The sequence below is a fragment of the Burkholderia sp. Bp9090 genome, assembly GCF_003857985.1.
GTDB lineage: Bacteria > Pseudomonadota > Gammaproteobacteria > Burkholderiales > Burkholderiaceae > Burkholderia.
Map to the genome: position 1 here is coordinate 1 of NZ_QTPV01000041.1, position 56365 is coordinate 56365.

At 64.5% G+C, this 56365-nt stretch carries 53 protein-coding genes (1 of these 53 cut by a window edge); 23 read left to right on the forward strand and 30 right to left on the reverse strand.

The features are described 5' to 3' along the window. Positions 1-158: SDR family NAD(P)-dependent oxidoreductase (locus tag DIE16_RS28275; protein ID WP_124523396.1), on the reverse strand; the 158-nt coding region annotated here is incomplete at its 3' end. A 51-nt stretch (positions 159-209) separates the two neighbouring features. Next, positions 210-950 (reverse strand): acetoacetate decarboxylase, encoded by a 741-nt coding sequence (locus DIE16_RS28280; RefSeq protein ID WP_044846508.1) that lies wholly within the window; start codon positions 948-950, stop codon positions 210-212. Between the two features lie 449 nt (positions 951-1399). Here DIE16_RS28280 and DIE16_RS28285 point away from each other — a divergent pair, with 449 nt between their 5' ends. Next, on the forward strand, positions 1400-1981 hold the full coding sequence (locus tag DIE16_RS28285) for an undecaprenyl-diphosphatase (protein ID WP_124488981.1): 582 nt from the start codon (positions 1400-1402) through the stop codon (positions 1979-1981). A gap of 39 nt (positions 1982-2020) precedes the next feature. Here the strand turns inward: DIE16_RS28285 and DIE16_RS28290 are convergent, their stop codons facing one another. The 3 genes from DIE16_RS28290 to DIE16_RS28300 form a co-directional block, all read right to left on the reverse strand. Then, positions 2021-2245 carry a hypothetical protein gene (locus DIE16_RS28290; RefSeq protein ID WP_124488982.1) on the reverse strand — a complete coding sequence of 75 codons (225 nt, stop codon included), beginning with the start codon at positions 2243-2245 and terminating at the stop codon, positions 2021-2023. Between the two features lie 119 nt (positions 2246-2364). Then, a complete protein-coding gene (locus DIE16_RS28295; RefSeq protein WP_185500428.1) occupies positions 2365-3186 on the reverse strand; it encodes a siderophore-interacting protein in 822 nt (273 codons plus the stop codon). A gap of 38 nt (positions 3187-3224) precedes the next feature. Then, complete coding sequence (locus DIE16_RS28300) at positions 3225-3935, reverse strand: PadR family transcriptional regulator (protein ID WP_044846504.1); 711 nt, start codon at positions 3933-3935, stop codon at positions 3225-3227. 875 nt (positions 3936-4810) lie between these two features. Here DIE16_RS28300 and DIE16_RS28310 point away from each other — a divergent pair. The 4 genes from DIE16_RS28310 to DIE16_RS28325 all read left to right on the forward strand — a co-directional run bounded on the left by DIE16_RS28310 (position 4811) and on the right by DIE16_RS28325 (position 11694). Then, positions 4811-7594: a type VI secretion system Vgr family protein gene (locus DIE16_RS28310; RefSeq protein ID WP_124488985.1), complete on the forward strand. Its 2784-nt coding sequence runs from the start codon at positions 4811-4813 to the stop codon at positions 7592-7594. Positions 7595-7605: 11 nt separating this feature from the next. After that, positions 7606-9780: a DUF3274 domain-containing protein gene (locus DIE16_RS28315; RefSeq protein ID WP_124524075.1), complete on the forward strand. Its 2175-nt coding sequence runs from the start codon at positions 7606-7608 to the stop codon at positions 9778-9780. A 149-nt stretch (positions 9781-9929) separates the two neighbouring features. After that, positions 9930-11414 (forward strand): DUF2875 family protein, encoded by a 1485-nt coding sequence (locus DIE16_RS28320; RefSeq protein ID WP_260434459.1) that lies wholly within the window; start codon positions 9930-9932, stop codon positions 11412-11414. Positions 11415-11433: 19 nt separating this feature from the next. Continuing rightward, positions 11434-11694, forward strand: coding sequence for a PAAR domain-containing protein (locus DIE16_RS28325; RefSeq protein WP_124524079.1), 261 nt, complete (start codon positions 11434-11436; stop codon positions 11692-11694). Positions 11695-11763: 69 nt separating this feature from the next. Here DIE16_RS28325 and DIE16_RS28330 read toward each other — a convergent pair whose 3' ends face one another. Genes DIE16_RS28330 through DIE16_RS28340 form a run of 3 tightly spaced genes read right to left on the reverse strand, consistent with a single transcriptional unit; the run spans position 11764 to position 15408 of the window. Then, entirely contained in the window at positions 11764-12885 is a 1122-nt protein-coding gene (locus tag DIE16_RS28330; protein ID WP_124488989.1) for an aromatic ring-hydroxylating dioxygenase subunit alpha, read from the reverse strand. Continuing rightward, complete coding sequence (locus tag DIE16_RS28335) at positions 12879-14459, reverse strand: GH3 auxin-responsive promoter family protein (protein ID WP_124524081.1); 1581 nt, start codon at positions 14457-14459, stop codon at positions 12879-12881. Before DIE16_RS28335 ends, DIE16_RS28330 begins: the two co-directional genes overlap by 7 nt. Before the next feature lie 13 nt (positions 14460-14472). After that, positions 14473-15408, reverse strand: a complete 936-nt coding sequence (locus DIE16_RS28340; RefSeq protein ID WP_044846489.1) for a fatty acid desaturase — start codon at positions 15406-15408, stop codon at positions 14473-14475. Between the two features lie 113 nt (positions 15409-15521). Here DIE16_RS28340 and DIE16_RS28345 point away from each other — a divergent pair, with 113 nt between their 5' ends. Continuing rightward, positions 15522-16406 carry a metal-dependent hydrolase gene (locus tag DIE16_RS28345; protein ID WP_124524083.1) on the forward strand — a complete coding sequence of 295 codons (885 nt, stop codon included), beginning with the start codon at positions 15522-15524 and terminating at the stop codon, positions 16404-16406. After that, the gene (locus DIE16_RS28350; RefSeq protein ID WP_124530148.1) at positions 16403-17323 is read left to right on the forward strand and encodes a hypothetical protein; all 921 of its coding nucleotides are present in this window, start codon (positions 16403-16405) and stop codon (positions 17321-17323) included. The genes DIE16_RS28345 and DIE16_RS28350 overlap by 4 nt, the downstream gene beginning before the upstream one ends. Here the strand turns inward: DIE16_RS28350 and DIE16_RS28355 are convergent. Then, entirely contained in the window at positions 17311-18429 is a 1119-nt protein-coding gene (locus DIE16_RS28355) for a hypothetical protein (RefSeq protein WP_260426310.1), read from the reverse strand. The genes DIE16_RS28350 and DIE16_RS28355 overlap by 13 nt on opposite strands. Continuing rightward, positions 18422-19111 carry a hypothetical protein gene (locus tag DIE16_RS28360; protein ID WP_235879180.1) on the reverse strand — a complete coding sequence of 230 codons (690 nt, stop codon included), beginning with the start codon at positions 19109-19111 and terminating at the stop codon, positions 18422-18424. The genes DIE16_RS28355 and DIE16_RS28360 overlap by 8 nt, the downstream gene beginning before the upstream one ends. Here DIE16_RS28360 and DIE16_RS28365 point away from each other — a divergent pair. Both DIE16_RS28365 and DIE16_RS28370 read left to right on the forward strand, forming a co-directional pair. Further along, complete coding sequence (locus tag DIE16_RS28365) at positions 19110-20669, forward strand: fatty acid desaturase family protein (protein ID WP_260434460.1); 1560 nt, start codon at positions 19110-19112, stop codon at positions 20667-20669. The genes DIE16_RS28360 and DIE16_RS28365 overlap by 2 nt on opposite strands. Before the next feature lie 321 nt (positions 20670-20990). Beyond that, entirely contained in the window at positions 20991-21365 is a 375-nt protein-coding gene (locus DIE16_RS28370) for a cobalamin-dependent protein (protein WP_260434461.1), read from the forward strand. A gap of 161 nt (positions 21366-21526) precedes the next feature. On the opposite strand, the gene DIE16_RS28375 is transcribed toward DIE16_RS28370, so the two are convergent. After that, positions 21527-22474: a ketopantoate reductase family protein gene (locus tag DIE16_RS28375; protein ID WP_124893861.1), complete on the reverse strand. Its 948-nt coding sequence runs from the start codon at positions 22472-22474 to the stop codon at positions 21527-21529. 10 nt (positions 22475-22484) lie between these two features. Further along, complete coding sequence (locus DIE16_RS36775) at positions 22485-22730, reverse strand: hypothetical protein (RefSeq protein WP_185735409.1); 246 nt, start codon at positions 22728-22730, stop codon at positions 22485-22487. Between the two features lie 264 nt (positions 22731-22994). Between DIE16_RS36775 and DIE16_RS28385 the strand changes: the two genes are divergently transcribed. The 3 genes from DIE16_RS28385 (at position 22995) to DIE16_RS28395 (ending at position 25961) form a co-directional block, all read left to right on the forward strand. Then, positions 22995-23903: a LysR family transcriptional regulator gene (locus DIE16_RS28385; RefSeq protein WP_124489030.1), complete on the forward strand. Its 909-nt coding sequence runs from the start codon at positions 22995-22997 to the stop codon at positions 23901-23903. Between the two features lie 352 nt (positions 23904-24255). Beyond that, positions 24256-25188 (forward strand): MBL fold metallo-hydrolase, encoded by a 933-nt coding sequence (locus DIE16_RS28390; RefSeq protein ID WP_124524085.1) that lies wholly within the window; start codon positions 24256-24258, stop codon positions 25186-25188. Between the two features lie 242 nt (positions 25189-25430). Next, a complete protein-coding gene (locus DIE16_RS28395) occupies positions 25431-25961 on the forward strand; it encodes a YbhB/YbcL family Raf kinase inhibitor-like protein (protein ID WP_124893865.1) in 531 nt (176 codons plus the stop codon). Positions 25962-25977: 16 nt separating this feature from the next. On the opposite strand, the gene DIE16_RS28400 is transcribed toward DIE16_RS28395, so the two are convergent. Then, on the reverse strand, positions 25978-26727 hold the full coding sequence (locus DIE16_RS28400) for an SDR family NAD(P)-dependent oxidoreductase (RefSeq protein WP_124524087.1): 750 nt from the start codon (positions 26725-26727) through the stop codon (positions 25978-25980). Between the two features lie 110 nt (positions 26728-26837). On the opposite strand from DIE16_RS28400, the gene DIE16_RS28405 reads away from it, so the two are divergent. Continuing rightward, the gene (locus DIE16_RS28405) at positions 26838-27722 is read left to right on the forward strand and encodes a LysR family transcriptional regulator (RefSeq protein WP_124524089.1); all 885 of its coding nucleotides are present in this window, start codon (positions 26838-26840) and stop codon (positions 27720-27722) included. 435 nt (positions 27723-28157) lie between these two features. Beyond that, positions 28158-29153, forward strand: a complete 996-nt coding sequence (locus DIE16_RS28410) for an alpha/beta fold hydrolase (protein WP_124524091.1) — start codon at positions 28158-28160, stop codon at positions 29151-29153. A 224-nt stretch (positions 29154-29377) separates the two neighbouring features. Here the strand turns inward: DIE16_RS28410 and DIE16_RS28415 are convergent, their stop codons facing one another. Continuing rightward, a complete protein-coding gene (locus tag DIE16_RS28415; protein WP_185702672.1) occupies positions 29378-31102 on the reverse strand; it encodes an ATP-binding protein in 1725 nt (574 codons plus the stop codon). A gap of 205 nt (positions 31103-31307) precedes the next feature. Between DIE16_RS28415 and DIE16_RS28420 the strand changes: the two genes are divergently transcribed. Further along, positions 31308-31529 (forward strand): hypothetical protein, encoded by a 222-nt coding sequence (locus tag DIE16_RS28420; protein ID WP_124530155.1) that lies wholly within the window; start codon positions 31308-31310, stop codon positions 31527-31529. 280 nt (positions 31530-31809) lie between these two features. On the opposite strand, the gene DIE16_RS28425 is transcribed toward DIE16_RS28420, so the two are convergent. Beyond that, the gene (locus DIE16_RS28425; protein ID WP_124524093.1) at positions 31810-32760 is read right to left on the reverse strand and encodes a helix-turn-helix domain-containing protein; all 951 of its coding nucleotides are present in this window, start codon (positions 32758-32760) and stop codon (positions 31810-31812) included. A gap of 265 nt (positions 32761-33025) precedes the next feature. Here DIE16_RS28425 and DIE16_RS28430 point away from each other — a divergent pair, with 265 nt between their 5' ends. Continuing rightward, a complete protein-coding gene (locus DIE16_RS28430) occupies positions 33026-34513 on the forward strand; it encodes an NAD-dependent phenylacetaldehyde dehydrogenase (protein ID WP_124524095.1) in 1488 nt (495 codons plus the stop codon). Between the two features lie 87 nt (positions 34514-34600). Here the strand turns inward: DIE16_RS28430 and DIE16_RS28435 are convergent, their stop codons facing one another. From DIE16_RS28435 to DIE16_RS28455, 5 genes are all read right to left on the reverse strand, one after another. Beyond that, positions 34601-35692 (reverse strand): porin, encoded by a 1092-nt coding sequence (locus DIE16_RS28435; RefSeq protein WP_124524097.1) that lies wholly within the window; start codon positions 35690-35692, stop codon positions 34601-34603. A gap of 220 nt (positions 35693-35912) precedes the next feature. Beyond that, positions 35913-36635 carry an SDR family NAD(P)-dependent oxidoreductase gene (locus DIE16_RS28440; RefSeq protein WP_124524098.1) on the reverse strand — a complete coding sequence of 241 codons (723 nt, stop codon included), beginning with the start codon at positions 36633-36635 and terminating at the stop codon, positions 35913-35915. After that, positions 36613-37734, reverse strand: coding sequence for a 2,3-butanediol dehydrogenase (locus tag DIE16_RS28445; RefSeq protein ID WP_124524100.1), 1122 nt, complete (start codon positions 37732-37734; stop codon positions 36613-36615). The genes DIE16_RS28440 and DIE16_RS28445 overlap by 23 nt, the downstream gene beginning before the upstream one ends. A 1-nt stretch (position 37735) precedes the next feature. Next, positions 37736-39046 (reverse strand): MFS transporter, encoded by a 1311-nt coding sequence (locus tag DIE16_RS28450; protein WP_124524102.1) that lies wholly within the window; start codon positions 39044-39046, stop codon positions 37736-37738. Positions 39047-39064: 18 nt separating this feature from the next. After that, positions 39065-39598 (reverse strand): 2,4'-dihydroxyacetophenone dioxygenase family protein, encoded by a 534-nt coding sequence (locus DIE16_RS28455; RefSeq protein WP_124524104.1) that lies wholly within the window; start codon positions 39596-39598, stop codon positions 39065-39067. Positions 39599-39775: 177 nt separating this feature from the next. Between DIE16_RS28455 and DIE16_RS28460 the strand changes: the two genes are divergently transcribed. Beyond that, complete coding sequence (locus DIE16_RS28460) at positions 39776-40738, forward strand: helix-turn-helix domain-containing protein (protein ID WP_124893863.1); 963 nt, start codon at positions 39776-39778, stop codon at positions 40736-40738. 92 nt (positions 40739-40830) lie between these two features. Here the strand turns inward: DIE16_RS28460 and DIE16_RS28465 are convergent, their stop codons facing one another. From DIE16_RS28465 to DIE16_RS28480, 4 genes are all read right to left on the reverse strand, one after another. Next, positions 40831-42420: a GMC family oxidoreductase gene (locus DIE16_RS28465; RefSeq protein ID WP_409333461.1), complete on the reverse strand. Its 1590-nt coding sequence runs from the start codon at positions 42418-42420 to the stop codon at positions 40831-40833. 187 nt (positions 42421-42607) lie between these two features. Beyond that, a complete protein-coding gene (locus tag DIE16_RS28470) occupies positions 42608-43576 on the reverse strand; it encodes a helix-turn-helix domain-containing protein (protein WP_124524110.1) in 969 nt (322 codons plus the stop codon). 588 nt (positions 43577-44164) lie between these two features. Further along, entirely contained in the window at positions 44165-45112 is a 948-nt protein-coding gene (locus DIE16_RS28475; RefSeq protein WP_124489009.1) for an aldo/keto reductase, read from the reverse strand. 359 nt (positions 45113-45471) lie between these two features. Next, positions 45472-46092 carry a LysE/ArgO family amino acid transporter gene (locus tag DIE16_RS28480; protein ID WP_124489010.1) on the reverse strand — a complete coding sequence of 207 codons (621 nt, stop codon included), beginning with the start codon at positions 46090-46092 and terminating at the stop codon, positions 45472-45474. A gap of 106 nt (positions 46093-46198) precedes the next feature. On the opposite strand from DIE16_RS28480, the gene DIE16_RS28485 reads away from it, so the two are divergent. Continuing rightward, the gene (locus DIE16_RS28485) at positions 46199-47092 is read left to right on the forward strand and encodes a LysR family transcriptional regulator ArgP (protein WP_124524112.1); all 894 of its coding nucleotides are present in this window, start codon (positions 46199-46201) and stop codon (positions 47090-47092) included. A 60-nt stretch (positions 47093-47152) separates the two neighbouring features. Here the strand turns inward: DIE16_RS28485 and fnr are convergent, their stop codons facing one another. The 3 genes from fnr to DIE16_RS28500 form a co-directional block, all read right to left on the reverse strand. Further along, a complete protein-coding gene (gene fnr / locus DIE16_RS28490; RefSeq protein ID WP_044846467.1) occupies positions 47153-47899 on the reverse strand; it encodes a fumarate/nitrate reduction transcriptional regulator Fnr in 747 nt (248 codons plus the stop codon). Between the two features lie 178 nt (positions 47900-48077). Then, on the reverse strand, positions 48078-48545 hold the full coding sequence (locus tag DIE16_RS28495; RefSeq protein ID WP_124524114.1) for a universal stress protein: 468 nt from the start codon (positions 48543-48545) through the stop codon (positions 48078-48080). A gap of 368 nt (positions 48546-48913) precedes the next feature. Further along, positions 48914-49324 carry a DUF3005 domain-containing protein gene (locus tag DIE16_RS28500; protein ID WP_124524116.1) on the reverse strand — a complete coding sequence of 137 codons (411 nt, stop codon included), beginning with the start codon at positions 49322-49324 and terminating at the stop codon, positions 48914-48916. Between the two features lie 279 nt (positions 49325-49603). Between DIE16_RS28500 and DIE16_RS28505 the strand changes: the two genes are divergently transcribed. Further along, positions 49604-49837 (forward strand): hypothetical protein, encoded by a 234-nt coding sequence (locus DIE16_RS28505; RefSeq protein ID WP_044846464.1) that lies wholly within the window; start codon positions 49604-49606, stop codon positions 49835-49837. Between the two features lie 137 nt (positions 49838-49974). After that, positions 49975-50895 carry a serine O-acetyltransferase EpsC gene (gene epsC / locus DIE16_RS28510; protein WP_124524118.1) on the forward strand — a complete coding sequence of 307 codons (921 nt, stop codon included), beginning with the start codon at positions 49975-49977 and terminating at the stop codon, positions 50893-50895. A 131-nt stretch (positions 50896-51026) separates the two neighbouring features. On the opposite strand, the gene DIE16_RS28515 is transcribed toward epsC, so the two are convergent. The 3 genes from DIE16_RS28515 to DIE16_RS28525 form a co-directional block, all read right to left on the reverse strand. Continuing rightward, positions 51027-51830 carry an SDR family oxidoreductase gene (locus DIE16_RS28515; protein WP_124524120.1) on the reverse strand — a complete coding sequence of 268 codons (804 nt, stop codon included), beginning with the start codon at positions 51828-51830 and terminating at the stop codon, positions 51027-51029. Continuing rightward, positions 51830-52459, reverse strand: coding sequence for a GTP cyclohydrolase I FolE (gene folE / locus DIE16_RS28520; protein WP_044846461.1), 630 nt, complete (start codon positions 52457-52459; stop codon positions 51830-51832). Before folE ends, DIE16_RS28515 begins: the two co-directional genes overlap by 1 nt. 101 nt (positions 52460-52560) lie before the next feature. Next, complete coding sequence (locus DIE16_RS28525; protein WP_044846460.1) at positions 52561-53487, reverse strand: LysR family transcriptional regulator; 927 nt, start codon at positions 53485-53487, stop codon at positions 52561-52563. A 117-nt stretch (positions 53488-53604) separates the two neighbouring features. Between DIE16_RS28525 and pobA the strand changes: the two genes are divergently transcribed. The 3 genes from pobA to DIE16_RS28540 all read left to right on the forward strand — a co-directional run. Beyond that, positions 53605-54837, forward strand: coding sequence for a 4-hydroxybenzoate 3-monooxygenase (gene pobA, locus DIE16_RS28530; protein ID WP_044846459.1), 1233 nt, complete (start codon positions 53605-53607; stop codon positions 54835-54837). Positions 54838-54982: 145 nt separating this feature from the next. Beyond that, complete coding sequence (locus DIE16_RS28535) at positions 54983-55699, forward strand: 3-oxoacid CoA-transferase subunit A (RefSeq protein WP_124489018.1); 717 nt, start codon at positions 54983-54985, stop codon at positions 55697-55699. Positions 55700-55714: 15 nt separating this feature from the next. After that, positions 55715-56365: the 5' portion of a CoA transferase subunit B gene (locus DIE16_RS28540; protein WP_012365076.1), read on the forward strand. The gene runs 6 nt beyond the window's last position; 651 of the gene's 657 nt are visible here — the first part of the coding sequence; the start codon lies at positions 55715-55717; the stop codon falls past the right edge of the window.

The following is a 56365-nucleotide window of genomic DNA, read 5'->3' on the forward strand; positions in this document are numbered from 1 at the left end:
GCCTTGACGATCTCGTCGGCAACCGCGTTTGCGCCGTCCTGGTTCAGGTCGGCGATCGCCACGGCCGCGCCCGCTTTCGCGAGCTCCAGCGCGATTTCCTTGCCGATGCCGCTTGCGGCGCCCGTGACGACTGCGGTCTTGCCATTCAGGTTGCTCATTTCGAATTCCCGTGGTGAAAGGATTGACAGGGAGAAAGGACTGCGGACGTGTTACTGAGCCAGGTAATCGTAGACGACTTCGCCGAGGCCGAGTGTCAAATCCGCGACGAGGTGGCGCGCTTCGACGATCTCGAGCACCGGCAGGTCGGCCACCGGCGCGAGCGCGTGCGGTGCCAGTTCGAGCGACGCGGGGCCCGTCCACGCGCCCTTCATCCTGATGTCCTGCATGTAGTAGCGCACCAGTTCGCACACGCGCGCGGTGCCGTCGACGTGCGGGATGATCTTCAGCAGGAAGTTCGGGCCGGCGAGGCGCTTCGTCTGCTCGTCGATGTCGAGTTCCTTGTGCTTGTAGCCCATCGTGCCGGTCGCGACGCGCACCTTGCCGTAGTCGAGCGTGCCCAGGAGGTGGTCGGTGTTCACGTGCAGCGTGGGCGACGCGAGTTTTTTCGGGAAACCCCACAGCTCGCGGCCGCCGGCGATCGGCGGGTGATCGTCGAGATACATCGCGAGCGTGTAGCCGCCGGCCTGGCCGTTGTACTCGACGGGGATCACCTGGCCGCTTTCCGTGTAGTCGCCGAAGCCGGTCGAATCGGCCATGCGAATGAATTCGTAATGGACGAGCGGCTCCTTGACCTGCAACGGCTCGGGCACGATTTCACGCAGACGGTCCGGATCGGTGCGGTACGTGATGATCAGAAACTCACGATCGACGAAACGGTACGGGCCCATCGGAAAGGCCGGGCTGGTCAACGGCATCGCAAACGCTTTCGATCGGACATCGCTGGGTTTCATGCGGACTCCTTGTTGTTGATCGCTTCGTGGATGAGTGCTCGTAAGCTCGTAATCCTATGCCTGTGCGTTGCCGTTGTGCGATGCCGCATATGGAATTAATTGTTGCCGATTTCGAATGATTTGCGACGCAAATATTGAGACGAACGGTGCAAACGGCATGGCGCGCGTGAGCGGTCCGATACTCGCACGGGCCGGTGACGCCACGATGTGAAAAAGGTGAGCCTTTACGGGATAGTCGGTGAGCTTTTACGGGAGACAGTCGCGCGTGAATGTGACAATTATGTGAACTTGTGTTGCAGTACAGGCTCTAAGTGCGTTCGCGCGCGGGCCTCGGTCCTGGTCACCGGTCGCCCGGCGCATTAAGCACTGCTTAAGCGAGTGAGCACTAGCATCGTTCGCATCCGACCGGCACCGCCGGTCCCGTCACGACATCCCACGCAACCGGATTCATGCAGAACCTCAATCTCACCCTGTTTTCCGCCTTCAATGCCGGCGCCGCGCCGCACCCCGGCGTTGCCCACCTCGCGATCTTCGCCGCCGACTGGCTCGTCTATGCGCTGCCCGCGATGCTGCTGCTGGCCTGGATCTTCGGCGAACGCCCGACGCGCCGCCAGGCGATCGAGGCCGGCGTCGGCACGTGTGTGGCGCTGGCGCTCGCGCAGGTGATCGGGCATTTCTGGTTTTCGCCGCGGCCGTTCATGGCCGGAATCGGCACGCAACTGATTCCGCATGCGCCGGACAGCTCGTTTCCAAGCGATCACATGACGTTTGCCTGGAGTCTCGCGGTCGGCATGATGCTCGCTGGTACCACGCGGCTGACCGGCGTCGTGATGGCCGCGATGGCCGTCGCGATTGCATGGGGGCGTGTGTATGCGGGCGTGCACTGGCCGTTCGACATGGCCGGCGGCGTGCTGGTCGGCACGGCCGGCGCGCTGGCCGCGCACCTGTACGGACAACGCGTGGTCGAGCTGCTCGAACGGATCGGCGACGTCGTGCACGCGGTGCTGATGGGGCGCGAGCGCACGCCCTGAGCGGCAGGACTACGCGGGAGAAGTGCGGGCCGGACGCCGTCAACCGGGCGTCTTGGCTGCTTCCGCCGAAGCGGACGGGCCGCCGCCCGCTTCATGCAGTTCGGGCGTCTCGCCCGGATGCTGCGCGGCGTCACGTTCGAGCGCGCTTTCCTTCAGGATCGCGCACATCGCGACGAACAGCGCGAGCACGACGACCGCCAGGCCGCAATAACCGGCGATCTTCAGATTGCGAAGGAAAGGCGAAGCGTGGCTTTCTCTTGTCATGACCGGGCGCTCCTGGGCGGGCTGCGGCGGCTGTCGCCCGACAGCGGCGTCGCAGACATAGATATATACCAGCCGCCCCGCCGATGCCAAGCCCGCCCGTGCGCGGGCACCCGTCCGCGTCAGTCTTCCAGCGTTTCGTGCACGGCCGTCGCGCCGCGCTTCCAGTAGGCCGCCGCGCGGATGCGCGACTTGTCGACGCCGCACTCGCCGGTCAGGTACTGACGCACCGCGCGCATCGCTTGCGCTTCGCCTGCCGCCCACACGTAACCGTCGCCGGAGGACGGCAGCGGCAGCTCGCGCACCGCGTTCAGCAGCAGGTCGCCGTCCGCGGCGTCGGCTTCGTCGCGAAAGCGCCAGATTTCGTGCACGTCGGCACGCGTATCGAACGCGATCTGCGCGGTGCGATCCGCGACTTCCAGCACGACCGCCGTGCGTGTGCCGGCCGGCAATTGCTCGAGACGCCGCGCGACCGCCGGCAGCGCCGTATCGTCGCCGATCAGCAGATGCCAGTCGAAATCGATCGGGACCACGAACGATCCGCGCGGGCCGCCGATGCCGAGCCATTGGCCGACGCGTGCCTGTGCCGCCCACTGCGATGCGGGGCCCGGATGGTTCAGCACGAATTCCAGATCGAGTTCGCAGGCGGCGCGGTCGAAACGGCGCGGCGTGAAATCGCGCGCGACCGGCTTCGGTTCGCCTTCGGGAAACTCGGGGCCGTTCGCGCCGAGCGTCGGCATCGCGGGGCGTTCGGCGCCGGGCGGCGGGAAGAACACCTTCACGTGATCGTCGAACGACGACGATTCGAAATCCGCGAGGTCGGGGCCGCCGAGGGTGACGCGCAGCAGGTGCGGCGTCACGGCGTGCACGCGCACGACCTGCAGCAGGCGGAACTTGAGGGTATGGCGCACGCGCGTGACGGCGCGTTCGGAGGGGTTCTGCATCAATCCGTACTCCTTGGGTTTTGACGGGACGGCGCGGGTTACGCGCCGGTGCCGCCTTCGATTTCGGCCGTCGCGCGGCGCATGATTGCCGCGATGCGCCGCTGTTCGTCGGCATCGGCCGCGCTCTTGTGGAGCAGCGCCCGTTTCAGTGCGAGGCGGGCCTCGACGAACTCCGGCAGCCAGCCGGGCTGCGTGTCGTCCTGTGCCTCGCTGCCCGCCGCTTCGCCGGCGAACGCGCGACGCATGAATTCCATCTTGCGTGCGAGGTGCGTGAGGCGCGCGAACAAGGTGTCGACGCGTTCGCGCTGTGCATCGAGATGCGCGCGGCCGGCGTCGGTCAGCGCATAGCGCTTGCGGTTGCCTTCCGCCTGCGACGCGACGAAGCCGACTTCGTCGAGATACGTGAGCGCCGGATACACCATGCCGGGGCTCGGGCTGTAGAAGCCGTTCGAGCGCGTATCGAGCGCCTTGATCAGTTCGTAACCGTGGCTCGGTTGCTCGGCGACCAGCGCGAGCAGCAGCAGCTGGAGATCGTCGGAGCTGAACTGGCGGCCGCGCGGCATGCCGTCGTCGCCGAAATCGCCAAAGCCGCCGCGTCCGCCACGGCCACCGAACGGGCCGCCGCCGAACGGATCGTGGCCGCGTCGATGGCGGCCGATCAGTTGCCAGACACTGGTGTACCAGTCAGGGCCCGCATGCGCACCATGACCGTCGCATCGGGCATGGCCGCGGGAGGAGTTGTGTCGCATGATCGTGTCCTATATGTCGTAAAACATATCTAAAGATATATATCGAAAGATAGGGTGTCAAGGAGGATTATTGGGGGGCGGATGTTGATGGGAGGGGATGTAGGCTGGAAAAACGGTGGCCCTTTTTTGCAGTATTTGAACAAAACTATTAATTTCCCAATTCAATAGCTACTGCTCGAGGTTGACGGGAAGTTCCGCCTAAATGGCGCCCAGCGTCTCGAGACGGGAGATCGTTGCTGTGGCATTGCGGATTGGCAACGGGGCATTGCGATACCAGAAGAGCGTGCTCTGTACGTCGCCGGAAATATCGGTTGCTGCCCGAATGATCCGAGGCGCGTCTCCAAGGAACTTCCGTACGCTCTCGGAGCCTGCCAAACGGCTCATCATGTTACGGTGTACATGGGCCAGCCCCGCGAGCGTTTGCATATGGATGTGGATGTGCAAAGCGAGAGCGAATCGCTTCGCCGAGACGATCGGAGCGATGCTCGTCGGTCCTCTCAATGACGCCATGAATTAGGCGAAATCGCTGGAACTGCCGGTGATATCGGATTCCACGACTGCTTTTTATTGCACGCTATATGCACATTTATAGCATCAGCATTCACTTCGGCCCGTCTAGCCAAGACGAACACAGCGATGGAAGCGTGTACGCGCCTTGGGCGGGGCCCGGGAGACATCCGACGTTCGGAGCACTGCGCGTCGGTCCAGATAGAGCGGCGGAATATAGTGTTCTTCGTCGAATAACATGAAAAATTGTTAGTCGGCATCCCCGATTGTTATTTCCGTGTCACATTTTGGTAAACTCGCGCGCAGCCGCCAGCTATTTAGAACAGCAACATCCGGCGGGTCATAACGAATCAAACTGAGAGACCGTCGTGGATATCCGAGAGTCGTTCCGCAAATTCGTATCGGGAATCGATGCGAATCGCCGGCCGGTCGTGCTGAATTGGGGTAAGGCGCAGCACGCGCTGGCGTCGAAGATCGCGTTGCAGCACGCGAGCATCCGCGAAAGCATGATGACCGGCATCAGCGGCTATCTGACCTGCATTTCGCAGCAGGGCGATTTGCCTCCGAAGCTTTTCATTGGTGCGCCGGTCTCAGTCGGTATCGTCACGGATCGTGGCCAACTGCATGCCATCAACGCAATCGTCAGCGCCGTTCAGATCGGCCGGACCGACGGGGAGCTGACGGTTTACCAGTTCACCGTGACCGACGCGGTGAACCTGCTGCAAAAGCGCACCAATTCCCGCATCTTCCGTAACGTCAGCGTTGTCGATGTACTTGGAGTCGTCCTGAGCGAATGGCGACAGCGTAGTGTTGCCCTCGCGCAGGCGTTCGAGTTCGACCTGTCCCAACTCGACAGATCCCGCTATCCAAGTCGCTCTTTCGTACGCCAGGTCAACGAATCTGATGCCCGTTTCATCTCCCGGATTGCACGTCGCGACGGCATCACGCTGTTCGTGCGCGCCGGACGGGTGAGCGGGGAGGCGAAAGACGGCGATCCTCCCGTGCATACGCTGGTGTTCTGCGATGACCCTCAGAAACTGAGCGAGTCCGCCGCAGGTACAGTGCGCGTCCATCCACGAGACGCTGGAACGGAACAGCGCGACACCATCACCGCTCTGACGATGCGCCAGCAACTGATTTCGGGGGAATCGGGGCGACCTTCGTGGGACTACCGATATGCCCGCGTGGACCAGTCGAGCGCATCGACAAGGATCGATCAAGGCGAATCGGGTAACGATCTCGCGAAATTGCTATCGGACTTCGTGATCGACGTCCCGCATATGGCGGACTCGTGGGCAGACCACGAACGGATGACGGAAGATCGCATTCTGGCTCATGAAGCGCAGGCGGTTCGATACGACGGCGTGAGCGGAATTCGCGACCTCGCAGTCGGCTCATGGATCACGATCGCCGGAGAGGACGAGTGGGGCACGCTCCCGTCCGACAAGCAGCAATTCGTGATTACGTCACTGCACCACGAGATCTGGAACAATCTGCCCAAAGGGTTGAACGAGCGTGCGCAGACGCTGTTCGCCGCCAGCCACACGCTTCAGCAGCCACGCTCGCTGAGCGATGGCGACCCGTCCGGGCAGGATACGCGCTACGAAAATACGTTCTCGTGCGTGCCGCGTGGCACGCCTCTCACGCCGCTTTACGATCCCAAGACTGACCTTCCGCCGACGCCGTTGATTACCGGGCGCGTGGTCGGGGCCGAGGGCGAGGAGGTCAGTTGCGACGAGAATGGCTGCGTGTTCGTGCAGATTCTCGGTCAGGATTCCCGCGATCATGCGCACGCGCAGGGTGCCGGAACGAACAGCAACGAGAGCGACAGCGCACCGATCCGCGTGGCATCCAGTCTGGCCGGGCCGAATTTCGGGGAGACTTTCTTGCCGCGGGTGGGCACCGAAGTTCTGCTCGGGAGCCTCGGCGGGGATCCGGACAGGCTGGTCATCATCGGCGTGCTGGCAAACGGCGCGAACATGCCGGCGAGTTTCACTCATACGGGCAGTCTGCCGGGCAATCGCTTTCTCTCCGGTATCAAGACGAAGGAAATCAAGGGGCAACGCTACAACCAGCTTCGTCTCGACGATACACCGCAGCAAATCAGCGCGCAGCTTGCATCGGAGCATGCGCATAGCCAGTTGAATCTCGGCTACCTGACGCAACCACGCGACAACGGACAGGGTGCAGACCGCGGCCAAGGCGCCGAATTGCGCACGGACGCGGCAGCTGCGTTGCGCGCGGCGCAAGGGATGCTTCTGACGACTTACGCGCGTACGCAGGCGAGCGGCGGACAGCTTGACCGCAATGAACTCGTCGAGTTGCTCGGCGAATGCGCTGAGCTGTTCAAGGCGTTGGGAGATTACGCCGGACAGCACGGCGGCACGGCGACCGATGCGACGGGGCAGCAAGCTGTCGTGACCGCCTTCAAGGGATGGACGCCGGGCGGCCACGCTTCAGGCGACGATCGTGCGTCGAACGCCGACGCAGACGACTCTCAGGCGCTGATGGCATTCGGCGCAAAGGCGGGCGCGCTCAATATCACCCCGAAGACTTACGTGACCTACGCCGGCGAGAACATCGATCAGATCGCGCGGCAGAACCTGCAATTCGCCGGCGGTCAGCGCGTAATCACGACGGCGGGCCAGGGCATCCACCTGTTCGGGCGCGGAGAAGGCGTCCGTGCGATTGCCGGCGAGGGCCCCGTTGTCTTGCAGGCGCAACAGGACACGCTTGCGGCGACTGCTCAGAAGGGGATACAGATCATGTCGGTCGGCGACGAGGTGTTGATCTCGGGCAAGTCGATCCGGCTCGTCGCGGAAGACGGAAGCTACGTGAAAGTCGGTGGCGGCGTCGAGGTCGGTTCCGACGGTGCGTTCACCGCGCACACGGCGGGACATGATTTCGTCGGCCCGAACACGGACCACGTTGCGCCGCCGGCGTTCAATCGCGGAGGAGCCGATCAGAAGTTCCGCTTGCGGTACCCCGGCACCGACGGTGACGACGGTATGCATCCCGTGCCGAATCGTCCATACAAGATCACGCTGCGCAATGGCCAGGTCATTAACGGGATCTCGGATGCACACGGGTTGACGGAGCTGGCATCGAGCGACGCGATGCACATTGCACACATTCAGGTTTTCGACGTTTAAGGCAGGCGATCATGTCCGATACCACAACCTCGTCGCCCCGGATCGTCGGCGAACATCAGGCGATTCTCAATTGCAACCGGCCGCAGGATGCGTTCGTCAATACCGACGTACAAAATCGCTTCCCGTGCACGACGATCCTGATCCATGGCGTGAATGACCTTGGAACGGATTTCGGCACGGTCGAAGGCGGACTGTGCGATGGATTGAACGACCGCCTCGGTCGCACCGATTTCAAGGGCGCGGAGTACTCGCACGGCCGCATGGCGAACGACCCGAGCCAGGTGAGCGTTGCCGACATGATGAAGAACATGGACGACGCCATCTATCGTCGGCAGGAAAGCGAAGAGACAAGGAGCCCGTTGATTCCGTTTTATTGGGGGTTACGCGTCGGGAAGGAGGATTTGCCCCGGGACCCCAATAAGGAAACCGTCAACGGCCAGTACGTCGACCGGTTCGGCAACCGCCTCGATGAGCACCGCGCGCGCAACGGCGGATTCTTCGCCAACGCGACCAACAACATCCCCGACATGTTCGACTCGAATTTCAAAGGGGGAATGACGACGAAAATTCTCGACCGGATGCAGGGCGACCCGACGCACCCGCTTCGCGAGGCGGAAAATCGGCACTACATGTTGCTGGCAGCTCGGCGGCTCGCGGCATTGGTGCGGCAAATCCGCCTTATCGACCCGGACGGGACGGTCAACATCATTGCGCACAGTCAGGGCACGCTGATATCGCTGCTCGCCCAGGCCTATCTCGTCGAGGGGCTGATTCCCAACCAATGTGGCCCGGCTGACCGTCCTGCCGACACGTTGGTCCTGATCGACTCGCCCTACAGCTTGAGCGAGGAGTTCATGGATCGGCTGCTGCAACGCGGGGACCAGCAGCAGACGGCTTACGCGCGTGCAAAGACCCTGGCAAACCTGGCCGGGTTTGTGGCGAGCGGCAAATATTCGACGCCACCACTCGATCAATTGAAGTACGTGCCAGGTCGGGACAATTTCGGCATCGTCGGCCCGACGTGGGATCCCGTGCAGGCGACGCGCCTGAGCGGGTTGCAAGGCAACGAATGCGTCGTGTTCGCCGAGCGCGACAATCGCGGCAAAGTGTATATGTACTTCAGCCCGGAGGATGCGACCGTCGGTCTGCGCGGCGTCAATGGCATGGGTTGCTCGGGCTTGCCCGACTCAATCCACGTGCGTGCGGCGCAGCGGGGAAGCAAGCCTGAGAAAATCGATCTGCTGTCGGCGGCTTTCCGGCAGCGTGTCTTTACCCGGCGTCTGCGGCAGGGCAAGCCGGTTCAGGTTGGTACGCCGCCCGGAAACTTTACGATGCGGGAAAAGGGTGAAACATCCCATGGCTTGCCCGGCGGCTTCACGACATGGGTGAAATCGACGCAGATAAGCGTCGGTACCGAGCGCAATATCAATGGCGAAGCATTGACGCCACCGTTCGATCCCGAAATGGAAGGCAATGTGCTGCCTGGAACGGAGGTAACGCCTCTTTCGGCAAATAATGCTGGCGAGTATGCGCCCGGCAAACAATCCATTGACCAGCTCGAAGCGGAAATTGCCTTGAGCACGAACAGTGGCGAAGGTGCGTTGCAGCCATTGCCCGCACAAACCATCGAATGGCCAACGAGCGAGGATGGGACGCTGCCGACCACCGCCGAGGTCGAGGCGTCGTTGAATGCGGGCAAGGATCCAGACGATCAGTGCAAGGTAGGCCGGGTCGTGTCGACGGTACCGCCGTCGCCCGGGCACATCGTCGTCTATCGGCAGGAGACGCTCAACGAAGCCAAGGTTCGGCTGATGAATAATCATCAGGGAGAAAGCTCATATCACTCGGCGGTCATGAGCGGTCGTAGAAATCACCGCTGTGCGACCGCGTTCGATGTATCGGTAGGCCAGGCGCGTGCGCTGGACGATCCGGACTGGGCAAAACTCCTGCGGGCAATTGCCGATTGGAGACTTCCGGAGAGCGATATAGTAAAAGCCGAGAGAAAACTCGGCAAAAAGCTCGACCCCGTAACGTCCGAAATAATAAAAGCCAATTGCAGCTATTACGAAAGCGGAGTTTTCCCGGAAGAAAATATCGTGCCCAAGGATTTTCCTGACGGTGTGGTCAGTGAAACCAGGAAAGATCGAAATAGCGAAGATACAAAAGAAGCACGATCGGTACATTGACAAATTGATGCGCCATGATTACGACAAACGTCACGCGACCACCGGCTTCACGAATATTTCTGCTCGCACTCGCAATCCTGACTCTCTTATGGATTGCAGTCTTTGAGTTTGTTGTTGGAAGGGAGGGATTTTTGGGAGGGAATATTGCAATGTATCGACGCTTGTCGCTGTTGATCTTGCCGCCGCTATTGTTGGCGGCATGCGTCAGTATCGCCTATGGTGCCTCGTTGCGTCGAGACTCGCCGCCTCGAGACACGCCCGCTGCCGCTCGTCCCTCGAGCGTAAATGAAGCTGTCGTTGCCGGGGACGGATCTCGGGACGCACGGTTCACATTGGAGATACGACGCTTTGGCGTCGCCGTTGACCGGTTTCGCCAGCGTGCGCTATTGATGCGGCTGGACGAGGCAGGAACCAATGGAACGTTGCTCCTGCAAGATCCCAAACAATATCCGTGGTCGAGTAGTGATCGAAGCTTTGCGGGACATAAGCGCGAGAACAACGTTTTCGGCTATACATTGCGTGGATGGGTCGATTATTGGCCGATTCCCGTGATAGTGGCCGGGCCGCCCCGAAACGAGAGTGATCCGGATGCGGGCCGGATGGCAACCCACATCAGTAGTGCGGATAACGGGGCGGGGATTGGCAATACAATTTATACGAGACTCGATGAAATACATACTGCGTATGGGGACGATGTAGTCTCTAGAGCGTTTGATATTTTTGACCGCGAGCCGGACTTGCCGGCAGTAGTGTTGCTGGTTGAGGATGGAATCAACACGCGATCCTATTTGGGTACTCCGGGCGCCGATTACCTGGGTTTGTCCACAAAAGATGGAAACTTCGTACCAAAGAATCCGGACAGTTACGTTGCGTTGCTCGTGACGAGAAAGGATCGCGTTGACCGATTGATTCGTCCATATGTGGTGGACGCACCAGAGGCAATCGACAACACCCAGACCCGATATGACGTGATCAAGCTGTGGAATTATTTCTGGCAGCTTCAGAAAGCCTACTGGAAGAAGGGTGAAAAGGAGATGCCGGCGGATTATTGGCAGGCGAAGCTCCCCGAGTTCTGGAAGACCGCGTCGCTGAAGATACCGGACGGCTTCAAGCCGAACCCGTGGGTGCCGATTCCGTGGACGACGTGGCAACTGAAGGAGTACGACAAATGGCCGGTCCTGGCCAATCTGCATCGGCCGGTGCGAGTTGATCTGAGCAACGGGCACGGGGCGCCGTTGAAGAAGGGCGAGCGAATCGAAAAGATCCGCGCCGGCTGGCAGCAGGCAGTGGGCACGCTTGCGCCCGGCGAGCAGCCGGGACGGATGTTCTACGACACCGGCTCTTCGACCGCCAATCTCGCGTTGCTGGTGCAGTCGCTGCACGACAACCCGCAGCATATCGATATTGACGATCCGAAAGACGCATTCGACATGCAACGCCGTATCGGCGGCGACACCGGAACGAGCTCGATCTGGGTCCAGACCGCGCTGGCGCTGATGATGGGTTATGGCGACGGGAAGACGAGCGCACTGATCAACCTGCGGGATCCGCTGCATGCCACGATCGTCATGCTGACGCCGTCGGACGCCGCGTCGCGGCAAGCGCATCCGCAGACGTTCAGCTGGGATTTCTGACGGACCGGATCGACACGTCATGGGTCAAAAGCGATACATCATCGAAGGCGATGTGCACAGCCACGGCGGACGCGTTGTGTCCGGGGCGCCGAACTCGCGAATCAACGGGCGCGCGATTGCACGCTTGCACGATCCCGCGATTTGCGAGATTCACGGCCTGACCTTCATTGCGACGGTGTCGGGTTACGCCCGGTTCGACGGGCAAGTCGCCGCATGCGACGGCGACTTGCTGGCATGCGGAGCACGCCTGATCGCGAGCCAGGACCAGACGGGAGGCTAACGGAAATACGGGGCACGTGGGCGGTGCGCCGGTCGAGCCGGGCGCCTCGCCCGATCGCGCCGGTGACGCTCAGATCACGAATTCCATCGGCTTCGTGCCGCATTGCGCATCGGGCAACGGCTCGCCACGCTGCGTCGCGGCCAACAACCGACCGATCGCAATGTGGACCACATCGGCGCGCACGCTCGACGGCGTGAAGCCTGCGGCGTTGTCGAGTCCCTCGCGGTGCGCGCGCATGATTCGCACGTCTTGCTGGATCACGGAATGCGTGTAGAGGTGCAGCAGCGGTTTCAGCGCGCGCAGCACCGCAGCCGGCAAGGAAAAGCGATAGGCGATGTATGTATAGACACGCGATCGACGCGTGTCGAGCGGCGTGATCTGGCTGATGATCAGAAAACTCGAACGGCTACCCCAGTGATAGTCGCACCGTGTGACGTTCGGTGCATAAAAATGATCGGTATGCCGAAGCGGTTCCCTGGACGGATTGGTCAGCCAGTCCAGCATGCCGATCTTGTCGCCATCATCGTGATACGTGACCTCGACGCTCTGCTGCTTCAGTTCGACGGTCGCCCGTAGTCGCCGCCCAGTGGATGAGCGAAAGATCCGGTCGTGCACGAACACCGTATGCGGGACGTCCATGAAGTTCTCCACCAGCGCACCGAGATCGCCATCGAACGTATTGACCATGTAGTACGACTGCCACGGCCGTTCGCCGTGGTGCGGCATGTCGAACGGCCGCTTCAGCGCTGGATCACCTCGCCCGCGATAGACCCAGACGAGGCCGTGCCGAGTCAGCACCGGCAACCTGCGCTGACGATATGGGTAGGTCGTACCGGTCGATTCGGCGCTTGCGCCGTCGATGCTGGGAATTCGGGTGACGCGGCCGTGCTGGTCGTAATGCCAGCCGTGATACGGACAGACGAGGCAGCCGTCGATGACATTCCCGGCCGACAACCGGGTGCCGCGATGCACGCATTGGTCGACGAGCGCGACGATCTCGCCGTCTGCCGCCCGGAATAGCACGATGCCGAGGCCGAGTACGCGCGTGCCGAACGGTTTGTCCCGCTTGACCTCGGCTTCGGTGCCCGCGACGTACCATTGCTCGACGAGCGCGCCGAAGGCTTCGCCATCGGCGTCCGGCTCGGATTCGTCGCACGGGGGGCACGTTGATGCGATCGATATGTTCAACATGAGCACGCGTCCTCGATGAATGCGCGGAGTGCGTCCGCCACGGCGGGCTTGGCCACCAGTGCGCGGGGTTTGACGTCGCCAGCCCGGATGCCAGCACGCTCGTGGGCTCGCTGGACGAGATCCGCCAGCTGGGCGGCACCCCCGGGTATACGAACCACGCGCAACGGGCCAAGCTGGCCGACCGTGCGTGCGTGTCGGTAGTGAAAAGCGCGGGCGAGAGCCTGTTCCAGCGCATCACGCAGGGCGGCGACGTCCTGCGTACCGCTTGCAAGCAACAGCAGGTAATGGGGCGGATCCGCGTCTGCGCACGGAATCACGCAACCTTCATCGCCCGGTTGCAGCACCTCGGAAAGCGACGCAGCCAGATAGGCTTCGTCCAGCTTTTCACCGACCAGATCGCTTTGCGTGCCAGCCCGCCCGACGAAGGCCACGCATGGCGTTCGTCCCGCATATCCGGTCACACGGACCCGATCGCCGAGCCGATAGCGGTACAGGCCGCCTCCGGTCGTCACGACGACCTCGACCGTATCGCCCGGCTTCAGTTCTTCCACGCCTATCGCGGTTCCATCGTCGAGCAGGAACTCCAGGAAGTGGCTGCAGACGGCGAGGGGACAGCCGGCCATATCGCCGAACGGCAGGCTGACCACCGCCTCGGTGGAAAACAAGCCTTTCGGAAGCCATGCGGCCTGCGGAAACAAGGTGCGGGCATGTGCGGCGTAGTGTTTGCTCGGACCGTCCATCCAGCAACTCACTGCCGCGAGCTGCGGCCACAGCCGGCTGCAGTGGCCATCGTCGAGTGCGCGCCGCAGCGCTGCCGTACGGTTCGACGGCAGCGAATCGAACAGGAAGGTGAGCGTATCGCCGCGTTGCGGTTCGGCTTCGTCGAACAGCGGACGAAGCAGACTGGTCAGGAAGGTCGGGCTCCATACGCTGATGAAGGCCAGATCTTCAGCGGCGATCAGCGCGCGCAACGTTTCGTTGCGCCACGCCCGACCGTCACCCGATAGCGATGGTGCGACGAGCGTCGGCAGCAGATCGACGAGCGGGCTGTCGGCCAGGTATTCGAGATCGCTGTCCGATCCGATCATGATGCCGTTGGGAGCGCGTTCGCGCGCGTGCATTGGAGGTGACATCGACCAGTACGCGCGCCCGGCCGCGACGCCGGGCACGGCGCGATGCAGATCGGAGAGCCAGACGATCAGCGCGAACTGCAATTCTTCGAGAAAGGCCGGCGTATAGGGAATGAGCTTTTGCTGCTCGCTGCCGCCGCTCGTGCGCTCGAAGAAGCGTGGCGCTTGCGCGGTCAGGATCGGAGCGGACTCCTTGAGTGCACGATCAATCCATCGGGACATGCCGGCGTAGGGGGCCACCGGCACGCGCTCGCGAAATTGTGCCGGATCTGCGATATCGGCAAACCCGTTGGCAATGCCGAACGTCGTGTTCCGATTCGCGGCGAGCAAGCGTGACAGATAGGCCGCCTGCGCGTCGCCCGGCGCATCGAGCGCGCTGAGCCACGCGCGACGGAAGGGTTCTGCTGCCGCGCCAAACGTGGCCCACGCATCCTGTGCACGCACGTGCGTCCTCTCGTCAGAAATAGGTCTTTTCGAGCTGTGTCGGATCGCTGGGCAAACGCCGGGGCGCCTCGAACACATGCAGCCAACCGTACCACAGCGGTCGCGTCTCCGCTGCGTCGGAGCATGCATGAAGCTCCTGCCAGCGCAGGCTCGGATGCCGGTGATGCGTCAGGTTGTAGTTGAAGTTGAGGAACGCCCAGCGGATCAGTGCGGGGGCACGCATGTTGTATGTGCCCTCGACAACGTCGAGCGGAGTGTGCATGTGATACACCCATTGGAGCGACGACCACGAAAACGCGAATGCGAGGTAGGCAATCGCGATGTCGAGCACGCGCCAGTCCAGCAATGCACCCAGTGCAATCCACGCGGCCACGGCTGCGAGGGTTTCGTATCGAATTCGTCGAAAGTCGGCCTGGTCGAAGTCCCTGAACGCAGCCGCATACGTGTTGTCGTGTCCGTACTTCGCCCAACCATGCGGGATGCGACTCGGAAGCACGGCCAGGACGAAGCTGCCCGCGAAACTCGCCAACCAAATGCCGCCGACGATCGCCACGTAGTATTCGATTCGCTTGCGCCACAGCGAAACGTCCGGCTCGACGAAGTCCACCCGCTCCGCAGGCGTTCGATTCCGCACGTGGTGACCGAGATGATTCACGTGGATCAGCGTTGCTGCGGCGCCGAACATCGTCGATGCCCACCACATCATCAAGTAGTTGATTTCCCCGCGCCGATGCCCGAAACCGTGGAATGTTTCGTGCATCATCGAAAACACACCTTGCATGATCAGGCAGAACGGTACGAGCGACACCCAGCGCAAGGGGCTCGTACCATGCGACAGCCACGTCAGGATGCCGGCCCATGCAACGCTCTGCAGCGCGAGCACGCAGAGATTCAGCCGATCGAACCGTCGCGAACGATTATCTATGGCGCTTGCATTGGCAACGAACATACAATTCGGACATGGATGGTGGCGGCGACGCAGAGCATACCTTCGATCGCCATCATCGAACAATACGCCCGCCTGCGCTGACCCTGCGCGTTACGCCACGATCGGCCACGACCATGTACGCCAAACGAACCGACGATTCAACGCATGAACGCCGCAACGACGCGGCAGACATCCGTCGGCGCAATCCGCGTTTTTGCTTCGCCGACCACATTCCGCGCTATTGGTATCGTGACAACCGCCGCGTGACGCGCTTTTTCGACGCGTTCTCGATCATGTTTCCGCTTGGCGAGAAGTTCTTTGTCGATAGCGTGAGGCAGTACTGCGACGCGCTGCCGGCCGACGGCACGCTCGCCGCGCAAGTGGATGCTTTCCTGTACCAGGAAGCCGCTCACATCCGCGAGCACCGCGCGTATAACCGGCGCCTGGCTCGCCAGGGCATGCCGGTCGACGCACTCGAGGCGCTCATGCGGAGACGGCAGCAACAATGCCGGCGTGTCGCTTCGCCGCTGCTTCAATTGACCTTCACGGCATGTCTTGAGCACTACACGGCCATTCTGGCCGATCTGCTATTGCGCGATCCGGCCATTCTCGACGGCGTCGACCCGTCGATGGCCGCGATCTGGCGGTGGCATGCGATAGAGGAAACCGAACACAAGGCCGTCGCGTTCGACGTATTTCGCGCTTGCGGCGGCGGCGCGATCAAGCGCTATTTCATGCGGACGGCGGCGATGCTCGGCGTTACGGCATGCTTCGTCGTCGATCTGGGCTATTTCATCGTCCGTCTCGCGTGTGCCGACCGCGACGCCGGCAATTGGCGAAGCTGGGCACAGCTTGGCTGGTGGCTGTTCGGCGCGCCGGGCATCGTTACCCGCGTGCTGCCTGCGTGGCTGGCATGGTTCTCGCCGCGTTTTCACCCTGCCCGAATCGGGAATCCAGCCACGCTGGCTGCTGCCCGCGCGGCGCTCGCTGCCGATGGCGTGACAACGGAGCCGGCATGAGCGCACGGTGTCCGGCATGGTCGCCGTCCGGCTTCGACGAGTGGCGGCAACACTACCCGTTGACGCCGTTCGAACCGGCGCCCGCAGCACTCGACTGGACCGGGCGCTTCATCGAATGTTGGCACGCGCATGGCGCTCACGCATTCCCGGACACCGTCATCGTGCTGGTTGCGGGACTCTATTCCGAATGGATACCTGCCTGCTTCGGGCATGCTGCGCGGGCGTTGCGTGCCGCGCGGTACTCAGTCCTTCGTGTGCCGGTCCGCTCGTCGCGCGCCGTTGCCGAGCAGGGCGCGCATATCGTGCGCAACCTGTATGCGCGCTTGCCCGCTGATCGCCGTTTTATCGTCCTTACCCATAGCAAGGGCGGGCTCGATGCATTGGCGGCTCTGCATGCGGATTCAGGGCTTCGTGCTCGCTGCGACGGTATCGCACTCGTTCAGCCGCCCGTCGGCCCGAGTGCGATCGTCGATGGCCTGCTCGAGCAACGGGGGGCGCGCATCGATCCCGCATGGTTGGGTCGAGCCGCCGGGAGATTGCTGCGCACACGCTGGCTGCATGCAGGCTCGCGCGATATCGGCAGCGGGCGCGACGCGGGCATCGCGAATCTGTTGTCTGCGGTGCCCGGTGGCCTGCACTGTGTGCATGTCGTGAGCTGGTCGATAGAACGCACGTCCCGGTTCGACGCACATCACTCACGCCTCGACCGCTACCGTCCCGGTTGTGCGCATGACGGACAGTTCTACCTCGATCACCAGACGATTCGCGGCATGCCCCAAGTGTGCGTGCCGCATCTCGACCATGGCCAGCCTGTACTCGGCGGCGCCGGCTTCGATGCGGGGCGTTTCTGGCTTGCACTCGTTGCGCTCCTGAACGACACGCGAGCGGCTGCGGTCGCGAGCGGTCAGACGAGATAGATTTCGAATCCCGGGATCGCTTCGGTGCCGCCCGGATCAAGTGCGCTCGCGCCGGGCGTGGATAGCGTGTATAGATCCATCGGCAGTGCGGTGTACCGATAGCCGTGCAAGGCGGGCCATAGCGGGTCGTGATCGTACAGGCAAAGCTGCAGCAACGCATAGCGGCTCCGCTCTCGTTGCCAGACCGCATCGAGCAGTGCCTGTGCGATGTCCGGGTTGCGTCCGCTCACATGCAGATGAGTCAGGTAGATGTCCTGAAGCGGCTGGCCGGGTGCTGCGATGGGAGGGCGTCCGAGCAACGGCGCGATGGCGTTGAAGCCGTGACGCAGCGCACCGAGCGAGCGCGGCAGACGTTCCAACACGATGCGCTTGATACGTCCTGCATCCCACGGAGCAACGCAGCCCACGATACGCCGCTGCGCGTTACGTGCGACCAGAAAGCGCTCGATTCCAAAGTCGGGCCAGACGTTCAGGCGGCGCGCGAATTCGTCCGCCGTAAAGACGCAACCGAAGGGTTGGGAACGCGACTCCTGGTCCAGAAATGCGCGGAGCGCGTCGGCGTCGGCGGCCGACGCGTTCGTGATCCTGACGGAACTGGCGCTCCGCGCAGCGATACGCCGCGCATAGATCGACACGTTACTGTAGCCGCGCCAATGTCGAAATCCGAGCCGGGTCCGCTTGCCTGTCTTGAATAGCGATTGCGTTGCGATCCTGTTGTCGCGAATGACGCAGCAGTACGTATGCTGCACATCTTCGTGCCGGGCGAGATCAGCGAGGCGATCGACGACATAGTCGACCCACGTGTGCGCCAGTTCGCGATCGGGTGCGATGCGCAAGTCGCCGAGGTAAGCGATGCGCTGTTTCTCGCCGGCGATGTAGCCGTCGCGAACGACCATGCTGGCTATTCCTTTGACGCGCCCGGCGCTGTCCTCCGCGAGCCAGGTTCGATAGTCGTTCGAATGACACCGATGCAGTGCGGAGTAATCCGGCGAGCGATCGAAGCGAAGCGGCATCCCGCTTAGCATCGCGTAACGTGTTTGAAACGCGAGGAGCCGTTCGTTGTCGACCGCTGTGGCTAGCCGGATCCGCGTCATCGGCTCATTCACCGGTGAAGATTCGTCTTGCCATCGGGCGCAGGTTTTCCGGCGTCAGTTCACACAGGCAGGCGAGCTCGTTGCCGCATGCGTATTCTGGATTGCGCTCCAGAAAATAGGCGACATCCGGCAGCCGTCGATGCACGTCCGGCACTTCGGCGAGGGCTGGGGCGAGGCGGCCTTGCGGTACCGGAAACTTGAGCACGCCGGACGCGGCGTCGTATGCGTGCCCGAAGCGCTCAACTGCCAGATGATCGAGCAGTGCCTGATTCACGGGCTCAGTCGGTCGGTCGAATCGCGGAGTGAAGTCATGCGCGAACGCTCGCAAGTAGCGGTACGTACGATGCCCTTTGCAGATCAGAAACCAGTATAGTGCCACGTCGGGCGAGTTGCGTTTGAGCTCACCTGCGAGTCGAATCCAGCAAAACGCGAGTTGCTGGCTGCCCCAGCAGGCCGGATCCACGATCGTGTCGCCGGAAAACAGGATGCGCAGTGTGGTGTCGCACCACTGCTGTTCATATAGTTTCAATGTGGAGAAGCCGCGCAGCTTGCCGGTGTCATCGCGCATGATGACGCAATGTGTCTTGTCGTCGAGATCGTGTTCGAAACGTGCCTGTTCCGTATCCCGGTAACAGGTCGAGTAGAGCGCGTACATATGTGCAACGTCGACGTCGCGCAGCTGCGCACGTGTCATGGAACTGGCTCGAAGCGGCATAGCGTCGTTATTCATGCGAGCTGAAACGATTTATCATGATACGCGATTGAGCCGCTCCTTTTTTCACATGCGCGCCATACCTCCTGTTTCCGCCTCCTATATACCGTCAGCGTTCGACGCGTGGCGCTGGCTCGCAATCTATGTCGTCGTGTCGGGTGCGCTGTACTTCTGGGTCACACACGCGCCGATGGCACCCGTGGCGCTGTTGCGTCCGGGGCCGTACGATGCGGTCATTCCGCGCGTGTCCGCCAGCGTGCCGCTTTATTTGAGTTACGCGCTCGTGATGCCGTCGATCGTCTGGTTCGGCCGATGCCGAAATTGGCTGCTGCCCGCGTTTTTCGCAGGTGCGCTTGCCGCAGGCCTGTGCATCGTCAGTCATCTGCTATGGCCGACTGCCGTGAGCCGGTCGCCGGCTGCGACAGGATGGATCGCGTGGCTGTATCGGATCGACGCGCCACTCGCCGCGAGTCCATGCGGGCATGTTGCGCTGCCTGTGGCTGTAACCGTGGTATTGGCTGCGCTACGTGTCCGTGCAGCGCGCTATTACGCTGCGTGGAGCGCAATGCTGGCGCTCACGGTTTTGACGACCGGGCAGCATCTGATCGCGGACATGCTCGCGGGACTCGCACTCGGTATTGGCGTTGGCGGTGCGACGATCGTGCTCATTCGTCTCGACGTTGACCTGCGTACGGCCGCCGCATTGTTGCTTGAATGGCTATGTATCGTAGTTATGCTGCGAGTTGCGTTATCGGTGGGGCATTGGGGAGGCTACCTCGTCGCTGCCGTTGTTGTCGCGACCCGGCAACACGCGTTATTCATTCTGTATCACGACGCGACACACTATCATTTGACCCGCCGCCGTTTCGCGAACGACTTTCTGATCAACTTGGCAATCGGCGTACCGGGACTCGTGCCCATCGAGTTTTATCGCCCGCTGCATCTCGCACACCATCGTCACGTCGGGACTTCGGAAGATCCAGAGCGGAATTATCTGTACCACGCGCAGCCATGGAAATTCGAGCCACTCGACACACTCCCGCTCGTCCGGCAACTGCTCGGTGATTTGTTCCTGGTCAACATGGTGAAAAACATGCGCGCATACCGGCGTGCGAACGGGCGTGGTGCGTCCATGTCACTGCCGCTGCTTACGGCGATAGCGACTTGGGGCATCCTGCTCGTGCCGCTCCTGCATGCATGCACAGTACGCGAACTGTTGACGCTTGCGGCGCTTTGGTTCGTTCCTCTTGTGACAATTGGGGCGCTGGTGCAGAAGATCCGTAGTATTGCAGAGCACAGCGGCGGGCCGGGTGTCACGGCTGGCTGGAATGACTGGACTTATTCGTGGCGCGTCGGGTTACTGGGCCGCTTCTTTATCTGGCCGTACAACATCAACTATCACCAACAGCATCATCGCGAACCCGGCGTGGCGTGGCATCGCTTGCCCGGATTGCGCTCGTCTGACGAGCCGGTTCTGCCTTCGCGGCAATTGCTTGCATTGCTCTGGTCGGGTGCTTCGCGCCGTGGTAGTCAAAGATAGAAAAAATCCCTTCCACGACGCGATGAAGTTTCCTATCGGTCCTGGAGCGAAAGAACGGCTCGACCCGTCGCGATCCGTCTGACGCGTGCCGCGCAACCATTGCACACGGATTGCGTCATGAGGTCCCACCGCTGCCCGGCAGATAGTCGAAAGTGATCGACGTGTTGCACACATTCAATGCGGCGATCCGAGCGTCGTCAGCGACGCGCTGAAGCGCATTCCGAACCCGCCCGTACACGCGGCCGTGTCGGTCAGCTCGCTCGCCGGCATCACCGGTTCGGCGTCGACCGCCTGGCAAAACGCGCGGGACGCAGGCCGCGCATCGCGATCGCCAAGCTCGGCCAGGACGGACACGACCGCGGTGCGGCCGTCGTCGCAGCCGCGCTCGAGGACGCCGGATTCGACGTCCTGCGCCTGCCGCTGTTTCAGCAACCGGCGTCCGTGGCGGCAGCCGCGCAGGCGCATGGCGCCGATATCGTGGGCATTTCGTCGTTGTCGGGCGCCCACCTCGAGCTCGTCGAAGGGCTGCTCGACGAACTGGCATTGCATCGCGCCCGGATTCCGGTGGTGTTGGGTGGCATCTTTCCGGCCGCGGATATTCGCCATCTGAAGGCGAAGGGCGTCGCGGCGACGTTCGGGCCCGGCACACCGCTCGATGCGATCGCCCAAGCGCTGTGCGCATGTCTCGACGCATGAGTCGTTCCGCGAGAAGTTCAGGGTGCGGTCGGAACGAGGTCGAGAGGAACGGGTGATCGTCGCCGATGCGCCGATTTGCGTGACGCTCCGCACCGCGGCCAGCTGCGTGGATGTGTTGACGGACGCTTCGACGAAGCGCCCGGCGGCAACCGCCACGCGCTTCAGTGTCGAGCCGTCGCGCCGCCCGACTGACGTGTACGCGCGTCGACGAGCCTGACGAGGCAGGCCACGCTGTTCGTATATGGCACCTCCACCCCGGCCTTGCGAGCAGCCTCGACCACCGCGCCATTGATCGCTTCGATCTCGGTGCGCCGGCCGGCCAGCACGTCCTGCAGCATCGATGGCCGATGCGTACGATGATGGGCGAGCGCATCGCGCACATTCGACGCCACGTGCGCTTCACTTGCCGAAATGCCGAGCGCACGCGCGACGGCCATCACCTCTGAAACGATCTTCAGCGCCAGTTCTTCGCCGTCTGGAGTATTCGTCAATTCGCCGACCGTGCATTGCGTCACGGCACACAGACTGTTGAGGGCGGCGTTGAATGCAACCTTCTCCCAAATCGCGGCCCAGACGTCGGGATCGACATGGCACGAGAGGCCGGCGTCATTCAACGCATGCACGGTCTGTTCGAGCGCGCTCGTATGCGTGCCGTTCGCGTTCATCAGCCGGATCGTGCCCTGGCCATGCGAGCTGACGGCGCCAGGCTCCGACTTGTCGGCGGGCCACGTGGTGACGCCGACCATGACCCGGTCGGGCGAGACGGAACGGGCGAGCCGTTCTGCGTTCCCCAGGCCGTTCTGCAACGACAGGATGACGGTGTCAGGGCCGAGTACGGCGCTCGCGGCAGCGAGTGCGGCGGTCGTATGCATCGTCTTCGTGAAGACGATGACGACGTCGACGGGCTTGCCGGCCTCCTCCGGCCTCAGCACGACGAGATTGCGCACGATTTGCTCGCCGGAATCGGTCGAAAGCCGCAGGCCGTGGCTGCGAATCGATGCGAGATGAGCGTCGTCGATATCGAGCAGGCTGACCGAATGCCCCGCAAGCGCGAGGCGGCCGCCAAAGAACGAGCCCATCGCACCGGCACCCAGAATGGCGATCTGCATGGCGTGCTCCTCAGAACGGATCGTGGTGGAGAGTGGTCTGCAGGGTAATCCCCCGCAAGTCGGTGAATTCCGCGACACCCGCGCGGCCGCCGAAGCACCGGAAGCCGCTGCCCCGCTTGAGCGGGCCGAATCCCGACCAGATCGGGAATGCGCGGGCCGCGGCGTCCACCGCTGCCTCGGCATCCTCGACGCCGGCGGCGGCGGCGGGCGCGCGCGACGCTACCTCACCGTCGATGAGCATCGACACTGTCTTCATCGTTTGTCTCCTGGATTTCTTCGACGCCGATGTCCTCGGCGAGACGGGCTTCACTCGGCGCTTGCAGCGCGACGGCGACCGACATGCGCTCTCACCCGGACCGGGCGCAAGCGCGCGCGGCGGAAACTGCCGGGGCGCCTAGCGGCGGGAGGCTGAGCTCCATTGAAGTCTCCTGTCGTTCAGTACGGTTCTGGTGAACGCATTATCGAAACATCAGGAAGAATCCGAAATTGCTGATTTCGCAAAAAGGCATTACCTTCAGGCATGACTTTCAATCTCCAGCAGCTTCACGCATTCGTCACGATCGCTTCGGCCGGTAGTCTCGGGCGCGCGGCCGAGACCTTGCACGTCACTCAACCGGCCTTGAGCCGCGCGATCCGCCGGCTCGAAGATGAGGTTGGCGCCCCTTTATTCGAGCGCCATACGCGCGGCATGCACCTGACGGCGGTGGGAGAGGCGCTGCTGCCGCACGCGATTCTGTTGCAGCGCGAGGCGGAGCAGGCGCGTGAAGAGATCGACGCGATGCGCGGGCTCGCACGCGGGACGATTCGCTGCGGTGCGGTAGGCAGCATCGCGAGCCTCGTGCTGCCGCTCGCCGTGAGCGGCGTGTTGCAGAAGTGGCCCAATTTGCGCGTTCACGTCATCGAAGGCGTCTGGGATCGTCTTGCCGAGGCGCTGGTGCAGCGCGAAATCGATCTCGCACTCAGCATGGTGATGCCCGACACCGAGGAGATCGTCGCGATCGAGGACTGTCGCTGGGAGGACAACAGCTACGTGGTGGCGGCGCTCGATCACCCGCTGCGGGCAAAGCCCGGGATCACGCTGGCCGATACGCTGGATCAGCAGTGGGCGATCCCGCCGCGCGGCACCGCGCCGTTCGAGCACATGCAGCAGGTGTTCGTCGCAAACGGGCTCGGCTTGCCGAACGTCGTGGTCGAAACCCGATCGATCACCGTGCTGAAGAGTCTCGTCGCCCGATCCGGTTTTCTGAGCTGGATGGCCGAACCGATGTACGTGACGGAGAGCAAGGCGGGGGTGTTCGATACGCTCGAATTGCCGGGGGTGGTCGGGCGGCGCACGTTGACCGCATTTCGGCGTCGGCACGGTTTGTTGCCGAGTCCCGCCGTCAAGCTGCTCGAACAGTTGCGACAACTGACGGCTGAACCGCGCTAGCGCCAGCGGTTGGACACATGCACGGCGGCGTTGCCCTTCGAGAGAAAAAAGGTCGGCGCCGACGGTGAACTGATTTGCGCTGAAATCCACCTCCTGTCGAAGGATCCGGTCGAACGCTCAAACACGACGGGTGACGGATCGGCTCGTGTTGCCTGCCGGACGTCGATTGTTGCCGGTTGGACAACGCGGTGTGTGCATTCCCGACGCTACTGGCGTTTGCCTCCCCCTGACTACAATCCGTCTCACGTTCGGTTGAAATGCGAGCGAAACCAGGCGAGCGAAATTCGTGGCCGCGCTCGTGAATCGCGCCGCGCCGAGCGCCTCACCCACTTGACCAACAGGACAATCGAAGATGAGCGAAACGACCCGCAATGTGCAGCCGGTTACCTCCGGGCTCGGCAAAGAAGGATCGGGAGAACTCGTGCCTTCCCGTTACGCCGTGCGCGTGGGTAACGTCGACGTCGTGCTGATCAGCGACGGCGTTCTGCCGCTGCCGACTTCCACCATGTCCACCAACGTGAGCGAAGCAGACAGAAACGAGTGGTTCGACGGCCGTTTCCTGCAACGTGACATGTTCGACTGGGCACTGAACATCGCACTCGTGCGTAGCGGCGAACGCCTGATCCTGATCGACTCGGGTGTCGGCGACGGATTTGAGTACTTCACGCGTGCAGGGAAGTCGGTGATGCGACTGGAATCGGCCGGCATCGACCTGGCTGCGATCACCGATATCGTGATTACGCATATGCACATGGATCACGTCGGCGGGCTGAACGTCGACGGTATCAAGGCCAGGCTGCGTCCGGACGTGCGCATTCATGTATCGGCCGAGGAAGTGGCGTTCTGGAAAAATCCGGATTTCAGCAAGACGGTGATGCCGGAAACGGTTCCTCCCGCGCTCCGCAAGGCAGCTTCGAAGTTCGTGGAACTCTATCGCGAAAACATCGTGCAGTTCGATCGGGCCGTGGAAGTTGCAGCGGGTGTGTCGGCGCGCGTGACGGGGGGGCACACGCCGGGGCACTGCGTGGTGGATGTCGCATCGAACGGCGAAAAGCTGACGTTCGTGGGCGACGCGATTTTCGAAGTCAACTTCGACAATCCCGACTGGCAAAACGGCTTCGAGCACGATCCTGAAGCCGCTGTGGACGTACGTATCTCGCTGTTGAACGAAGCCGCCGAGACCGGCGCTCTGCTGGCCGCGGCACATGTCGCGTTCCCGTCCGTCGGCCACGTTGCAAAGAAGGGGAACGGTTTCAGCTTTGTGCCTGTTCTGTGGGACTACTGATTGATTTTTGAGCGTCGGCGGCCGATGCGGGACGCGTCCGTACTTGGTCGGGCGAACGCACGCAAGCCTGCACGGTGATCTTGGGGCGGGCGGCATGCGCGCCAGCACCCTGGCAGCGCAAGTGTCGTCTCGTCCCGCCCCGCTCGGCCGGGTCGTTCTCGCCCCCTGCAGAAGCGCCCTCCTTTTCAACGGAGTACACCGTGCGATTCAACTTCTTTCCGCGCTCGACCCTCTGCTCTGCAATGCTCTTGTCGATCGTGCCGACGATCGCTGTCGCGGGTGCGTTCTCCGTTAAAGTCGATGGCCTGAACCGCGGCCGGTTCGAGAACGAACAGGTCTACGGCGGATTCGGCTGCCACGGCGACAACGTCTCGCCACGCATTTCGTGGTCCCATCTTCCTCATGGAACGAAGAGCGTCGTCGTGACCATTCACGACCCAGACGCCCCGACCGGCGGGCTGGGCTGGATGCATTGGGGCGTCGTCAATATACCGGCGTCGGAAGCGTCGATCGAAAAAGGCGCGTCCGGCAATCCGAAGCGGATGCCTGCCGGGGCCATCGAAACGCTGACCGACTTCGGGGCGGCGAAATACGGCGGCCCTTGCCCGCCTCAGGGGGAATCGCACCGATACATCGTCACGGCATCGGCGCTCGCCGTGCCAAGTATCGACGTGAACGCCACATCGAGCCCGGCCCTCGTTGCCTATCAGATGCACGGAAAAGTGATTGCACGGGCACGCTACGTTGCGATGTATCGCCGAGCGGCAGAGTGAGCGCCCTGGCGGGAGGTCAGCGCAGCGACATCCCGCCGTCGACATTCAGGTTCACGCCGTTGACGAAGCTCCCTTCGCTGCTGACGAGAAACAGTGCGGCGCGAGCCAGTTCTTCCGGGCGGCCGAAACGGCCGAGCGGGATGCTGTCAGAGACGGCAGCCTCGAATGCCGGTCGGTCAGCGGATTCGATACCGAGCTTGGAAAGAATGGGGGTGTCGGTGGGACCGGGACTGATTACGTTGACCCGGATGCCGCGGGTATTGAATTCGAGCACCCAGCTGCGGGCAAATGCTTCGATGGCGGCCTTCGTTCCCGCATAAACGGCATGTCCGTCGAACACTTTGGAACTGGCGATCGAACTCGTCAACAGGATCGCTCCGCCGTCGCGCACGTGGGGCGCGATCTTTTGCACGCCGAAGAACACGGCTCTGGTATTGGTGGCGAAATGTTCGTCATACGACTCGACGCCCACCTGGCTCGACGGTGCGATCGTATTGACGCCGGCATTCGCGACGTATATGTCGGCGCCGCCGAACCGTTCGGCCACCAGGGTTGCGACGCGATCGTGCGTTCGAAGATCGGCGAGATCTCCTGTCAGTCCCGTCGCGCGATTTCCGAGTTCCGCCACGGCCGCGGTCACGGCCTCGGAGCGACGGCCCACGATGACGACGTTTGCACCTTCCTCGACGAACAGCCTTGCCGTGGCATACCCGATTCCACTGTTGCCACCCGTAATGACGGCAACCTTGTTTGCGAGTCGATTCATTGAAATCTCCGTTGTTTCGCGCCGATCTGGCGTACGGCGCCAATATAGTCCGGGGACTTCGAGTGCTGTAGTCATGCAACGGAACTATCAATTTTGCCGAAGAGTCACGAATGGCATTCGAGAAATTCAGCGGTCTTCCAGCGTTCGTGAGGTCGGTCGAGGCAGGATCGTTCACGGCCGCGGCACGGTCGCTCGAAACGACACCGTCCGCCGTGTCGAGGAGCGTCGCAAGGCTGGAGAAGCGGCTCGGCGTAACGCTGTTTCAGCGGTCGACGCGGGCGTTCGTCCTGACGAGCGAAGGGCAAACATACTATGAGCGCGTTGCGCCGCTCATGCGAGGTCTCGAGGATGCGAGCGACGTTCTGACGACGCCTGAAAAAGCGGTAGGAAAGTTGCGCGTGAGCCTTCCAGTCGATCTGGGGCGGACCCTGCTCGAGCCGATCACGCGGGAATTGATGGGCAGCAATCCCGAATTGTCACTCGAAGTCAACATCAGCGATCGTCACGTCGATGTGATCCGTGAGGGCTTCGATATCGCCATCAGAGCCGGGCGCGCCGTCGATAGCAGACTCTATGCGCACACGCTGATGAGCTTGCCGCTGGTGCTCGTGGCTTCCCCGAACTATCTGCTCAAGCATGGCATGCCCAAGGGAAAGGACGATCTCGTTGCGCATCTTCATGTGCGTTACAAACTCGACGGACGCGTCGTACCGATCGTTTTTGCCGACGGAACGAGCATCCCCATCGATGGCATGTTCGATGCCGACAATGGTGATGCGATGAGAGTGGCTGCATTGAACGGACTCGGTATCGCCCAGATTCTGAGAACGGCAGTACAGCCTGATCTCGATTCCGGCCGGTTGACAGAGGTGCTGCCTGACGTGAAGTTGAGTGCGGTGCCGGTCATTGCGCTGCACGCATTCGGAAAAGGTTTGCCCGCCCGCGCGAGAATATTCATCGATTTCGTCTCGCAACAGCTCGCTCGATCCAGATAGCGCGAGAAGGAACATGGGCCGACATGAATGAGACGCTCAAATTTGGCCGGCGAGACAAAATCGTCGAGTGATTCCTGTCGATATGCGTGAGGTGCGGATATTCGGCCCGGCGTCTGCTCCGGCGTCGAAATCTCGATGGCCGACCGCGTTCATCTTCACGCCGCAATCCCCCACATGTCCTGAGTTGGTCCGGGCGAGGGCATGTTGAGACGCGCGGATTGGTGCTGTTTGAACAACACCGTGAGCACTTCTACGTAGCTACCGCCGGGTTAATGGCCGTCCTACGATTCCCGCCATATCGAGCAAACATGATCGCGAGTTCCAATCGCCTCGTGAGCGCGTGCTTGTATCTGAAATTCGCCAACGGCGCGGCGGGTTCGTCTGGCCGATCGATCGGCCGGCATGACGATTTCTTCCACAACAGGAGCATATTGCATGAAGCCTGATTCTCACCTGTCTCCCGACGATGCCAGCCGTCGAGGTCTGATGCTGGGCGGTGTTCTGGCAACCGTCGCTGCCGTTGTACCGGCTGCAGCGGACGCAACCACCGGGCGCTTGTCGAAGTCCACTGCGGTTTCCGGCGCGAGGAGAAATCAATCGGCGGACAGGATCATCACCAGGGACGGCGTGGAAATTTTCTACAAGGACTGGGGACCGAAGGACGCTCCGGTAGTCACACTCAGCCACGGCTGGCCCCTTAGTTCTGATAGTTGGGACAACCAGGCATTTTTCCTTGCGTCGAACGGCTTCAGGGTGATTGCTCATGACCGGCGTGGGCATGGAAGATCAAGCCAGCCGTGGGACGGCAACGACATGGACCACTACGCCGACGACCTGGCTGCCGTCATTGACAGGCTGAACCTCAAGAACGTGACGGCGATCGGCTTTTCGACCGGAGGGGGCGAAGTCACGCGCTATATCGGCCGCCATGGTGGCTCGCGCGTGACGAAAGTCGGGCTGATTTCGGCCGTTCCGCCGTTGATGCTCAAGACTCCCGCCAATCCGCAGGGGGTACCGATAGAGGTTTTTGATGCCATCCGTTCCGGGATGGTTGCTGACCGGTCACAGTTGTTCAGGGAGATTGCCAGCGGCCCGTTCTATGGCTTCAACCGTCCCGGCGCCAAGGTGTCTCAGGGGATGATCGACTCGTGGTGGAGCCAGGGAATGATGGGGGGCTTCAAGAACACTTACGACTCGGTGCGGGCATTCTCGGAAACGGACTTTTCTTCGGATCTGAGCAAGTTCGACATGCCGACGTTGATCGTGCACGGGGACGACGATCAAGTCGTGCCGGTCGACGTCGGCGGGCGCGCCACGAAGAAACTGGTTCCGCACGCCATTCTGAAGATTTACAAGGGGGCGCCGCACGGTTTGACCGAAACGCACAAGGCTCAGCTCAACCAGGACCTTCTTGCGTTCCTGCGTAGTTGACCGGTACACGGACCTGTCGACCAGGGGCCGCCCGCCCCATTGATTGCGCAATGAAACCGGTGATGGGCGTTCCTGATGACTGGTCGGAAACCGGGAACCGCGAATGAGGCGTCGGTGGTCGATCGTTTCAATATCCAAAGCGCGAGCCCGCATGGACTGACACCGCTTCAGAGTACGTGGCATCTTGCGGGCGCGTGGCGGGGCGACGCTTCAAGGAACCGGCATCAGGCACCGTCCTGTATCGACGAGACACCCGGCAACGTCAGGATGAACGTGCAGCCTTCGCCCGGGCGGGTATGCAAATCGATGTTGCCGCCATAGCGCTTGGCGATCGTCTTCACGAAAGCCAGCCCGAGACCGGCGCCCGAAGGGTAACGAGGCGGTTCGACTTGCAGCCGTTGAAATGGCTCGAACAGACGTTGTTGGGCTTCGGCCGATATGCCGGGCCCGTGGTCTGCAACGGAAATGGCGTAGCCATGTTCGACGCCGGTCAGGCGCACGGTTACCGTCGCATTGCCAGGACTGAACTTGATGGCATTGCTCACGAGATTGACGACCGCGCGCATCAGCAGGAAGGGTTCCACGCGTGCGATGCAGATCTCGTCCCCGACGTTCACGTCGAGCCGGATGCCGCGCGCTTGAGCGAGTGCCCACAGTTCGTCGATCGCATCGAGTACCACGCTGCCGATATCCGTTTCCACCAGTGACCAGGTCGGTGCTTCGGCGCGCGCCAGCAGAACGAAGTCGTCGGCCAGTGCCAGCGTACGGCGCGCGTACGCGGCAATTCGATCGAGCAGGTCCTTGGCGGGCGGGGCCGGTTCAGCGGCTCGCTGAAGATCGATCAACGCGAGAATCGATGCCTGAGGCGAGCGCATGTCGTGGGAAATGAAGTGCAGCCATGCCTCCCGGCGCCGCTCCGCCAGACGAATCTTCGTCACGTCGAGCACGAACCCGATCGTTCGCTGGGTCACGCCGTCTTCATGCTGCGGATAGGCGGTGGACTGAACCCATCGAATCTCGCCGTTGGGCTGAATGACGCGATACTCGACGCGATAATCCCTGCCGAACGAATTGAATTCCTCCGCGGTCCGAGTGACCTTCATCGCCTTGTCGACGTCGTCCGGATGAATCAACGCGCGAAACTGGTCGATCGAGGTAATCGCCTTCCCGGGAGCGTGGCCCATGATTCGATGCCAGTTCTCGTCGCAGTGCAGTGTGTCCGATGCGATGTCGTAGTCCCAGATTCCCAGTCCGCCGACGCGGGCCGCGATGGCCAGCCTTTCTTCGCTTCGCCGAAGCAGATCGAGCGCCACGCGCTCGCGCGTCACGTCTCTCGAAACACACAGAATGGCGGTCGTTTTTCCATCGGCGTCCAAGATCGGCGTCAGCATGTTGTCCCAGTATTGAACGTCGCGCCCCGGACGCTCGCTGCGCCCGGGAAACCTGCCGAACACACCGTTCCTGGCGGATTCGAGCGCGACATTTCCGTCGGGCCACACGTCTTCGGGCAGGAGCGGCAGCCACGGCATACCGAATCCCGAGTCTTCGTCGACGCCCAGCGCCTGGCATCCGGCGCGGTTCATGTGCAGCACGTTGCCTGTCGGCGAAATCAGTTTGATGCAGTCGATGCTGATATTCAGCATGTCTGTCTGTATCGACGTGTGACTCTTCAGTTCGATTTCCTTGGCCTTCAGGTCATGGATATTCGTGCAGGTGCAGAGCCATCCGTCGTCGACACGGTGAAGGTCGACGGTGAACCACTGGTCGATGCCGTGGGAACCCGCCAGCCGGCACTCCAGCGTTTCGTGTACCGAGCCGGGTTGCGCCGCGTGAAGTGTCGACTCGGCGGTGCATCGGTGCTCCGGATGGATCAACTCCGTCCATTGGAGTCGATACGTGGCCTCGGCGGAGCGATCCGCGTAGGCAAGCCATGCATCGTTGATGCTCACGACCCGCCCGTTCTCGTCGAAATGGCATGCCGGTGTCCGAAGGACATCGATCAGGCGGGCAATCCTGAGACAGTCGGGGCGTGCGGGGGGTGTTTCGTCGGGCGAAACAACAGGAGATTCCGTCTTCGAACGTGTGGGGGGCGCAAGGTCCGGGCTGTCTACGTTGCATGCGCAAGAAATTTCATTTTCAAGACGAAATCCATTCATGTTTGTTACATTCCATGCATCGCTGACACGCTTCCAGAATGTCAGACATCAAATGATGCATCAATGGGTAGTCAGCACTATGGATTGGCACCGTAGTAGTGCATATTATTTTCGAGTGATGGAATCAGGTGAAGATGCGGAGCTCGTCGAGTGGAAGTTGGGCCTGATTGTGGCGCGTGTTGCACATAGTGTCGGCTTCAAGCGTCGCATTGAATGCTGATCATGTTGAATGACATGTGCGGAGGCCGGACGAGGCGATACGCGTGGTGTCGCCGTTTTTTTGCAGTAACGGACCGTCGAGCCGGCACGCCGGAATCGCAAGTGGACGATCGCATGTGCGTTGGCCCACGTCGTCGAACCGTGTCGAGATGACACGAATGCACGTGTGGTCGACACCGGGCGGCGATGCCAGGCTGCTGATGATGAATATTCCCCGGAGCACGCGAGCGTCGACCCCGGGATCGTTCATCGAAATCGCTGCAGTTCGCGGCGATCCCGCTTCACGCCTCCGAAATACCGCGACATGCGATGCGATACGCCCCCGGGCTGCATCCGAACCGTGCCTTGAACGCGCGCCCGAAATGCGTGATGTCCGAGAAGCCGCACGCGATCGCCAGCTCCAGCAGGTTGCGGTTGGGATCCGCCGGATCCTCCAGCGCGCGCTTGCTCGCCTGCAGCCGGTATTCCTGGATTAGGCTCTGCGGCGTCCGCCCGGTCGCGGCCAGCGCGCTGTACAACGTGCGCCGCGACACGTTCAGCGCGCTCGCGAGCTTGTCCGGCGACAGGTCGGGATCGCTGTAGTGGTGCGACAGGTGGATTTCCGCATTCATCCGCAGCGTCGCGCTGCGCGCATCGGCGCCGCTCAGCGAATCGCTCGCCTCGCGGCGGATCACCGAATCGAGCAGCATCAGCGTCGACTGCTCGAAGCCGAACAGGCTTTCCGGATCGTTCGGCACCTGTCCGTCCATCAGGTAATGGATCGATTGAAGCGCCAATTGCGCATTGCCGACGGTTCGACGGACCTGCACGCCCGCGCGCTCCACGAACCAGCGCCACATCGTGCCGCTTCTCGGCGGCGTCAACGCCGCGACGAAGCGCGACGCGTTCGCCGATTCGATCATGTACGGCTGCGTCGCATCGTAGATCACCCACTCGCCGGGATTGACCGTCGACGCCGCGTTGCGCTGCGTGACGCGGCTTTGTCCGGCGATCTGGAACAGGATCTTGTAGCAGTCGCTGTCGGCGCGCGACGCGAGCGAGCGGTCGCGATCGACGCGGATCGCGGTGGTGTCGACCTCCGCCATCCGCAGGCCGCCGACCGTGGCAACCCGCACCGACATCCGGAACTGCGGGCCGGTGTCGTGAAAGAGCAGCGGCAGGAAGCTGTCCGCGATCAGGTCGCGCAGATTCGCGTTGCTGTTGCTGGCGTCGACGACGAGTTCGTGTGCCATTGCCGGAAGAGGGAGAGGGCCGGGGAATGCGTCGAGCTTAATGCATTCGGCTTGGACGCGGGGGCGAAACGCAATCATCGTCGGCAGCAGCGACTTTCAGCGTCAATGGCGGTTTCCACAGGGAAACCGCTGCATCGCACCGATCTGCACGCTGAAGCCAAAAGTGTGCACGCAACGCCGATCCGAGTGCGCGACGCGTCCCTAGAATCGAAGAGCGGCCGGCAAGTCGGGCCTTTCACTCAATTCGAATTCCGGAGGGATACAGATGGCACGGGTACGGATGCTGGACGAAGTCAGCGCGTTTCTCGCGCGCGAACACGGTCACTACATCGACGGCCGGGCGGTAGCCGGCCGCGGCGAGCGGATCGACGTGCGCGATCCGTCGACGCGCGCGGTGATCGGCTCCGTCGCGCAGGCGACCGACGACGACGTCGAGGCCGCGGTCGCGTCGTCGCATCGCGCGTTCCGCGGCGAGTGGGCCAGCCTGACGCCGGCCGATCGCGAGCGCATCCTGCTGCGTTTCGCCGACCTGATCGACGCGCACGGCGAAGAGATCGCGCAGATCGAAACCGCGCAGTCGGGCAAGCTGATCGGGCTGTCGCGCGTGATCGAAGTCGGCTGGTCGGCTCGCTGGCTGCGCTATTACGCGGGCTGGGCGACGAAGATCGCGGGCGAAACGCTCGCCCCGTCGTTCCCGAGCATGAACGGCGAGCGCTACACGTCGTTCACGCTGCGCGAACCGCTGGGCGTCGTGTTCGGGATCATTCCGTGGAATTTCCCGGTGATGATCCCGGTATGGAAATTCGGCGCGGCGCTCGCGACCGGCAACACGGTGCTCATCAAGTCGTCGGAGTTCACGCCGCTCACGATGCTGCGCATCGCCGAACTGGCGACCGAAGCCGGCCTGCCGCCCGGCACGCTCAACGTGATCAACGGCACGGGCCAGGTCGGCGCGAAGGTGATCCGCGATCCGCGCGTGGCGAAGGTGTCGTTCACGGGGTCGGTGCCGACCGGCCGCATCATCGGCGCGGAGGCCGTCAACGCGAACTTCACGCGCTTCACGCTCGAACTGGGCGGCAAGAACGCGGCGGCGTTCCTGCCGGATACGCCGGTCGACAAGATCCTCGACGGCATCGTCGAAGCCGGGTTCCTGCATAGCGGGCAGGTGTGCGCGTCGGCGGAACGCTTCTTCGTGCATCGCGCGAAGTTCGACGAAGTGGTCGAGAAGATGAAGGCGCGCCTGGACAGCTTCCAGCCGGCCGACCCGATGGACGACGCCGGGATGATCGGCCCCGTCTGCAACGAGCCGCAGTTCCGCAAGTGTCTCGACGCGTTCGAGCTCGCGCGCATGGAGGGCGATACGATCGTCACCGGCGGCGGTGCGTATGCGCGTGACGGCTTCTACGTGAAGCCGACGATCGTGCTGCCGCGCTCGCTGGAATCGGCTTCGTATCGCAAGGAGATCTTCGGGCCGGTCGGCGCGTTCGTGCCGTTCGACGACGAGGAAGAACTGATCGCGATGATGAACGACACGCCGTTCGGGCTGACCGCGAGCCTGTGGACGAACGACCTGTCGAAGGCGCTGCGCTACGTGCCGCGGATCGAAGCCGGCACCGTGTGGGTGAACATGCACACGCTGGTCGACCCGGCCGTGCCGTTCGGCGGCGCGAAGGGCTCCGGTATCGGACGCGAGTATGGCTCGTCGTTCATCGACGCTTATACCGAGCCGAAATCGGTGACCATTCGCTTCTGACGGCTTCGCTTCTGACGACATGACCCGCCAACGGAAACCCGCCCGGCATCGACCGGGCGGGCGTTTTCCGTTCAACGCCGACGTCGATCAGAACCGCGTACTGAACCCGATCCGCGCGACCGACTGCAGCGCGCCGCTCGACGCGCCGTTCGCATCCATCACGCCGTTGATCTGCGCGTTGCTGCCGTGGCTTGCACGCTGATGCACGCCCGCGACATACACCATCGTGCGTTTCGACAGCCAGTACTGGACGCCGGCCAGGAACTGGTGCGCATGCGCGTTGTCGAGCGTGTCGTTGCCCTTCATGTACGTGTAGCTCGCCCCGATCACCCAGACCGGCGACGGATGCCACGCGGCGCCGGCTTCCGCCGACCACGCGCCCGCGCCGTTCCACGCGTTGTGCACGGTCGTGAAGAGCGCCTTCGCCGTGACCGTGCCGAGCGTGTAGTGCGCGCCCGCGCCCCAGTTGCGCACGGTGGTGGCCGGCAGCCCGCCCGCCGCGCCGTACTTCTGGTTCGTATAGGCCGCGCCGGCGCCGAACGGGCCGTTGTCGTAGCTCGCGCCGACGCTGACCGTATTGTTCGCGCCGACCGATCCCGCGACGTTGCCGAAGCCGTACAGCGCGCCGAAGGTCAGGCCCGAGATCGACGCGCTCGTGTACTTCACGGAATTCGCGACGCGGTTGCTGCCCGCGACGCGATCCCAGTCGAATGCGCCGGTCGGGTTGTTCGGCAGCGCGAGCTTGTCGAACGGGCCGTTGCGAAAGCCGTACAGCCCGACGAGATCCTGCGCGATCTCGTTGCCGCTCGCGGCCAGCGCGTCGACCATGAACTCGTACTGGTTGCCGAGCGTGAGCGTGCCGTAGCGGTCGTTCTGCAGCCCGACATAGGCCGTGCGCGCGAACAGGCCGCCGCCGATCATCGATCCGTTCGCGAGCGAGAACTGATCGACGAGCCGGAAGATCGCGCACGTGCCGGCGCCGAGGTCCTCCTTGCCCTCGAAACCAAGCAGGTTCGGGAAGAAGATGTTGTCGTCGAATTTCGCGTTGCCGTGGCCGCCTTCGTTGCTCACGTAGCTGAGGCCGGCGTCCAGCAGCCCGAACATCGTCACGCTGCTCTGCGCGAACGAGGCGGCCGGAATCGTGCAGGCCGCGAGGGCCAGCAAGGTCTTTTTCGTCATCTCCAAAGTGCTCCTCACATGTCCGGTCACGCCGGAATATTTTTGATTGGACTACTGATTGATATGAAGATAGTGAAACGTGCAACGGTCGATCGGGTCGCGCCCGGAAACAGGAGCCGAAAGCAGGAGCCGAAAACGTAAGCCGAAAACGGCACGCCGGCATTCCGGCACGCGGACACCGACGCACACCTCCTGCGCCGATGCCCTCGCGCGCCCGGCGCTAGACCGTCGAATACCCGCCATCCACCGGCACGATCGCGCCGGTGACGAACGATGCGCCGGGCGAGCACAGGAACAGGATCACGTCCGCGACCTCGTCGGCCGTGCCCCAGCGCGCGAGCGGCGTGCGATCGAGAATCCGCCGCGACGCCTGCGCGTCGGCCATCAGCCCGCTGCTGAGCGGCGTGTCGATCCAGCCGGGCGCCACGGCGTTCACGCGGATGCCGCGCTCGGCCCACGCCTGCGCGAGCGAGCGCGTCAGTTGCGCGATGCCGCCCTTGCTCGCGCTGTATGCCGGGCGATCCTTGCTGCCGAAGTACGTGTACATCGACGCGACGTTGACGATGCTGCCGCCGTTCGCCGAGAGTGCCGGCAGCGCGGCGTCGGACGCCCGCATCACCGACGTCAGGTTCACGTTCAGCACGAGTTCGAACTGGTCCATCCGGTATTCGTCCGCGTGCCGGCTGATGCCGACGCCGTTGACGAGCACGTCGACGCGCTGCAGCGAGCGGATCTGCCGCGTCAATGCTGCGTCGTCGGTCACGTCGAGCTCGACGCAGCCGATGCCGGGATGCACCGGCGCATGCGGGCCGGCGGCATCGAGCCCGAGCGCGACGACCGACGCGCCCGCTTCCGCGAAACGCCACGCGGTGCGCGCGCCGATGCCCGACGTGCCGCCCGTGACAACGACGGTCTTGCCGTCAAACGACCAGGGGCGGCTCATGTTCGATGCTCCCGACGGTGTGAACAGGGCGCGCATGCCGGCGCGATGGTGCAACCAGGATCTTGATCTGCGCGCGATCGGCGAGCAGCGCGTCGAAGCCGTCGCCGACGGCGTCCTCGAGCGAGACGGTGCGCGTGACGATCGACGTGAGATCGAGCGCGCCCGACCCGATCAGCCGCAGCAGGTCTTCGTACACGTGCCGGTAGCCGACGCTCGCCGTGAAGGTCAGCTCGTCGTTGACCGCGCGGAACGCATCGAAGCCCGCATGCGGCATCAGGCCGACCATCACGAGGCGGCCGCCCTTGCGCAGCCCCTGCATCGCCGCCTCGAACGTGGCCGGCAGGCCGGCCGCCTCGAAGCTCACGTCGACGCCGAGCCCGCCCGCCGCTTCGCGGATCGCGTCGCGCAGCACCGGGGCGTCGAGCGAGCGCGCGTCGAACGCGTGCGTCGCGCCGAAGCGCGCGGCCGCCGCGAGCCGCTCGGGCGACACGTCGACCGCGACGATGGTCGTCGCGCCCTGCAGTCTCGCGAGCATGACCAGCAGCAGGCCGATCGGCCCGAGCCCGAACACCGCGCAGGTGTCGCCGAGCCGCAGTTCGCCGCGCCGCAGCGCGTGCAGCGCGACGGCCGCCGGTTCCATCACCGCGGCCTGTTCGAGACTGACGTCGTCGGGCAGGCGGTGCAGCATGTAGGCCGGCACGACCGCGAAATCGGCCATCCCGCCGTCGCCCATCAGGCCGGCGAAGCCCATCGACACGCACAGGTTGTACGACCCTGCGCGGCAATACGCGCACTGGTGGCAGTGATACTCGGGCTCGACCGCCACGCGGTCGCCGGGGACCAGCGTCGTGACGCCCGCACCGACTTCGACGACGGTGCCGCAGAACTCATGACCGAGCGTCAGCGGCGCGGTGCGGCCGGACAGCGGATGCGGCGCGTCGATGGGAATCGCGTGCGGGCCGTCCGCGTATTCGTGCAGGTCGCTGCCGCAGATGCCGCAATACGCGACCGCGATGCGAACCTCGCCGGGCCCGGCGCGCGGCGTGTCGAGATCGACCAGGCGGATGTCGCGCGGGCCGTGCCATTGAAGTGCGCGCATGTCAGCGTCCTCCGAGGTTTTGCGTATCGAGACGGGGAGCGGCATCGGCGCGCGCGCGCTTGCGCAGCACCGCGGGCGCGGTTTCGACCAGGCCGAACGACAGCACGCACGCGAGGATCGCGCCGGCGGCCGACGTCCACATCGCGAACTGCAGGCCGTACTTGTCGGCCGCGAAGCCCGCGACGGTCGGCGCGACGAAGCCGCCGATCAGCTCGCCCGCGCCCATGATCAGGCCGAGCGCGCTGGCGATCGCGCGGGGCGGCACCGTTTCGGCCGGGATCGTCGCCATGAACAGCGTGAAGCAGCCGAGGCCGGTGTACGTGACGAACACGAGCGCGCCGAGCGCCCAGAGCGAATCGACGTGGATCATCACGACCGGGCAGGCGGCGGCGATCAGCGCGAACGCGATCATCGTCGGCTTGCGACCGATCCGGTCGGAGATCGCCGGCACCGCGAAGCCCCAGAACACCCACGCGGCGCCGAGGCACGTCATCACGACGCCCATGTCGGCCGGGGACAGGTGGCGGCTCTCGACGAGGAAGACCGGCGCGAACGAGATGATCACGATGAACCACGTGAGGAAGAAGCAGCTGATCAGCACGCAGAGCAGGATGTTGCGCTCCTTCAGCAGCGCCCAGCGGTCGATCGCGGTGCCGCCGGCCGTCTGCGTACCGTGCGTGGCCGCGTCTTCGGCCTGTGCGTGCCGTACGCCGCCGGGCGGCACCTCGCGCACCCAGCGCCAGATGCAGAACGCGATCAGGAAGCCGGGCACGCACGACACGTAGAACGCCTCGCGCCAGCCGTAGGCGGTCGCGATGCCGATCACGACGGGCGGGCCGATCATCGCGCCGAGCAGGCCGGCGGCCGAGCCCTGCAGCAGGCCCATGTTCAGCCCGCGGCGGCTCGGCGTCGAGCTCTCGACCATCAGCGATTGCGACAGCGGCAGCACGGGGCCCTCGGCGATGCCCATCAGCGCGCGGAACGCGATCAGGCTCGCGAAGCCGCCGACGAGCCCCGACAGCGCCGAGCATACGGAAAAGCCGAGCACGGCCGCGATCAACAGCGGCTTGCGCGTGCCGCGCGCATCGGACCACGCGCCGGTCGCGGCGCCCGACAGCGCCCACGTGAGCGCGAGCGCGGACGAAACCATGCCGAGCTGCGTATTCGACAGGTGCAGTTCGGCCGACATGAACGGGAACAGGAACGACAGCGCGAGGCGGTCGAAGAACACGAAGCCGAACGTCATGAACAGGATCAGCAGCAGCCTGTTCTCGTACGTCCATGCGAGTTTGGGGGAAGGGCGGGATGTCATGGGCGGCCTCGTCGCGCGTCAGCGGAACAGCTTCTCGATCGCGTGCGCGCCGAGGCCGACCTTCTCGTAATGCGCCTTGCACATCGCGATGTACGAATGCACGTCGAAGTAGCCGTCGGGGTTGCCTTCGTCGTCGAGCCAGATCAGCGGGCCCTTGACGATGAAGAACGCGCGCATCGGTTCCGGATGATCGAACGCGACGAGCGTGTGGCCTTCGCCGGGCGTTTCATACACGAAATCGCCGCGCGTCGCGGTCCATTCGTGCTCCAGGTAGCCCCACTTGCCGGACAGCGTGTAAGCGAACACCTCGTGCGGGTGGTAGTGCCGGTTCACGAGCCCGGCTTCCTTCGCCATCAGGATGTCGCACCATTTGTTCTGCGACGGCGAGATCCACAGCGGCCGCGACGAAACCGTTTCGGTGAACGGAACGTAATAGCGCGTGTCCTCGGTGGCCGCGTTCGGGATGTACGCTTCCGGCAGCGCATCGGGCTTGAACGGATTGGCAATCGGCGCGATGTTTTGCCAGAATTCGGATACGGCTTGGTCGACCACGGTTCGTCTCCTTGTGGTTAGGTGTCGTGGGGTCGACTTTAGCCAGCCGGTGCGCGCCGCTCTTGACTGGGCTGGACGAATTGCTTGATCCGGCCGGACATCGCACCGCAACAACAACCAGACGCACCATCCCCCAATCCGTGCCGCTCCGCACGACGGGCGCCCGCAGGAGGCGACGTGACGAATTCGACCGTTCTTTCATGCACGCGCGGCTCGACGGCCGACGTGCCGGTGCGCGACCGGATGGCCTACTGGGATGCGTTCAACGCCGCGACGCTGGTCGGCCTGCGCTGCTCGTCGCTGTCGCCGGCCGGGCTCGAGGTCGAGAAGACCGATCTCGCGCTGCCGGGGCTCGGCGTGGCCGACATCAGCGGGCGCGATCACGTGATCGAGCGCAGCCCCGCGCTGGTGCGCCAGTTGCCGAAGGAGTCGCTGTTTGCGTGCCAGATCCTGAGCGGTCGCGCGTATTTCATCCAGCGCGAGCGCTGCCTGCTCGCGGAAGCCGGCGACATCGTCGTGTACGATACGCGCGTGCCCTATCTGTTCGGATTCCTGACGCCGATGCGGCAATTGCTGATCGATATCCCGATTGCCACGTTCGACGATCGATTCGACGCGGAGCTGGCGGCGCTGCCGTTGCGGATCGCGCCGAAACCGGGTGCGGGCGCGATGCTCGGCGCGACACTGCGCGCGAGCGTCGAGCGCTTCATGAAGGCGCCGGTCGAAGACGACGCCGCGCGCTTCGTCGAACACACGCGCATGCTGGTCGCGGAACTCATCGACGCCGAAGTGAACGGCGCACGCGCATCGCGCGCGTCGCTGTCGTACCTGCTGACCGCGAAGCAGTACATCGCGACCCATCTCGGCGATCCGGAGCTCGGGCCACAGGCGGTGGCCGATGCGGTCGGGCTGTCGTTGCGGCACCTGGGCCGGCTCTTCGCGGCCGAAGGCGAGTCGATCACGCAGCACATCTGGTCCGAGCGGATGACGCATGCGCATCGCGAGCTGACCGACGCGCGCCTGCGCAAGACGAGCATCGGCGAGATCGCGTTTCGGTGGGGCTTCTCCAGCCAGGCGCACTTCAGCCGTGCGATTCGCGAGCGCTACGGTGCGTCGCCGATGGCGCTGCGCAGCGCTTGACGTTGAAGCAGCGGAACCGATGCCGACGCGGCGCGTGGCTCACGCGCCGCTTTCGTTTTCATTGCATGCCGGTCGCGGCGTGAGTCGCCGCGTCACTCCGCGAGCATGAACTCGGCACAGCGTTCCGCGATCATGATCGTCGGCGCGTTCGTGTTGCCCGATACGATGCGCGGCATCACCGATGCGTCGCAGATCCGCAATCCGTCGATCCCTTGCACCGCGAGACGCGGCGTCACGACCGCGGTTTCGTCGCTCCCCATCCGGCAGGTGCCGGCCGGGTGATAGACGGTTTTCGCGCGGCACCGCACGTAGTCGGCCAGCGCGTCGTCGGTCAGCGCTTCGGCTTCGCGGACGATGCGGGCGAGCGACGGCGCGCGGATGATCTTCCGGGCGAGCGCGACGCCGCGCACGAGGCCGTCGACGTCCGCCGGATCCGACAGTGCGCCGCTGTCGAACCGGATCGGCACGGCCGGATCGTTGCCGCGCAGTTGCACCGAGCCGCGCGAACGCGGCCGCAACAGGCACGGATTGATCGACAGGCCGTGGCCCGGCAGCGGTGCGCGATCGACGTCGCCGACGAGCGTCGGCAGCACGTGGAACTGGATGTCGGGGCGGCCGCTGCCGGTCGTATCGACGAACGCGCCGGATTCGACGACGTTCGACGTCAGCAGGCCCGTGCGGGTCAGCATCCATTGCAGCCCGTGCCGCAGCGCCTTCAGCCCGCGATCCTCGCCGAACAGGCTGATCGGCGAGTGGCTGTAGCCGTAGATCGAGACCTCGAGATGGTCCTGGAAATTCGCGCCGACTTCCGGGCTGTCGTGCAGCACGTCGATGCCGTGCGCGCGCAGGTGCGCGCCGGGTCCGATGCCCGACAGCATCAGCAGCTTCGGCGTACTGAGCGCGCCGGCGGCGAGTACGACGTCGGCGCGGGAGGTGGCCGAGCCGGTCGCGCCGTTCTCCATCCGCCATTCGACGCCGGTCGCGCGCCGGCCGTCGAAACGCACGCGGGTCACGCGGCAGCCGGTCAGCACGCGCAGGTTCGGGTCGCCGAGCGCGTCGGCGAGATAGGTCGCCGCGGTGCTGCCGCGCTGCCCGTCGAAAATCGTCGTGTGGTAGAAGCCGGCGCCGTGCTGCGCGGCGCCGTTGAAATCGTCGTTGTACGCGATGCCGGTTTCCTGCGCGGCCTTCACGAACGCCAGGCTCAGCGGATGCCGGAAGCGCGTGTCGCCGACCTTCAGCGGCCCGTCGGTGCCGTGGAACGGCTCGGACAGCCGCAGGTGCGACTCGGCGCGCTTGAACACCGGCAGCACGTCGCTCCAGCGCCAGCCCGTGCAGCCGAGCGCGGCCCATTCGTCGTAGTCGGCGCGCGTGCCGCGCACGTACAGCATCGCGTTGACCGAACTGCCGCCGCCGAGCGTGCGGCCCTGCGGCACGTAGGTCCTGCGTCCCGCCGCGCCGGCCTGCGGCTCGCTTTCGAACGTGACCGTGCGCTGCGTGCCGAGCACGCGGATGAACGTCGCCGGAATCCGGATGAACAGGCTGTCGTCCTTCGGGCCGTCCTCGAGCAGCAGCACGCGCCTGCCGGCCTTCACCAGTCGATGTGCCACCGTGCAGCCGGCCGAACCGCCGCCGACGACGATATGGTCGTACGTCTCCATCCCGCTTTGTCTCCTCGCTGTCAGGCGGCGGAACGAGCACCGCCGCGCAGGAAGCCAGCTTAGCGACGGGCGCGTGTCCCCGTTTGACCGGGGCGGACGCCGGGCTTGCTTCGCGCGGACACGGCGGCGCGCCGCGGCGGCTCATGCAGCGATCTCGTTGCGCTGACCATTGGCCGTGGATTGCGCAGCGGGAGAACCCGGCGACGAGTGGCTAGCGCGGGTTGCCCGGCGCGCGCGTGTCGCTCGGCGTCTCGCCGAAGCGCGCGCGATAGCTGCGGCTGAAGTGCGCGCTGTTGTTGAAGCCCCAGCGGAACGCGATTTCGCTGACCGTCAGGTGTTTCAGCGATCGGTCGCGCAGGTCGGCGCGGCAGCGTTCGAGACGCCGCGCGAGGATGTAGCGCGTGAGCGGCATCCCTTCGATTTCGAAGATGCGCGCGAGTTGGCGCGGCGACAGGTTGATCGCGCGGCTGACCGACCGGGTATCGAGATCGTCGTCGGCGAGATGGCTGTCGATGAATGCCTTCGCGCGCGACAGCGTGTGGACGGTCGACTTGGTCGGCGACGCGTCGCCTTCGCGCAGCCGCAGCATCGACTGCATCAGGTCGAGCATCGCGGCGGCGCGCCGTTCGCGCGCGGTGGGCATCGATTCGTGCGGTTCGGCGAGCAGTGCGTAGAGCTGCCGCGCGGCCCACGACGTGACGCCGTCGTCGCGGTCGATCTTGACGACGCTGCGATGGCGCCACGGGCCCACGTGCGCTTCGAACACGTCGCGCGGCACGTCGAGCACGGTCATCGCCATATTCGCGGGAAAGCCGTGACCGTACGGCATCGACGTGTCGTACAGCACGATGTCGCCGGGCGCATGCTGGATGCACTCGACGTCCTGGAACGTATAGCCCTGCCCTTCGTGCATCAGGCACACGAACACGGCGTCGCGCGGGTCCGCGTGGATGTTGTGCGGCGTGCGCACGACCGCATGCCGGTTCGCGACGATGTCGCACACCCCCAGCAGCCCCAGGTCGCGCTTGCGCAGCGACGCGTCGATGCCTTCGGACGATTTGCCGCTGCATTCGATGCGCACGAGCGAGCGGGCGACATGGTCGACCCAGAAGTCGACGCGTTCGTCGCCGCGTACGGCGCGCGTCGAGATCGACACGATTCCCGTGCTGATGTCCGGCATGACGTCCTCCCAATGACCGCCCGAGCGGCGCAGTCTCGGATACGCCGGCGGGCGCGGTCAATCGGTGAAAGACCCGGGGCGGGCCCGGGATGCGCTTGCGGCGGCGCGTTGCGGCCGGATGTCCGTGTGAGTCAACGAATATGGCCGGGAAAGGCAAAACGTGCGGGCGTGTGCGGGGTATGTTGTTCGGTTCGGTTCGGTTCGAACGGTGAGACGCGCAGCTGCTTCGTTATACGGAATAAAAGTCGCGTGCCGCCGGATCGTCTCGTTGAAGCTGCGCGGTGGTCGCGTGATTCGTCGAGCTCGCATCTCGCGCGCTGGCCAAGCGATGGCGGTATGCATGTTTGCGTGCCGCCGAAGACCTGGGGCAGCGGTGTGTCGTGGACTTTTTTCGTTGAGTTGGAACAGAAGCGCGTGTTGTCGGATCGCATTGCCGAAACCGCGCGCCGGTCGAGTGATTCGCGGCGCTCTTCCCGCGCGCGCGGCGTGAGCGATGCCGACGTCCCTGTTCGCGTCACCCGCGCCTCGCACCGGCGGCTTGAAGCGCGAAACGCCGCGATTCAAGCCGTCATCTGCTTGTACGCGACGTCAGACCGCGCTGGCCGCGTCGATCTTCCGAATGTCCTCATCGTCGAGCCGCACGCGAATCGCCTCGCCGAGCAGCGCGAGCTGTTCGAGCGACGTCGCGCTCGCGATCGGCGCGGTGATCGTCGGCCGCGCGATCTGCCATGCGAGCGCGATCGCGGCCGGCTGCGTGCCGTGCTTCGCCGACACATCGTCGAGCGCCGCGAGAATGCGCAGGCCGCGCGCATCGAGATAGCGGGCGACGCGATCGCCGCGCACGCTCTTCTTCAGGTCGGCCTCGCTGCGGTACTTGCCCGACAGGAAGCCGCTCGCGAGCGCGTAGTAGTTGACGACGCCGAGCTGCAGGTCGCGCACGACCGGTTCGAGATCGCGCTCGTAGTCGGCGCGGTTGATCAGGTTGTATTCCGGCTGGATCACCTGGTACGCGGGCAGGCCGTCGCGCTTGCTGATGTCGGCGGCTTCGCGCAGGCGCGCGCCGCTGTAGTTCGACGCGCCGATGATGCGCACCTTGCCCGCGTCGATCAGCGTCTGGTATGCGGCGAGCGTTTCTTCGAGCGGGGCCGTGTCGGCCAGATCGCGGTGCGAAAAGTACAGGTCGATGTAGTCGGTCTGCAGGCGGCGCAGCGAATCGTCGGCGGCCTTCAGGATGTTGTCTTTCGTGAGGCCCGCACGCGCGTCTAGCAGGCCGACCTTGGTCGCGATCACGACCTGGTCGCGCTTGCCGGAACGCTTCAGCCACTTGCCGATGATCGTCTCCGATTCGCCGCCGCGGTTGCCGGGCACCCAGGCCGAATAGACGTCGGCCGTGTCGATGAAGTTGATGCCGGTGTCGGCGAGCGCGTCGAGCAGCGCAAACGATGCGTTTTCGTCGACGGTCCAGCCGAAGACGTTGCCGCCGAAGGCGAGCGGGGAAACCTGGATGTCCGAGGTGCCGAGGGTGCGTAGTGCCATGTTGCTCTCCGGAATCTGAAGGGTGACGGGTTGGAGCGACGGGATTGGCCGCGATGAATGCGACGGGACGGCGGTCGGGTGAAGCACGTTCGCCGTTGTCGCGGGACGCTGGAACATTCTCGCCGATCGACCGGATTCGTGCAGCGGGCGCGCGGCCGTGAAGACGGAGGAATTGCAGCGGACGGCGGACGCATCGTCTGCTGCGTGGGTCATTCGTGCCGCCGCGTTCGATCGGGAACCGAATTTTGTTGCGGCCGGGCGCGGCAACGGGAGAGACGGGCGGAGCTGGCCGCTTCGCCGCAGCGGAACGAAAAGCGGGCGGCAAGTTGCCGCCCGCGATCGATCATTCACCGAGGCCGTTATCGCAACTGCACGGCCGCCAGGAACAGCACCATGCTGCCGATCGCGCCGTCCAGCACGCGCCACGCGACGGCCTTGCGGAACCACGGCGCGAGCAGTCGCGCACCGTATCCGAGCCCGAGGAACCACACGACGCTGACCGACATCGCGCCGATCGCGAACGCCAGCCGCGTGCCTTCCGGCTCTCGCGCACCGGCCGTGCCGATCAGCAGGAACGTATCGAGATACACGTGCGGGTTGAGCCACGTGAACGCGAGCGTCATCAGCACGATCGCGACCGCGCTCTGCGGCGGCGGCGCGACGGCGTCGCCGCGCACGTCGAGCGTTGCGTGTCCCGGCTTGAACGCGCGACGCAGCGCGTTGAAGCCGAACCATGCGAGATACGCGAGGCCGACGTACAGCACCATGTGGACGAAGGTCGGATAGCGTTCGACGAGGACCGACGCGCCGCCGACGCCCGCGCCGATCAGGATCATGTCGGACAGCGCGCACAGCAGCACGATCTTGCCGACATGCGAGCGCATGATGCCTTGCCGGAGCACGAATGCGTTCTGCGCGCCGATGGTGACGATGAGCGACCCGCACAGAGCGGCGCCGTGGGAAAAAGCGATCCAGTTCATGATGGGGAGCGGTGACGCAGTAGACGGGTGAATCGGTTGGCGCTAGTCTGCGGTGAGCTGAGACATAAGAGAAGCTAATTCACCTAATGCAGATTAAGGAAATCTAATGCTCGACTACGCATTGCTCGATGCCCTCGCGGCGGTGATCCGGCACGGTTCGTTCGAGCGGGCGGCCAAGGAGCTGAACGTCACGCCGTCGGCGGTATCGCAGCGCGTGAAACTGCTGGAGGAGCGTGTCGGCAGCGTGCTCGTCAAGCGCGGGCAGCCGTGCGTCGCGACGACGTCGGGTGCGCTGCTGTGCCGGCATACCGAGCGCGTGCAATTGCTCGAGGCCGAACTGGGCGGCCGGATGCCCGCCTTGCCGGGCCAGATCGCGAGCGCATGGCCGACGTTGCGTGTCGCCGTCAACGACGACAGCGTCGCGACCTGGTTCATCGATGCGGTCGGGCCGTTCTGCACCGAGCGCGAGACCTTGCTCGACCTCGTGATCGACGACCAGGACCATACGGCCGCGCGAATTCGCGATGGCAGCGTGCAGGGCGCGGTGACCGCGCAGGCCGAGCCGATCCAGGGATGCCGGTCGACGCGGCTCGGGCGTATCCGCTATCGCGCGGTGTGTTCGCCGGCGTTTTACGCGCGCTATTTTGGTGCGGGCATCACGCGCGATGCGCTGCGCCGCGCGCCGTGCGTGATGTTCAATTCGAAGGACGGCTTGCAGGCGCGCTTCGTCCGGCGCGTGACGCGCGCGGATCTCGATCCGCCGCAACACTGGATCCCGCACGTCGCGGGCTACCTGCGCGCTTGCGAAACGGGGCTGGGATGGGGGATGTGCCCGGACCGGATGGTCGATCGCCAACTGGCGGCGGGCGAACTGGTCGACATGTCGCGCGGGCGGACCGTCGATATCGATCTGTACTGGCAGAGCTGGCGCCTGTCGATCGGCTGGCTCGACGACTTCAGCGCGGCACTGAAGGCGCGCGCCGCGCTGTTTCTCGACTGATCGAGGCGGGCGCGGCGAATGGCGGCCGGCGTCGGCGCGCAGGTCACGCGCCGCGCGGGGTCAGACGTGGTGCAGGCCGTCGAAGTCGACGATCTGCACGAGGCGGCCGTGCATTTCGATCAGGCCGCGCTTCTGGAACTTCGACAGTGTGCGGCTGACCGTTTCGAGCGTCATGCCGAGGTAGCTGCCGATGTCTTCGCGCGTCATCCGCAGGTTGAATTCCGACGGCGAGTAACCGCGCTTCAGGTAACGCGCCGACACGTCGAGCAGGAATGCGGCGACGCGCTCTTCGGCGTTCAGCGAACCGAGCAGCATGGTCTGCGACGTTTCGCGCACGATCTGTTCGCTCATCAGCTTGTGCATCCGCAGCTGCATCGTGCCGGCTTCCGAGCACAGCGACTTGAGCGCGCTGTACGGAATCACGCAGACCGAGCTGTCTTCCAGCGCGACCGCGGTGCGCGGGTGCGTGTCGTCGCAGATGCCGTCGAGGCCGAGCGCCTCGCCCGCGAGGTGCAGGCCGGTGACCTGCTCGCGGCCGTCGTGGCGCGTGGCGACGGTTTTCAGCGAACCCGAGCGCACGGCGTACAGGTTGTCGAAGGTGTCGCCTTCGCGGAACAGCGCTTCGCCGCGCTTGACCGGGCGTGCCGCGCAGATGACCGATTCGAGGCGGCTGAGCGCGTCGGGTGCGAGGCCCTGCGGCATGCACAGGTGCCGCATTGCGCACGACGAGCAGTGCGGGGCCTGGCGGGGCGCCCAGGTGCCTGCATGGGACGGTACGGCGGGGCGTGTGGCGACGGGCGTCAACATGATCGTTTACTCCGGCATTGAATCGACGGAATCATTGTCCCACCGCAAGTTGCCGCTGTCGGGCGACAAAACGTCGCGACCGCGCGCACATGCCGCGGGCATTGCAGCGGCCTGCGTGCAGGCACGCCGCTGCGCGTGCGCGCCGCGCCGCGCACGCCGATGCCGATGCCGACACCGCTCAGCCTTCCTGATCGTCCGTATGCGCGGCGGCCGGGATCAGCAGCACGGGCAGCGTCGCATGCCGCACGCACTGTTCGGCGATGCTGCCGAGCACGAGGCGACGGAACCCGCGGCGGCCGTGCGTGCCGAGCACGAGGAGGTCGGCGCCGAATGCTCTCGCACCGTCGAGGATCAGCGTCGACACGTCGTTGAGCGACGACGCCTCGCTCGTCAGCGTCTCGCCCTTCACGCCGGCCGCCTGCATCAGCTTCGTGAAATCCGCCGCGAGCGCATTGCCTTGCGCGATGAGCTGATCGCGCAGCACGGACGGGTCGTAGCCCGGCACGTTGTAGTAGATCGCGGCGTTTTCGACGACGTAGAACGGCTGCAGTTCGGCACCGTGCTCCTTTGCGAGCGCGAGGGCGGCGTCGAACGCGTGGCGTGCGGTGTCGCTGCCGTCGATGGCAACCAGAATGCGCTTGTACATAGTGTCTCCGAGTGGCGGATTGAACGGAAGTCGGCCGAACGGCCGGGCCGGCCGTGCGTCGCTGCGAGGCAGGGTAAACCAACGGCGGGGACTTTGCAGCGACGTGCCGGCGGTCGCGAATGGGCATTGAAGCGCATCCGTATCGCGATGACGTGACTTCGATCAATGCCGATGCATCGGCGTCGTGAAATCCCGCGTGCCGAACCCGAACCGGGCGCCGATATCGATTCCGGCGCCGATTCGGAAGATCGCACCGCCTGCGCACCGAGCGACCGGCCGGCGCGCGAACGCGCACGCCGGTCCGCCGCCATCGGCCGTCGGCGCTCTTCAACCCGCCGATCGAACGATCGATTCAAACGCTGCGTGCGTTACCGCGGCACCGCGGTGATTTCGATCACCCGTTCCGGCCGGCGTCCGTGGCCGGGCCAGTGCGCGCTGCCGTACATCCGGTGAACCGGGCCGTACGGCGTGTCGCCCGCGTGCGACGGCGCGTCGAACCCCTTCTCGATCACCATGTAGCCGGCCCGCAGCGCGAACGCCGGATGATTGCCGCCCGGCCGGCTGTCGAAGCCGGCGAAGCCGTCACCAGCCTCGGGCATCGCGTTGACGAGCGACGCGTTGCTGCCCGTGATCTGGTCGGGCGGGAAGGGGCTGCCGCTCGCGAGACGCGCCGCCTCGCGATTCTTGCCGTCGGTGTCGACGGTGCTGTCGTGCGTGTCGTCGTTGTCGAGTTCGATGCTGCGCGGATGCGCGGCGTGCGCTTGAGCTGACGTTTCCATCACGGCTCTCCTGGCGGCGTAGCGCTCCGGATCGAAGCAAATCCCGTTCCGGGCAAGACGGGAAAATGGTGCGCGGGCGATCGCCGCAGTCGCGTGGCGCGCACTGATTTGTCATGATTTATTTCAGCTAGAACACCCGTTTTCTACAGAGTATGATTCTTTTCCTGCGAAGCGGCGACAGGGGATGCAGTACGCGCCGACTCTGCCCGCACCGGGCGCCGCAGCACCCTTAGAGACGGGTAGCGAACAACAAGCAAAGGGACTAGAGGTGGCGGATTCATGCAAGCGACTACTGCCTTCACGCACCGCGGTTATCTGTTGAATTGCGCGCCCGCGCGCGCCACTGACGGATCGTTCAAGCCCTACGTCGTGATCTCCCGATCGAGTGACGGGGAACTCGTCGCGAACCGTTTTTTCCCGAGCGAGCTCCAGTTCAACGACGAAGGCGACGCGATCGCGCATGCGCGCGACTGGGCCGTGCGCTGGATCGACGCGAGCAGCGTCACGATCTGACGCCGTCGCGCGGCGGCAGCGGCGGCCGTCCGGCCGATCCCCCGGCGTGCCGCCGCCCGGCGAAAACGCGGTAATCTTGCGGAACCCGTCACTTTATTAGCGGCCGTGCGATCGCGCGCGGCTGCCTGCATTGGCATATGTCGACATCACCCGCCCGTCAGTGGGGCCTCGAAGAAATCGTTGCCGGCTTGCGCGAATCGCGCGAGGAACTTCACCGCACGCGTCATCCGCGCGGCATCCGCGAGCTGCCGTCGCGCGACGCGATCTGCAAGATCGTCACCGGCCTGCGTGCGTCGATGTTCCCGACGCACTACGGCGCGCCGGATCTGACCGACGAAAGCGTCGACTACTACGTCGGCCACACGCTAGAAAGCACGCTGCGGATCCTGTCCGAACAGATCCGCCGCGCGCTGCCGTTCCTGCCTGAGCATGCGGACACGCCATTCGCGGAACTCGACGAACGCGCGTTCGAGATCGCGCGCGAGTTCGGCCGGCAGTTGCCGGCGGTTCGCGCGCTGCTGGTCAGCGACATCCAGGCTGCCTACGCGGGCGATCCGGCCGCGCAGCACATCACCGAGATCCTGCTGTGCTATCCCGGCGTGTTCGCGATGATGCACCATCGGCTCGCGCATGCGCTGCACCAACTCGGTGTGCCGCTGCTCGCCCGCTTCATCAATGAAATCGCGCACTCGGCCACCGGCATCGACATTCACCCGGGCGCGCAGATCGGCCCGAGCTTCTTCATCGATCACGGCACCGGTGTCGTGATCGGCGAAACCGCGATCATCGGCGAGCGCGTGCGCGTGTACCAGGCCGTCACGCTCGGCGCGAAGAGCTTCCCGGCCGATGGGGACGGCACGCTGGTGAAGGGCAACGCGCGGCATCCGATCGTCGAGGACGACGTGGTGATCTATGCGGGCGCGACCATTCTCGGCCGCGTGACGATCGGGCGCGGCTCGGTGATCGGCGGCAACGTGTGGCTTACGCACAGCGTGCCGCCCGGCACGAGCGTCGCGCAGGGCAAGGTCCGCGAAGGCGGCAGCGGCGAGAAGCCGTAACGCGGCGCGCGAACGGCGAAACTGTCGTTCGCGCGGCGCAGGCGCAGGCGCAGCGAAGGCGAAGGCGCGCGCCGACACCCGCATACCGGTGTGCCAAGAGGGTGCACGGCTGCCGCCGCACCCCCGCTTCGTCAGTGCTTGCCGGCCGGCGAGCGATGCTTGTAGAGCACGTCCTGGTCGACGCGGATCAGGTTCTGCCCCGCATCGACGACGAAATCCACGCCGTTGTACGCGCTGCCCGTCAGCAGCAGGATCGCGCTCGCGACGTCGTCGGGGCCGGCGATGCGCGCGAGCGGCGTCGACGCGCGGCTCGCGTGTTCGAAGTCGGCCTGCGTCTGGTCGTCGCTCGGCAGCATCAGCCCCGGGAACACCGCATTCACGCGCAGCACCGGCGACGACGACAGCGCGAGCATCTGCGTGAGGTTGCCGAGCGCGGCCTTCGCGACCGTGTAGCTGAAATGGTCGCGGTGGAAGTTTTCCTTGATCTTCTGGTCGACCACGTTGACGACGACGCCCTGCGTGCCGGCCGCGCGGGCCCGTTCGTAGAACGCGCGCGTGAGCAGGATCGGCGCGCGGCAGTTGACGGCCCAGGCCTGGTCGAATGCCGCAAGGTCGAAGCTCGGGAAATGGTCCTGCCAGAACACCGACGCGTTGTTGACCAGCACGTCGAGGCGGCCGAAGCGCGCATAGACCTGGTCGATCAGTGCGGTGATCTGCACGGCATCCGACAGGTCGGCCTGCAACGCGACCGAATCATGCCCGCGTTCGGCGATCGTGCGGGCGGCCGCCTGCGCGGCATCGGCGGAGCGGTCGTAATGGACCGCGGTGCGATAGCCGTGCGCGGCGAAATACTCGGCGAACGCGCGCCCGGCCCGGCGCGCGGCGCCGGTCACGAGCACGACCGGCGCGTGTGCCGCTTGCTTCGTGGACTGCATTACGTATTCGTCAGGTTGACTGAAGAAGGATTGGCGACGATCGACAGGAATTCGCGCCGCGTCGACGGATCGGTGCGGAACGTGCCGAGCATGCGCGACGTGACCATTTCGACGCCCGGCTTGTGAATGCCGCGCGTCGAGATGCACTGGTGCGCGGCTTCGAGGATCACGCCGACGCCCTTCGGCTGCAGCACGTCGAACAGCGTGTCGGCGATCTGCACGGTCATCTTTTCCTGGATCTGCAGGCGCTTCGCAAACGCGTCGACGAGACGCGCGAGCTTCGAGATGCCGACGACGCGATGGTTCGGCAGATACGCGACGTGCGCGCGGCCGATGATCGGCACCATGTGGTGCTCGCAGTAGCTCTCGAAGCGGATGTCCTTCAGCACGATCATCTCGTCGTAGCCGTCGACTTCGCTGAACGTGCGCGCGAGGATGTCGCGCGGTTCCAGCGCATAGCCGGCGAAGAACTCTTCGTATGCGCGCACGACGCGCGCCGGCGTGTCGAGCAGCCCTTCGCGGGCGGGATCGTCGCCGGCCCAGCGCAGCAGCACGCGAACGGCATCCTCCGCTTCTTCGCGGCTCGGCCGGGATGCGGCCGGCTCGGGCCGCGCGTTCTTTTTACCCATCTAGTCGCTCCATCGAATGCGGCCGCCTGCGGCGGCGCGGATATCCGGTCATTGTTTCATGCTTTCGCGGGTCGTGCGTGCGGCCTGCCGCACACCCCGCGTCACTTCGGCCACTCGTCCTGCTCGTCGTTGAACAGCGACGCGACGACGCCGCGCAGCCACGCGGTGCGCGGATCGTTGTGGAACTTGCGATGCCAGTGCTGCTTCAGGTCGAAGCGCGGCAGCGGCACCGGCGGCTCGACCGGCACGATGAACGCGTGCTCCGCCGCATACGCATAGCCGATCGCGTGCGGCACCGTCGCGATCAGGTCGGTGCGGCTCAGGATGAACGGCAGGCTCATGAAGTGCGGCGTCTCGAGCACCGCGCGGCGCTGCATGCGCTGCTTCGCGAGGTATTTCTCGAGCACCTCCTGGCTGCGCCCTTCGGCGCGCACCACCGCATGCCCGCATGCGAGGAACTGCTCGGCCGTGAACGGGCGCGCCTGTTCGAGCGGATGGCCGCGCCGCATCAGGCAGACGAACCGGTGTGTAAACAGACGCTGCTGGAAGAAGTTGTTGCCGTCGAGATCGGGGAAATAGCCGACCGCGAGATCGATCGAGCCGGCTTCGAGGCCGCGGCCGACTTCGTCGTGTGCGAGCGAGACCGAGCGCAGGTTCGCGTGCGGCGCGCGCGTCGCGAACGCCTGCAGCAGCTTCGGCAGGAACACGATCTCGCCGACGTCCGACAGCGCGATCGAGAACGTATGCGTGCTCGCCGCCGGATCGAAGTCGTGCGGCGCGACGAGGCCGCGCTCGATCTGCGCGAGCGCATCGCGCGCGGCCGGCAGCAGCGCGAGCGCGCGTGGCGTCGGCTCCATCCCGCGCGACGTGCGCACGAACAGCGGATCGCCGAAATACTCGCGCAGGCGGCCGAGCGCGGTGCTCACGCGCGGCTGGCTCACGCCGAGCAGGTCGCCAGCGCGGCTGACGTTGCGCGTGTCGTCCAGCGCGACGAGGTACGGAATCAGGTTCAGATCGAGCGTGTCCATCACGGGAGCCAGTATCTTCAAAGCGTATACAACATATCTCCTGAATCGCGTTGCTGCATAGTCGGGAAAGCGCTCAAATGGGTTCCATTACTCGAACCAATGTTCAGGAGACGAACAATGCGCACCCAGGTCGCCATCATCGGCGCCGGTCCGTCCGGCCTTTTGCTTTCCCATCTGCTGCGCCTGCAAGGCGTGGATTCCATCCTCGTCGAGGCGCGTTCGCGCGAATATTGCGAGAACCGCATCCGCGCCGGCGTGCTGGAGCAGGGCACGGTCGACACGCTCAACGAAGCCGGCCTCGGCGACCGGATGCGCCGCGAAGGGCTCGAACACCACGGCATCGAGCTGCTGTTCTCGGGCCAGCGCCATCGCATCGACCTGAGCGCGCTCACCGGCGGGCGCGCGATCACCGTCTACAGCCAGCACGAAGTGGTGCGCGACCTGATCGCGGCCGGCGTCGAGCACGGCCACGCGATGCATTTCGAAGTGAGCGACGTTGCGCTGCACGATGTCGAGAGCGAGCGCCCATTCGTCACGTTCAAGCATGCCGACGGCCGCGAAGACCGCATCGACTGCGACTACATCGCCGGCTGCGACGGCTTTCACGGCATCGCGCGCCAGACGATTCCGGCCGAGCGGCTGAACACGTTCGAGCGCGTCTATCCGTTCGCGTGGCTCGGCATCCTCGCCGACGCGGCACCGTCGCTCGACGAACTCGTCTACGCGCATCACGACAACGGTTTCGCACTGTTCTCGATGCGCTCGCCGACGGTCACGCGCCTCTACCTGCAGTGCAAGCCCGACGAAGACCTCGCCGAATGGTCCGACGCGCGGATCTGGGACGAACTGCACACGCGCTTCTCGAACGACACCGGCTGGACGCCGACCGAGGGCCGGATCACGCAGAAGAGCGTGACGCCGATGCGCAGCTTCGTGTCGGAGACGATGCAGCACGGCCGCCTGTTCCTCGCCGGCGACGCCGCGCACATCGTGCCGCCGACCGGCGCGAAGGGGATGAACCTCGCGGTGGCCGACGTCCGCGCGCTGTCCCGCGCGCTCGGCGCCCGCTACCGCAACGGCGACGCGACGCCGCTCGAGCGCTACTCGGCGACCTGTCTCGAACGCGTGTGGCGCGCCGAACATTTCTCGTACTTCATGACGAACATGCTGCATGCGTCACCGGAGGACTCGCCGTTCGTCAATCGCCTGAAGTTTGCCGAGCTGAAGTACGTGACGCGCTCGCGGGCCGCCGCGCAGTCGCTCGCCGAAAACTACGTCGGCCTGCCGTTCGACGACCAGACGCCCCCCGAGGGATCCCGCCTTGACAACGCGCTGTGCGCGACTCTATGATCGGCCAATCGTTCGCTAATCGAATCTCGGTTCGACTATCGAACAAATGCCGAAGGTCGACGACGGCCTTCGACGCGGCACGCGACACGCGCGTGTCCCCTCGACAGGCCGCGCATCGAGCCGCGGGTTCGTATCAGGAAGAGACATGGTCAACAAGATTTTCGAATCGCTTCAATCGGCGGTCGCGGACGTCCACGACGGCGCGACCATCATGATCGGCGGGTTCGGCACGGCAGGCATGCCGTCCGAGCTGATCGACGCGCTGATCGAGCAGGGCGCGCGCGGCCTGACGATCGTCAACAACAACGCGGGCAACGGCGAGACCGGCCTCGCGGCGCTGCTCAAGGCGAAGCGGGTGCGCAAGATCATCTGTTCGTTCCCGCGCCAGAGCGACTCGCAGGTGTTCGACGCGCTGTATCGCGCGGGCGAGATCGAGCTGGAGCTCGTGCCGCAGGGCAACCTCGCGGAGCGGATTCGCGCGGCGGGCGCCGGCATCGGCGGCTTCTTCACGCCGACCGGCTTCGGCACGAAGCTCGCGGAAGGCAAGGAAACGCGTGTGATCGACGGCAAGTCGTACGTGTTCGAGACGCCGATCCACGCCGATTTCGCGCTGGTCAAGGCGTACAAGGGCGATCGCTGGGGCAACCTCGTCTATCGCAAGACCGCGCGCAACTTCGGGCCGATCATGGCGAGCGCCGCGAAGGTCGCGATCGTGCAGGTGTCGGAAGTCGTGCCGCTCGGCGGGCTGAACCCGGAACACATCGTGACGCCGGGCATTTTCGTGCAGCGCGTCGTCGAAGTGCCGCAGGCCGCGCACGCGGCCGAGCTGGCTGCCGAACATGCTGCATCGCAAGCTGCCTGACCGAGGAGACCCGACATGAAACGACTGACCCGCGATGAAATGGCCAAGCGCGTCGCCCAGGACATCCCCGAAGGCGCGTACGTGAACCTCGGCATCGGCGTGCCGACGCTGGTGGCGAACCACCTCGACCCGAGCAAGGAGATCTTCCTGCACAGCGAGAACGGCCTGCTCGGCATGGGCCCGGCGCCCGCGCCCGGCGAGGAAGACGACGAGCTGATCAACGCCGGCAAGCAGCACGTGACGCTGCTCACCGGCGGCGCGTATTTCCACCACTCGGATTCGTTCGCGATGATGCGCGGCGGCCACCTCGACTACTGCGTGCTCGGCGCATTCCAGGTGTCGGCGAACGGCGACCTCGCGAACTGGCATACGGGCGCGCCGGATGCGATTCCGGCCGTCGGCGGCGCGATGGACCTCGCGATCGGCGCGAAGCAGGTGTTCGTGATGATGGAGCACCTGACGAAGCAGGGCGAGAGCAAGATCGTCGCGCAGTGCTCGTATCCGGTCACCGGCGTGCAATGCGTGAGCCGCATCTACACCGATCTCGCGGTGCTCGACGTGACGGCCGACGGCCTCGCGGTGAGCGAGATCTTCACCGACCTGTCGTTCGACGAACTGCAGAAGCTGACCGGCGTGCCGCTGATCGACGCGACGCGCAAGGCCGCG

What these genes read in the sequence shown, in the direction of transcription:
- DIE16_RS28475 (WP_124489009.1), bottom strand. Translation starts at nt 45,112, where the DNA reads ATGGCACTACGCACCCTCGGCACCTCGGACATCCAGGTTTCCCCGCTC.
- DIE16_RS28365 (WP_260434460.1), top strand. Translation starts at nt 19,110, where the DNA reads ATGGAACTGGCTCGAAGCGGCATAGCGTCGTTATTCATGCGAGCTGAA.
- DIE16_RS28325 (WP_124524079.1), top strand. Translation starts at nt 11,434, where the DNA reads ATGGGTCAAAAGCGATACATCATCGAAGGCGATGTGCACAGCCACGGC.
- pobA (WP_044846459.1), top strand. Translation starts at nt 53,605, where the DNA reads ATGCGCACCCAGGTCGCCATCATCGGCGCCGGTCCGTCCGGCCTTTTG.
- DIE16_RS28320 (WP_260434459.1), top strand. Translation starts at nt 9,930, where the DNA reads ATGTATCGACGCTTGTCGCTGTTGATCTTGCCGCCGCTATTGTTGGCG.
- DIE16_RS28330 (WP_124488989.1), bottom strand. Translation starts at nt 12,885, where the DNA reads ATGTTGAACATATCGATCGCATCAACGTGCCCCCCGTGCGACGAATCC.
- DIE16_RS28445 (WP_124524100.1), bottom strand. Translation starts at nt 37,734, where the DNA reads ATGCGCGCACTTCAATGGCACGGCCCGCGCGACATCCGCCTGGTCGAT.
- fnr (WP_044846467.1), bottom strand. Translation starts at nt 47,899, where the DNA reads ATGTTGACGCCCGTCGCCACACGCCCCGCCGTACCGTCCCATGCAGGC.
- DIE16_RS28440 (WP_124524098.1), bottom strand. Translation starts at nt 36,635, where the DNA reads ATGAGCCGCCCCTGGTCGTTTGACGGCAAGACCGTCGTTGTCACGGGC.
- DIE16_RS28430 (WP_124524095.1), top strand. Translation starts at nt 33,026, where the DNA reads ATGGCACGGGTACGGATGCTGGACGAAGTCAGCGCGTTTCTCGCGCGC.
- DIE16_RS28400 (WP_124524087.1), bottom strand. Translation starts at nt 26,727, where the DNA reads ATGAATCGACTCGCAAACAAGGTTGCCGTCATTACGGGTGGCAACAGT.
- DIE16_RS28290 (WP_124488982.1), bottom strand. Translation starts at nt 2,245, where the DNA reads ATGACAAGAGAAAGCCACGCTTCGCCTTTCCTTCGCAATCTGAAGATC.
- DIE16_RS28505 (WP_044846464.1), top strand. Translation starts at nt 49,604, where the DNA reads ATGCAAGCGACTACTGCCTTCACGCACCGCGGTTATCTGTTGAATTGC.
- DIE16_RS28410 (WP_124524091.1), top strand. Translation starts at nt 28,158, where the DNA reads ATGAAGCCTGATTCTCACCTGTCTCCCGACGATGCCAGCCGTCGAGGT.
- DIE16_RS36775 (WP_185735409.1), bottom strand. Translation starts at nt 22,730, where the DNA reads ATGAAGACAGTGTCGATGCTCATCGACGGTGAGGTAGCGTCGCGCGCG.
- DIE16_RS28345 (WP_124524083.1), top strand. Translation starts at nt 15,522, where the DNA reads ATGTACGCCAAACGAACCGACGATTCAACGCATGAACGCCGCAACGAC.
- DIE16_RS28285 (WP_124488981.1), top strand. Translation starts at nt 1,400, where the DNA reads ATGCAGAACCTCAATCTCACCCTGTTTTCCGCCTTCAATGCCGGCGCC.
- DIE16_RS28280 (WP_044846508.1), bottom strand. Translation starts at nt 950, where the DNA reads ATGAAACCCAGCGATGTCCGATCGAAAGCGTTTGCGATGCCGTTGACC.
- DIE16_RS28390 (WP_124524085.1), top strand. Translation starts at nt 24,256, where the DNA reads ATGAGCGAAACGACCCGCAATGTGCAGCCGGTTACCTCCGGGCTCGGC.
- DIE16_RS28340 (WP_044846489.1), bottom strand. Translation starts at nt 15,408, where the DNA reads ATGTTCGTTGCCAATGCAAGCGCCATAGATAATCGTTCGCGACGGTTC.
- DIE16_RS28435 (WP_124524097.1), bottom strand. Translation starts at nt 35,692, where the DNA reads ATGACGAAAAAGACCTTGCTGGCCCTCGCGGCCTGCACGATTCCGGCC.
- DIE16_RS28315 (WP_124524075.1), top strand. Translation starts at nt 7,606, where the DNA reads ATGTCCGATACCACAACCTCGTCGCCCCGGATCGTCGGCGAACATCAG.
- DIE16_RS28515 (WP_124524120.1), bottom strand. Translation starts at nt 51,830, where the DNA reads ATGCAGTCCACGAAGCAAGCGGCACACGCGCCGGTCGTGCTCGTGACC.
- DIE16_RS28405 (WP_124524089.1), top strand. Translation starts at nt 26,838, where the DNA reads ATGGCATTCGAGAAATTCAGCGGTCTTCCAGCGTTCGTGAGGTCGGTC.
- DIE16_RS28535 (WP_124489018.1), top strand. Translation starts at nt 54,983, where the DNA reads ATGGTCAACAAGATTTTCGAATCGCTTCAATCGGCGGTCGCGGACGTC.
- DIE16_RS28495 (WP_124524114.1), bottom strand. Translation starts at nt 48,545, where the DNA reads ATGTACAAGCGCATTCTGGTTGCCATCGACGGCAGCGACACCGCACGC.
- DIE16_RS28350 (WP_124530148.1), top strand. Translation starts at nt 16,403, where the DNA reads ATGAGCGCACGGTGTCCGGCATGGTCGCCGTCCGGCTTCGACGAGTGG.
- DIE16_RS28385 (WP_124489030.1), top strand. Translation starts at nt 22,995, where the DNA reads ATGACTTTCAATCTCCAGCAGCTTCACGCATTCGTCACGATCGCTTCG.
- epsC (WP_124524118.1), top strand. Translation starts at nt 49,975, where the DNA reads ATGTCGACATCACCCGCCCGTCAGTGGGGCCTCGAAGAAATCGTTGCC.
- DIE16_RS28500 (WP_124524116.1), bottom strand. Translation starts at nt 49,324, where the DNA reads ATGGAAACGTCAGCTCAAGCGCACGCCGCGCATCCGCGCAGCATCGAA.
- DIE16_RS28300 (WP_044846504.1), bottom strand. Translation starts at nt 3,935, where the DNA reads ATGCGACACAACTCCTCCCGCGGCCATGCCCGATGCGACGGTCATGGT.
- DIE16_RS28425 (WP_124524093.1), bottom strand. Translation starts at nt 32,760, where the DNA reads ATGGCACACGAACTCGTCGTCGACGCCAGCAACAGCAACGCGAATCTG.
- DIE16_RS28395 (WP_124893865.1), top strand. Translation starts at nt 25,431, where the DNA reads ATGCTCTTGTCGATCGTGCCGACGATCGCTGTCGCGGGTGCGTTCTCC.
- DIE16_RS28375 (WP_124893861.1), bottom strand. Translation starts at nt 22,474, where the DNA reads ATGCAGATCGCCATTCTGGGTGCCGGTGCGATGGGCTCGTTCTTTGGC.
- DIE16_RS28470 (WP_124524110.1), bottom strand. Translation starts at nt 43,576, where the DNA reads ATGCCGGACATCAGCACGGGAATCGTGTCGATCTCGACGCGCGCCGTA.
- DIE16_RS28360 (WP_235879180.1), bottom strand. Translation starts at nt 19,111, where the DNA reads ATGACACGTGCGCAGCTGCGCGACGTCGACGTTGCACATATGTACGCG.
- DIE16_RS28295 (WP_185500428.1), bottom strand. Translation starts at nt 3,186, where the DNA reads ATGCAGAACCCCTCCGAACGCGCCGTCACGCGCGTGCGCCATACCCTC.
- folE (WP_044846461.1), bottom strand. Translation starts at nt 52,459, where the DNA reads ATGGGTAAAAAGAACGCGCGGCCCGAGCCGGCCGCATCCCGGCCGAGC.
- DIE16_RS28450 (WP_124524102.1), bottom strand. Translation starts at nt 39,046, where the DNA reads ATGACATCCCGCCCTTCCCCCAAACTCGCATGGACGTACGAGAACAGG.
- DIE16_RS28485 (WP_124524112.1), top strand. Translation starts at nt 46,199, where the DNA reads ATGCTCGACTACGCATTGCTCGATGCCCTCGCGGCGGTGATCCGGCAC.
- DIE16_RS28480 (WP_124489010.1), bottom strand. Translation starts at nt 46,092, where the DNA reads ATGAACTGGATCGCTTTTTCCCACGGCGCCGCTCTGTGCGGGTCGCTC.
- DIE16_RS28525 (WP_044846460.1), bottom strand. Translation starts at nt 53,487, where the DNA reads ATGGACACGCTCGATCTGAACCTGATTCCGTACCTCGTCGCGCTGGAC.
- DIE16_RS28420 (WP_124530155.1), top strand. Translation starts at nt 31,308, where the DNA reads ATGTTTGTTACATTCCATGCATCGCTGACACGCTTCCAGAATGTCAGA.